Here is a 56,412-nt window from a genome sequence, read left to right as displayed (position 1 = left end):
CGATCTTTGGGTCAGCGCAAACCTGCATCTGGAAACCCGTTTGCGCCAGGTGCGCGACGATTATGGCTCCTACGGTGGCTACGGCGGCTATGATCGATATGGACGCGGTTACGGCATGTACAACACGGTGCCGATCGTGCGCACTTACCAGGAGCAAGTCGTCGTGGTGCGGGTTGAGCTGTTTGACGCGGGCACCGGTCAACCGGTCTGGAGTGCCAGCGCCGAAACCGGCGCTCAAGGCAACCAGATCGAGCGCAGCGACTCGATCCGCGACGCTGTGGAAAAGGCCCTGTCGGCGTATCCTCCCGCTTAGTGGCTGTTTGAAAGCTCCCGCGGGTTCATGTCTTCAACCGGAGAAAAGCCCATGTTCCGTCGTCTCGCTTTACTGGTCATGGTCGCGCTGCTCACTGCGTGCGCGTCCAACCAGGTTAATCATGATTTCGACGCCAGCCGCGACTTTGCCGCGTATCGCAACTGGAGCTGGAAAGAACCTGCCCTGCAATATCGCCCCGATGACCCGCGCATCAAGAGCGACCTGACCGAGCAACGCATCCGCCAGGCAGTGGCCGACCAACTCGATCAGCGCGGGCTGCGCCCGGCCACTGCCGGCACCAGGGCTGACCTGAATGTGCAGGCTTATCTGATCGTCGAGGATCGCCAGCAGCAAGTGACGACCAATTACGGCGGCGGTTGGGGCGGCCCGTGGAACGGCTACTGGGGCGCGCCGATGTACAACGAGACGCGCAACATCACTTACAAGGTCGCGACCGTGCAGATCGACCTGCTGGACGGCAAGGACGGCAAACTGGTCTGGCGCGGCAGCGATGAGCAGATGCTCGCCAGCCGGCCGAACCCGGAAGATCGCAGCAGTGCCATCCGCGAAACGGTGGCGCGGATTCTGGCGAACTATCCACCGCGCTGAGCCCCCTTTTTCTAGCCAGACACAGATCCCTTGTAGGAGTGAGCCTGCTCGCGATAGCGATGTATCAGCCAGGTAGCAAGTGAACGACACACCGCTATCGCGAGCAGGCTCACTCCTACAGGGGTTACGGTGACTGGCATTGCGCGACGCCAGCACGCTCGCCCCACCGCGTCTACACTCAAGCCCACCAATGGAGGCAGCGCTCGGCATCGCGCCGGCAAAGGAGTGCGCCATGTTGCCTGGTTCGCAACTCAACGGCCCGACCCGGCAACGCGGCGCGATCGGCTTGATGGCGGCCGCCACGCTCAGTCTGGCGCTGGTGTTGATGCTGCTGGTGGTCGACACAGGCCGCCTGTACATGGAGCAGCGTAAATTGCAGCGCGTGGTGGACAACGCCGCGCTCGAAGCCATCAGTCGCGGCGGCAATTGTCTGCCGGGGCTGACAGCGGCCACTTACGCCGGGCAAAGCGCGCTGCGTAACGGCTACATCGTCAATGCGGGCAACACCCTCGCCACCACCTGCGGCATGCTGGTGACCGCCGCCAGCGGTTTACGCACCTTTACCCTGGATGCCACCCAGTCGGGCGCGGTCAGAGTCGCCGCCAGCCGCACGCTGATCAGCAGTTTCGCCGGTGGTGTGCAGGCGCTGTTCAGTGCCGCGCCGGTCAGCCTCAACACCACCCTCAATGCCTCGGCAGTTGCCGCCAAACCCCAGCCGACCATCGCCCAGTTGAATATTCGCAGCACCCTGGCGAGCGTCGATACCGCCCGCTCGAACATTCTCAATCCGCTGTTTTCCGGGCTGCTCGGCGGCAACGTCAACCTGACGGCGCTGGGCTGGGAGGGCCTGCTCAACACCGACATCAACCTGCTCAAATACCTTGATCGACTGGCGATCAACCTTAACGTCGCCGCTGGGAATTACACACAGTTGCTCAATACCCAGGCCACTGTGACCCAATTACTCCAGGCCGCCGCGACGGTGGTGCAACTCGATGGCGCGACGGCCCAGGTGATCACTGCGTTGGGTCAGTTACAGGTGGCGGCGGCCAACGCCGCGCCGGTCAGGCTGGGTGAAATTTTGCAACTGCAGACCGGCACCACGGCGGCAGGCCTGGATGCGAATCTGCAGTTGTTGCAACTGGTGCAAGGCGTGGTGCAACTGGCCAACAGCAAAAGTGCGGTGGCGGCGACCTTGCCGGTCAATGTGCTCGGTCTGGCGGGTGTCACGGTACGGGTGAAGGTCATTGAGCCGCCGCAGTTTTCCGCCATCGGCGACCCGGCCCGGGCCAAGGCCGACCCGCTGGGGCCGGACCGGATTTATGTGCGCACGGCGCAGGTTCGTACGATGCTGTCGGTGAACTTGCCGGTGTTGTCCGGGGTGACGGGGCTGGGCAACGCAGTGCTGGGACTGGTTGGCACACTGACGCCGACGCTTAATGCTTTGCTCAGCCTGAATCTGGTGGATACGCTCAACTCGCTCGGTTGCCTGCTGGGCGCCGGTTGCGAACAGCTCGACCCGAAGCTGCTGCCGTCACCGCAAATCGACATCGCACTGGATGCCGGCGGCGCTGAAAGTTATGTCACCGACTTCCGCTGCCCGACGGGCAACACCGGCAGCAAAAGCCTGACCGCGCACACCGTTACCTCGGTTGCTGACCTCATGCTTGGCAAGATCGACCCGACCCTTGCGTTTTCTTCGGCAGCCAAGCCTACGGTTGCACCGTTGCCGCTGGTTGATCTGGGTATCGTGACCTGCCACAAAATTCTCGGCATCGGCACTTGCAATCCCGCCACGCATGTTCAATTCGGCGCGGGTGGCATCGCCCTCAAACTCGACACCAGCGTGGCGGAAAATACCCAGAATCTGATTTTTTCCAGCAACACACCGTTCGCCACGCCCGCCAACCTCAAATTGCCACCGAGCATCCAGTCCGCGGCGCCGACCAGCAATATCGTCGGCAGCCTGTCGAACACCCTGGCGGGGATCAATCTGATCGTCTACAAACCGGTGGGCAGCAACCCGCTGGGCGCCGTCATCACGGGTGTGGCCTCGTTGATCAGCGATGTCAGCACCCGCTTGTTACCTGTGGTCACCGGGCTGATCAGCCCCTTGCTCGACCCCTTGTTGAACAACCTGCTCAGCAGTCTGGGCATCAACCTGATGGACGTCGACGTCGGCGCCAACATGACCTGCGGTCAGACCGGCAAGGCTTACCTGGTGATTTAAGCGTCCGTCGCCAATGGCAATTCAATGCAAAACCGTGCGCCCTCCACCGAGTTACACACGCTCAGGTGTCCGCCCATATTGGCGATGATGCCGTAACTCACCGACAGCCCCAGGCCCGTGCCGACACCGATCGGTTTGGTGGTAAAAAACGGCTCGAAAATCCGTTCGAGCAATCGCGGATCGATGCCGCCGCCATTGTCCTCGACCCACAGCCGCACGTTCTCCTCGTCGCGTTCGGCATAGATCGAAATCCATGGCTTGAACGCGGAATCGTTCACGCGCCTGGCCAGCAGGGCGTCGCGAGCGTTGACCATCAGGTTGATCAATACTTGCTCAAGCTGATCGACGTAACCGCACACCCGAGCCTCGAAGCCGGTTGCGCTGATGCGCAGGTCCACGCCTTTGCCGCGCATGCCTTCGGCCAGCAGCGACAGCGTGCCCTCGATGGCCGAAGCGGGGTTGAACAGCTGTTGCTCGATTTCCGAACGTCGGCCGAACACCCGCATGTGATCCACCACCTTCGCGGCGCGCTGCACCTGGGAGTCGATGCGGTTGAGTTTGTCGATCAGGTAATCGAGTTGCACCTCGCCGTTGTTCAGGCGCTTGAGCACGTTGACGATGGCCATGCGCATCACGTTCAACGGCTGATTGATTTCATGGGCAAGGCCGGTGGCCATTTCGCCGAGCGTGGCCATCTTCGCGCTTTGCGTGAGTTGCTGCTGCGAGCGGCGTACCTCGGTGTTGTCGCGCCCCACGGCCTGGATTTCAAGCAACTGTCCGCTTTCATCGAACACACCGCGATCCGACCAGACCCACCAGGCGTGTTCACGACCAGGCAATTGCAGGCTGATCTCGGCGGTACTCACTGGCTGTTGCGGGGTCAGCAAGGTCAGGCGCTGGACAAATGCACTGCGTTGTTCGTCGGACATCCAGCCGCCCAGGTCGATGCCCGGCACCTGTTCCGGCGTGCATTCCAGATAGGTCGCCAGCGGCCGGTTGGCAAAGGTCAGCGTCAGGTCCGGGCGGTAGCGGCAGATCATCGCGGGCGAGTCTTCGACGAGAATCCGGTAGCGTTCTTCGCTCAGCCGAACCTGCTCGGCGGCCAGAGTGGCGTCGGTAACGTCGAGCCACAGACCGACCGCTTCGACCGGCAGGCCGAGATCGTTGCGCAACAGCCTGGCCTCATCGAGCAACCAGTGATAATCGCCACGGCGGTCACGCAGCCGGTAACGCGTGCGCACCGAGCCTTCGCGCAGCAACTGGCGGCTGCGCTCGAAATACACCTCGCGGTCTTCGGGGTGCACGCGCTCGATCAGGCCGGCCGCGCTGCACTCTTCCAGCGTCCAGCCGAGCAGGGGTTGCAGGCTGGCGCTGAAAAACGCCGGGTGCAGGGCGCCTTCCTCATAGCGCTGGACATAAATCACCGCCGGCGAACTGGCGATCAGGTTGTCCAGCCGAGCATGAGCGGCAGCGGCCAGTTGCTGCTGGTTCTGGATGTCGCTGATGTCGAGCATGAAACCCACCAGACGCCGATGCTCGCCGGTACCGCTGACTTGGCCCTGAATGCGGTACCAGGCAGGTGATTGTCCTGCATCGGTGTGGTGCAGGCGGACGCACAAGGTCAGCGCTTCTCCTTGCCGTTGCAGGGCGTGCAAGCGGCTGCGCAACTCATCGCGATCGGCGGGATGGATCTGCTTGAGCCAGTCTTCGACGGGCAATCTGGCGTCGTTGAGGTGCAGGGTGGCGGCCAGCGATGGCGCCAAAGCAATCCCGCCGGCATCGCTGGTTTCCCACCAGCCGGTGCCGAGCAGGGTTTGCAGGGATTCAAGACGCTCCATCGACTGCTGATGCCGTTGCTCGCGCAAGCGGCTGAGCAGCGGGCCGGCCAGTGCACCGGCCAACGACAGCCAGTCCCGGTCCGTCAGCAAGGGGGCGGCTTGATCGACGGCGTAAACACCGCAGAGCAGCCACGCCACCACCCCTTGATCATTGCTGTACGGCACGGCGAAACCGTTGGCGCTGGCGAAGATCGCCTGCACCCGAGTGTGCTCCTGCAAACCATGATGAGCGCCGAAACGTTGCGGCGCGGTGCCGTTCAGACTGTCCAGCGCCGTACCCAGACGTTGGCCGTCTTGCCACAGTTGCGGAGCATCGTGGCGGTGAAACGCTTGGTGTATCTGCCAGCCCTGGCCCTGCTCATCGAGCAAGGCCACGGCCAGGCAGGGGATGTGCCAGTGTTGCGCGATGGCTTGCAATTGTTCGCCAAGCACCGCCGGCAAGCGTGTCAGGCTGCATGTGCGCAGGCGCTCGCTGACCTGTGCGGCGAGGGCCTGGCAGGCCTCGCGATGGCGCGACTGTTGGCGTTCGCGCAGCAGGTCGGCGATATCGATCAATTGCAATAGCCAGCCTTCGCCCAGCGGCTGTACCCAGCCGCGCAGGTGCAGGGGCTGCTCGCCGTGGCTGGAAAAATCGAGGTCGAGCACTTGGCTTTGCCAGTCCCGGGGCTGTCCCTCAACGGCCAGCGTGCTGTGCGCCAGCAGATACGCACTCAACGGTAGCGGCTGGCCGTGGGGTGGGTGCTGCGCCAGCAAATGGCGCAGCGGTCCGGCCATTTGCAGGACGCCACCCGCGCCGTCCAGATACAGGTGCAAACCGGTGCTCGGCGCGCCGAGCGGATCAGGCAACTCGTGGGCGGCGGTCGGTGCGCGCTTGAGCAGGCGCCCGAAAAGATTGTCCCCGGAGGTCAAAATTGCAGGCTCGATGCGGCAGTCAGGTGACTGGGCAGGTTGGGCACGGTGCCGATCCCTGGCAGCACCAGAAAGGGCATGACCTGATTGAGTTTGCTGACCGGGTAATTCACCGTGACCGTCAAGGTGCCGGTGGCGGCGTCATAGACCGCGCTGGTGTCGACCCCGATCACCAGATTCAGCGCGGTTGGCAGCCATTGCAATCGCTGGGTCAGGGCGGCATTGGCGGTATTGACTACGACCGTCGAGTAGTTGGGTGTAGTCGGATCCACCGCGACGCTGCGGCGCACCGCTTCAGCGGTGGCCTCGTTAAACGATTGCATCATTACAAAAGGCAGGCTGTAGCTGACCAGACCGTAAAACACGGCGAAAAAAATGATGAACACCAAGGCGAATTCAATCGCCACCGCACCTTTTTGCGACTTCCGAAAGCCGGTTCTCATCCGTGCGTCTACCCTGACAGTCACTGCGTAGTCTGAGCATAGAATCATTCAGCCAACACGGACGGTTTTTAGCGGATGCAGATTTTCCTCCTCCTGATCTGGCTGACATTTTGCGCTGTGCAAGACGCCCGGCAACGGCAAATTTCCAATGCCTGGACGTCCGGCGCAGGTGCCTTCGCGCTGGTCTGGCTACTGTCAACCGGCAGCACCTGGCTTGGCGCTGACGCGGGGCAGGGCGGCTGGGCTTGTCTGATTGCGCTGGCGCTGACACTGCCCGGTTACGTCATGGGCCGCATGGGCGCCGGCGATGTGAAATTAATGACAGCCCTGGGTCTTGCGACGAACGGTCTGTTCATTCTCGGCGCGTTTATCGGCGCTGGCGTCGCGAGTCTGCTCTGGCTGCTGCTGGCGCCAAGAGTCTGGCTTCATATGTCTCAAGGGCTTAGGCAGCGTTTTCATCATCTGGCCCCGCATACGTCAAAAAAGCTGCCATTTGCACCCTTTGTGCTGGTCGGTGTGCTGCTTTCACTTCCCTGGATCCATTAATCGCCAGTTGCCACTAGTCCTATGTACATAGTCGGAAAGTGCGTCTAACTTCAGACGAGGTGATTACACCGCCAAAGTGCAGAAACCGTCAGCTTTGGCCCGAGCAAGGGAGTGGTTCGTGAACAAGCTAATCTCTGCAGTAAAAATTCTGGTTGTCGATGATCAATCGCTGATCGTTGAAGAACTCTGTGAATTTCTTGAAAGCAGTGGCTACCGTTGCGTGCCGTGTCATTCCAGTCAGCAGGCGATCGAGCGTTTCAGCGAGGATACGGAGATTGGGCTGGTGCTCAGCGATCTGCATATGCCGGACATGGACGGCATTCAGTTGATCCAGGCGCTGCAAAAGCTGGCCGGCCAGCATCGGGTGTTCGAGGCGATCATGCTCACCGGGCGAGCCGACAAGCAGGATGTGATCAAGGCGTTGCGGGCCGGGATTGCCGATTACTACCAGAAGCCGGTGGATCTGGATGAGCTGCTTGAAGGGGTCAAGCGCCAGGAGCTGGCGCTGCAGGAGCGACAAAAAAATCTGCACCTGGGGCATTTGAATCAGAAGTTGCAGTTCTTGTCCGAGTCGATTGATGACCTTTATCAGGATTTGGACAAGGTGCGTCGTCAGCCGGCGGCGGTGGTCAGTGACATGCTCGGCGGGGACGCGGCGCAGATGCCGGCGATCTTCGATCAGTTGTCGCCGCGTCAGCTTGATGTTGCGCGGCTGGTGGGCAAGGGGCAGACCAATTATCAGATTGCCTGTGAGTTGGGGATTACCGAGAATACGGTGAAGTTGTATGTGTCGCAGGTGTTGCGGTTGACGCATATGCATAATCGGACGCAGTTGGCGCTGGCCCTGTCGCCCGGTGCTGCTTCTGTGCGTCAGGTTCGGGTGACGGCGCATTGACTTGGCGGCCTTTGGGCCGACCAGGTTTTGGGTGGTTTGGGGGGGCATATCCGTTGCTGCGGTAATGGCTGCTTAGGGTTCCGCCCTGACGGCGGGTGACTTTGGGGGCCCAAAGTAACCAAAGGCCTTTTGCCCTGACGTGCGGCCCCTCGCTGTGGCTCGGGGTGCCTTCGCTGCGGGATCGATCCGGGCGCAGCGTCTCCGGTTTGCTTCGCTGCACCTTCTCTCGCTGTGTTTGGCTGCGCCAAACGGTCGCTGCGCTCCCACGCCCGGATCAATCCCTCCGCTCAGCCTTCCGACGGGCGCCGTGTATCAAGATCAAGAGCTTTACTCGAGCTAACGCTCATTGTGTTGAGTGGTGAGAAGCAAAAGCGGTACTCGAGCTAACGCTCATTGTGCTGAGTGGTTAGAAGCCAACGCGGTTTGCTTTGCTTTTCTGTGGGAGCTGGCTTGCCAGCGAAGGCGGCCTGCCAGCCGACCCATATTCATCAGACTCCACGCGATTCAATTGTAGGAGTGAGCCTGCTCGCGAAAGCGTCCGACCAGCCGCCTCATCTCAATCAGATTCACCCAATCCCAATTGTGGGAGCTGGCTTGCCAGCGAAGGCGACCTGCCAGCCGCCCCATTTCCTCCTGACCCACCACAATCCCACTGTGGGAGCGAGCCTGCTCGCGAAGGCATCCGACCAGTCGCCTCATCTCCATCTGATTCACCCAATCCCAACTATGGGAGCTGGCCTGCCAGCCGCCCCATATCGTCCTGACCCACCACAATTTCCCATTGTGGGAGCGAGCCTGCTCGCGAAGGCTGCCCAAAGGCACCAAAAAACTAATTCTTGCTCTCGATCTTCCCCCCCGCATCCGGATCATAAAAATCCGGAATTTCGTATTGGTATTTCTTCAGCCAGCGCTGCATCGCCAGTTCGCGTTCGGTGGCGGTGGCGCTTTGGGGGTTGGCGGAGGCGGCTTTGTTGCGGCTTTGCAGGAGGAGCCAGCCTTCGGTTTCCTGTTGTTGCGCCGAGGCCGGGCCGGCGTCGATGGCGTGGGTGTTCAGGGGCAGGGTGAGCAGGGTGAGGTAGCACAGGCCTTTGAGGGTGTTCATGGCGGGCTCCTTATTTGACCGACGGCGGCAGCGGGTCGATGACAGCTGCGACTTGATCGCCGGGCGCTGCTTTGGCGTTGATTGGGGTTTTCAGTTTTTCTGCGCGTTGCCGGGCTTCGGTGAATTGTTCGGGGGTCAGTTTCGAGCGGCTGACGATTTCGGCGGCTTGCTGCCAGTTGTTCTGGTACAGCAGCAAGGTGACCATGTTCAGTGTCGCCAACTGGTTGTGCTGGGTGAGTTCAATGGCGGTGAGGAATTCGAATCGGGCCTCATTGAGGCGCAGTTGATTGAGGTAGACCACGCCCAAGTCGTTGCGGATTTTTTCGTCGGTCGGGGCCAGGCGTACCGCGCGTTGCAGGTGGGCCTGGGCCTGGCCGTTGTCGCCGCGGGCGGCGTAGAGTTGGCCCAGGCCGTGTTCGGCCTGAGCGGTCAGGCAGCCGCCGAGCAGGCTGCGGTAGAGCGGCTCGGCTTCGTTGCGGCCGAGCAGGCGATAGACCTTGGCTTTGCGCAGGCGTACTTCGCTGAGGTTGTCTGGCAGGCTTTGCAGGTTCGCGAGGCTGGCGTGGAGTTTGCCGTCGTTGGCCAGATCGTCCGCCAGGTTCAGGGCCAGTTCTTGCTCCGAGGTCAGTTTGCTGCAACTGGCCGGCGACAGCAGCGAGGTCCACGGTGCTTGGCCGTCGGTGGCGCAGCCGCCGAGCAGCAACAGGCTTGCGACGATTATCAGTAATTTCATCAAGCGCTCTCCATGAGCCAGCGTCAGTTTGCAAACGCCCGGGTGATTGCGGTGAAGCCCGGGCCGGCCAGTACGATCAGCAGGGCTGGAAACAGAAACAGCATCATCACTACCGACATCTTCGCCGACATTTTCGAGATGTATTCCTGCAAGCGAGTCAGGCGTCGGTCGTCCAGCAGTTGCTTGAGCGCCAGCAACGATTTCATCGCACCGCCGCCTTGGTGGATCAACTGGTGGAGGATGACGCAGGTGTCGGTGAATTCGTCGACGGCGAGCATCACCGCGGTCTTGTGCAGTTCCTGCCCCAGTTCCAGGCCCGAGTCGACCCGGGTCAGCAGCAGGCGCAGCTCGCGGGTCAGTTCCGGCAGCAGTTTGTGTCCCTCGGTGCTGAGGACGCGCAGGGCTTGTTCGACGGCCATGCCGGATTCGAAAAGGATGCGCAGCAGCGGAATAAACGTGGAAATTTCCACCGCGATGGTTTTCTGCCGGCGTGCGGCGGCATAGGCGAGTATGCGTTTGGGCAGCAGATAGCCGCCCCCGGCGGCGAACATCGGCGCCAGCCAGCGGTGGGTCGCCTGGGGGAAAAACACTTCTTGCAGAAAGACCGCCAGTCCCAGGGCCAGTAATGGCGTGCCGATCTGGCAGGCGGCGAACAGTGCGCGCTCGTTGGCGCGCCGCCAGCCGAGGCGGCTGAGCAGGGCCTGGGTTTCGCTGTCGATGCTCACCGAACGCTGGCCGAAGCGGCTGTTGCCCAGTGCCCGCAGCCAGTGGCCGAAGCGGTTTTCGCGCACCAATTGCCCTTGCAGGCGCAGGCTGATCTGACGGGCGCGGCGGCGTTCGGTCAGCCAGTGATTGCCCGCCAGCAGCAGGGCACCGAGCAGCAGCAGGAGGGCGGCGAGCCAGACCATCTCAGACGCTCCGCAACATGCGCCACAGCGCCAGACTGCCGAACACCTGCAAGCTCGCGGCAGTGAGCAGCATGGTCTGGCCGCCGGAGTCGTTCCACATGCCCAGCATGTAGCCGGGGTTGGTCAGCATGAAATAGCTGACCAGGATCAACGGCAGCGAACCCAGCACCCAGGCGGTCATGCGTGTTTCGCCGGTCAGGGCGCGCAGTTGGCGTGCGCCCTGGTCGCGTTCGCGGATCAGTTTGATCAGGTTCTCCAACAGCTCGCTGGCGTTGCCGCCGTAGCGGTGGTTGACCTTCAGGCCCAGGGCGAACATGCGCAGTTCGTCCTGCTCGTAGAGTTCGGCAAAGTCACTGATCGCATCCGGCAGGTTGACGCCCAGTTGCACGTTGCGCTGCACCCGGCCCATGGCGGTTTTCAGCGGGTCCTCGCTGGCTTCGATGGCGCCCAGCACCGCGTCACTGAGGGTGCGCCCGGACTTGAGACTGCGCACGGTGTGGTCGAGCAATTGCGGCAGTTGCTCGATCATGCGTTTGATCCGGCGCTGATAGCGGATGGCGATGTACACCCGCAAGGCCACTGGCGGGGCGATGAGCATGATCAGCAGCCCGGCCCAACTGGCGGTTAAAGACCCCAGGCCCATCGCCAAGGCCCACAGGCTCAGCCACACACCCAAACGCTCGCTCGGGCGCCCAAGGCCGGCGCGCAAAAACATCCGTTCAAGGCCGACCCGCTTCGGCTGTTCGGCGGTCAGTTGCGGTTGACCGGCGGCCAGTCGGCTGAGGACTTTTTCCGTCGCCGTCTTGCGCAGACCCTGCACAAAGAGATGGATCGACAGCCCGAGCAAGACCAGGCAAAGGGCGATCAGTACAAGCGGTCCCAGCATCTGCGAGCTCCTTGCCGTCAGCCCAGGTGGGTGTCTTGGCGCAACTTGGCGCCGGCCGGATTGACCGCTTCGCGCAGGAAGCCGAAACCCGTGCGGCGGTCGAGGCGGAACAGGGTATTGGTGACGTAGACGTCTTCGCGGATGCCGACCACTTCCACCACTTCGCTGACGCAGCGGCGGCCGTCGGGCATGCGCGTCAACTGGATGATCACATCGAGGGCGGCGCAGATCATCTGGCGCAGGGTGCGTTCGGCGATCGAGCGTCCGGTCAGGCCCACCAGCGTCTCCAGGCGCAGCAAGGCATCCTGGGCATTGTTGGCGTGCACGGTGCTCATCGAGCCGTCATGGCCGGTGTTCATGGCCGTGAGCACGTCGACGACTTCGACGCCGCGGATTTCACCGAGGATGATCCGGTCGGGACGCATGCGCAGGGCGTTGCGGATCAGGTCGCTGGCCTTCACTTCGCCGTGGCCTTCGGCGTTCGGCGGACGGGTTTCCAGGCGCACGACGTGAGGGTGGCCCAGTTGCAGTTCGGCGACGTCTTCGATGGTGACCAGACGCTCGTGAGGATTGATCAACTGGCTGAGGATATTCAGCAACGTGGTCTTGCCGGTGCCGGTGCCGCCGCTGATTAAAATGTTGCAGCGCTTGCCAACAGCGTCCTGCAGAAACTCAAAGATCGCCAGATCGATCGTCTGCATGGCCATCAGGTCGGTGCTTTTGAGCATGTCCTTGCGAAACTTGCGAATCGACAGGCACGGGCCGTCCAGGGCAATCGGCGGGATGATCGCGTTGACCCGGCTACCGTCGGGCAGGCGCGCGTCGACCATCGGCGAAGATTCATCGAGGCGCCGTCCCAGCGGCGCGAGGATGCGCTGCATGACCCGCTCGACGTGGTGCGCATCGATAAAGCGCAGGTCGCTCTGGTGCAGTACGCCGTCGCGCTCGATGAACACCCGGTGCGGACCGTTGACCAGAATTTCCGTCACCGACGGGTCGCGCAGCAACACTTCCAGCGGGCCGAAACCGGTGAGTTCGTCGACGATTTCCTCGCCCAGTCGCTCCATTTCGTAGCGGGAGATCGCCAGGTGGAGGCGGGCGATGTATTCGGCGACCTTGTCGGTGACGAAGTGCGCCAGTTGCGGGCGCGCGCCTTCCAGCAGGTTTTTTCCCGACTCTTCGATGGCGTCGATGATGTAGCGATGGAGGACCAGCTTCAGGCCCTCGTGATCGGTGTTGCCGATCGCACCGCGTGGCGTCGAGCCAAACAGTTTTTCTGCGCTCATGAGTTGCCTCGCAGACGATCGAACCAGGTCACCTTCGGTTTGCTCAGGCCTTCCGAGCGTTTGGCCAGGCGTTCGCCGAGGGTGCGCAGGCTCTGGGTGAGCTTTTCCCGTGGGGCCAGTTCGAACAGGCTCACGCCCTGGTTTTTTGCATTCAGGCGCACTTCCGGATTGAAGGCCAGCACCGCAAATACTTCCAGATTAAAGGTCTTGCCGAGGGTTTCCGAATCGGGGGCGACGTGGCTCAGATAGCGGTCGATCAGCAGTCGCCCGTGCTCAAGCTTCATGCCTTTTTCGCGCCACAGGTTGAGCACCGCCAGATTGCGCCGGCAGTTGAGTACGTTCTGATCGGTGTACCACAGCAGCTTGTCGCAGTGGCTGACGAAGGTGCGCAACGCTTCGCTGTCCGCTTGCCCGGTGAGGTTCACCACGATGTGCTGAAAGTGCTGGCGCAGGGCGCTGAGCAGCATGTACAGCTCGGCGGCACTGGTGGTCTCCAGCGGCTCGTCGGTGCTCGCGTAGGCGAGGATGCGCAGGCCGTTGTCGGCGCTGGTAAAAGCGCTGTCGATCAGCGTGGCGTCGAGGCGGCGCAAGTGGCGCAAGGCATCGCCGAAGTGAAACGAACTTTCCAGGCCCAGCAGCGCGAGACTGTCGCCGCGGGGCAGGCCGAGATCGAGCAGCAGCGTTTGCTGGCCGCTTTGCTGCACCACCATCGCCATGTGATTGGCGAGCAAGGCGCCGTCCGAGCTGCTCTGCACTCCGTACAGGACGGTGAGGCCACCCAATTGCGCGTTCGGCGCGACCGCCGGCAACCTTTTGCTCAAACGCCGCACCAGCCCGGCGACCTCACTGGAGCGTGAGCCATAGGCGACAAAATCCCGCGCGCCGGCGCGCATCGCGTTCAGCACAAGCTGATTGTCCATGCCGTCGCCCAGTGCGACGATCGCCAGCATCGGCTTGGCTTCCAGCGCACCTTCGATCAGCGCGCTCTGGGCCACGATATGCTCGCGGTCGAGACCGACGAAGACCAAATGGGCGAACGTCACATCGACCAGCGCCAGCAGTTCGTCAAGGCTGCCGGCACCGGCGCTGACCACTTGGCCCAGCGGCGCGAGGGCACTTTGCAGCCACTCCAGATCGGTGCTGTTGCGGGTGATGGCGAGGAAGGTCTGGCTCAGGTTCTGGTTCATTGGGACAACCCGCTGCGCTTGTCGAAATTACCGTTTTCGAGGAAAAACATGCGGTAGAAGTTGGGGTCGTAGTTACGCAGTTTTTCCCCCGGTAACGACGGCAGTTGCGCATCGGCGGCCAGCGGGTGCACCAGATGCGGAGTGACGATCATCAACAGTTCACGTTCTTCGCGCTTGATTTGCGACCCCTTGAAAAACGCACCCAGCACCGGAATGTCGCCCAGGCCGGGAAACTTGTTCACCTGCGAGCTGTTGGTGGTGCTGATCAAGCCGCTGATGACGAAGCTTTCGCCATCGCCCAGCGACACGCTGGTGTCGGTGCGGCGGATGGTCAGCGCCGGCACCGTGGTGCCGGCAATGTTCACCGCATTGGCAAAATCCAGTTCGCTGACTTCCGGGGCGACCTTCAGGGAGATGCGGTCACGGCCGATGATGGTTGGCGTGAGGGTCAGGCGGATGCCGAATTCCTTGTACTCGATCGACACACTGTCGCTGCCGGAACTGGGCACCGGAATCGGAATTTCACCTCCGGCGAGAAAACTTGCGCTCTGCCCGTTCAGCGCCACCAGACTGGGCCGCGCCAGGGTGTAGGCGAAGCCGCTGGTTTCCAGGGCGTTGATGATCGCCATGGTCTTGCCGCCGATCCACGAGAAGTTGAACAACGAGTTGTCCACCGGCAGGCGCGGCTGCGGCACACCGTCGATAGGCGGCAGCGTGCCGGGCGAGCCGAAGAGGAAATTGCCGCGGGTGCCGATCAGCGACGCGGTGGCTTCCTTGAGTTTGGTGCGGCTGACTTCGACGAAGCGAATGTCGGTCTGCACCTGGGACGGCAGGCTCGGATCGTCCGACGGTACGCGGCTGGTCAGGGCGCTGGTGGCGGCGCCCTGGACAAATACCATGGCCTGTTGCGGCTGCGCCGAGCACGCCGTCCAGACCATCAGGCTGGTTGCACCAGGACCGACGCCGGTGAGCAAAAAGGACGCGCTGCCGTTGGCGTGCACGTCGGCAATTTTCGGATCACCGATCGCCAGACGAGTGATCGCCACCGGCGACTGCATGTCCTGTTGAAAACCTTCGCCGATCTCGATGACGGAAGGCAGTTGTCTGAGCGCCGCGCAATTGCCGACCGCCGCGAGCGCGACGTCCATCGACAGTCCCAGCAGCAACAAGGCCCGAAGCACAGGTTTCACGGTCGGTCTGAGTCGACTCTGCATGCACTTGGATCCTTGCGCAGTCATGGGGTTTGCTGGCTGAGCTGGTTGCCGCGAATGATCTCCACCGCAGGCCTGGGTGCAGCGCCGGAAGCAGCGCTGGACGGTGTTTTCTGCGCGCCGGCCAAGGCCAGTTGGGTGAACTGAAAGAGCTGGCTGTTGGCTTTTTCGAGCTGCGCAGGGGACTGGTTTTCGCCGGCCCAGTATTTGGCCAGGCGCTGCTCTTCGCTGCTGCGCACGGCCAGGCGTAAGGTGCCGACCTGGGTCGCCAGCATCAGGCGGCTGAGGAGTTTTTCCGGCACCGCCAGCACCACGGTGCGCGCGGCAACCCGGCGTTGATCCTGTTTGATTTTTTCCTCGGCGTTCAAGGCCGGGGAGGCCGGCTGGCCGTCATTGGTCAAGCCGTACTGATCACCGACGCCGAGCACGCGCAGGGCCGGGACGACGATCTGTGCCGACTGCTGCAGGTTGCTCGCATCCTCACGCAGGTAAAGCAGCACATCCACGTAGTCGCCCGGCAGCAGTTGTCCGGCGGCGCCGATCACTTCGTCGACGGCCACAGTCAATGCGCGCTCGTCGCTGTGAATCATCCGCGCCAAGGCGCCGCCGGCCTGAAAACTTTCCTCGTTGAGCCAGGTGCCGGCGCGCAGGTGCCGCCAGGGTGTACGCCCGATGACCTGCTCGACGCTGGCGAGGCTGCCGGCCGGTGCGCTGCGCAGTTTTTCCACGGCCACATCGGCGGCGGTCAGCGGGGTGAAGGGCGGCACATCGTGCAGCAGCACCACCACGGCCTGGCGGGTCTGGTCTTCGGCAATCGCGACAGTTTTTTCAAGGGCGACGGCTGGCGCTGCGGGCGCCTCGGCGACAGGGGCCGGTTGGCGGCTGAGGACCAGTCCCCAGTAACCGACGAAAACAGCACCGAGCAGCAGCAGCGCGGCAAGGCCCATGGTGATGCGACTGTTCATGACGGCTCTCCCTTTCCTGCTGCACAACCCAACTGCATTTTGTTCGCGAGAGGAGTACTGATTCGGCAGCTATGAACATGCAACTATTTCGCTATTTCCAAGCTAGCTGATCCAAGCAAAAGCGCCATTAATGACAGGCAAATAACCCACGAAAGTATAGGGTCTGGCCAATTAACAGCAGGAAATGGCCGAGGCACGATGGGATTAATGCTTTGTGATTAATCCGTTCTTACAGTTGTTGGGACGGGGTTTGTTGACAATGCTCAAGTGGCACGGTGGAACCTTGCCGCGGTAGTGTTGTCGGCGCCAGAGGCGCGAAGGAGTGGAGCTATGTTTGGTATGACTTTCGATTATCTGATGGCCCGGACCCGGACTTTCTGCAAAAGCGAAGAAGCTGCGTCGGCTATTGAATACGCAATCGTTGCGGCGATGGTGGCCGTGGTAGTCGTGGTGTTTGTAACGCCCATTGGCGCTAAGGTCCTGGCGATTTTCAACGCCATTCTGACCGAACTCGGTGGAACCGCCGAGGTCAGGCCTACGACGTGACACGAGGTTTCCCGTTCTTTTTCGATGCCTGAGCAGCCGGTGATACAAGGCACGCGCAGGCATTGTCGAGGTCATTGGATTCCCGGCATCCGGCGGTCCACTGGCGCAAAGGAGAAATCTTATGCTCCTTGAATACCTGATCGCGCGCTGGCGTATGTTTCTGGTGAGTACCGAAGCGGCTTCGGCGATTGAATATGCAATTGTCGTCGCTATGGTGGTGGTGGTGGTCGTGGTGTTCATTACGCCGCTGGGTGCGAAGGTTTTCGATATCTTCAACAGCGTGCTGGTGTCTCTCGGCGGTACCGCGCAGACGGCGCCGGTGCAGACACCCTGACGCGGCTGGCGCTCGCGCCTGGCCAATGGCGCGCTACACTTGGGGTTACTTTCAGTGTTCAGGGGTTGCCCATGAATTCTCGCTCGCTGCCGCGCCAGCAGTTGCTTCTGGTTGACGATGAAGAGGACGCGTTGCTGGAGTTGGCTGAGTTGCTGGAGGGTGAGGGGTTTGTGTGTCATACCGCGACGTCGGTGAAGCTGGCGTTGCATCTGCTGACCCGGCATCCGGATATTGCGTTGGTGATTACTGATTTGCGCATGCCGGAGGAGTCGGGCATGTCGTTGATCAGGCGCTTGCGCGAGCACACGTCGCGCGAGCATTTGCCGGTGATTGTGATGTCGGGGCATGCGGATATGGAGGATGTCAGCGACATGTTGCGGTTGCAGGTGCTGGATCTGTTTCGCAAGCCGATTTATCACGTGAGGTTGTTGGAGACTCTGAATAATCTGTTTCCCACGCCTCGGGTTCAGGCCGGGTGAACTCGGCGGCCTTTGGGCCGACCGTGTTGTTGGGGTTTTGGGTGAATATCCGTTTTTTTCGGTGTTGCGGCTGGCGGTTCCGCCCTGACGGCGGGTCACTTTGGCAAACGCCCCAAAGTAACCAAAGGTCTGTGCCCTGGCGTTCGGCCCGCTCGCCGGGGCTCGGGGTTCCTGCGCTGCGGGATCGATCGGGGCGCAGCGTCTCCGGTTTGCTTCGCTGCACCTCCTCTCGCTGTGTTTGGCTGCGCCAAACGGTCGCTGCGCTCCCACGCCCGGATCAATCCCTCCGCTCAGCCTGCCGACGGGCTCCGAGATCAAGATCAAGAGCGGTACTCGAGCTAACGCTCATTGTGTTGAGTGGGGCGGCTTTGCCGCGGGCAGCTGCGCTGCTTTGCTTTTCTGTGGGAGCGAGCCTGCTCGCGAAGGCGGCCTGACAGCCGACCTGTTTCTTGCTGGATGCACACGATCAAAACTGTAGGAGTGAGCCTGCTCGCGATAGCGGCCTGTCAGCCAGCTGATCTCTTCCAGATGCACATCAATCCGGTGGAAACTGGCTGCCAGCGAATACGGCCTCACAGCCGACCTGTTTCTTGCAGGATGCACACGATCAAAACTGTAGGAGTGAGCCTGCTCGCGAAGGCGGCCTGACAACCAACCGACCTCTTCCGGATGTACATCAATCCTGTGGAACTGGCTTGCCAGCGATGGCGGCCTGTCAGCGCGATTAATGTTTGCTGAATGGACGCTTTCGCTGGCAAGCCAGCTCCCACAGGGTTTTGCGGTGTCTCAGGAGTTGAGTACACCGCTTCCTCAGTCCCCCCGACAGTACCTACAACTGATAACTGAAACTGATGCTGTACCGCGGCTTGCGATTGAATGTGTCCAAGGCTTCATCCGACATGGCCTTCGCCACTTCCAGCGCGACGTTGTAGTACTTGGCATCGCCGAACCTCAGGCCGACGGCGGTTGAGGACAGGTTGTTGGCCTGCACCGGCAGTTGGTTGAACCAGCTGCGCGAGCGGTCGAGCACCACGTAGGGTTGCAGGATGCGCAGCCAATTGCCGTCGCGGTTGAAACTGTAGTTGACCTCGTAGGCCACGCCCCAACCCTTGTCGCCCGAAGCCTGGTCGTCCGGGTAGCCGCGGCCGAAGTTTTGCCCGCCGAACACCGCTCGTTCGCTGTCCGGCAAGGTGTCGTCGCTCCAGTACAACGCTGCTGACAACACGCCTTGCCAGTTGTCGAGGAACTTGTCGCTCTGCACGCCGGACAGGCGCACGCGGAAGAAATCGAGGTCGATGTCGTCGTAGTTGGTGTGCGCGCCGAGGCTGTCGAAGCCCTGGTATACGCCAGCACTGAGGATGCGCAACTGCCGGGCGTCAGCCTTGCGCCAGTCGCCTTCGAAGGCCAGGGCGCGGACGTCGGTGCGCAACTCGGTGCTGAAGGGAAAGTTGATGCCGTCGTAGCGTGTCTTGTCATCAACCGCATACAGGCGTGAGCCGGCGGTCAGCAGTTCGTTGGCCGAGGCGATCAGGGGCGTGCTGAAGCCGATCGAGTAGCGATCGTTTTCGCGGTGGGTACTCAGGCGTCCGCCACCGCCCACCAGCACTTCGGTGTCGGGATCGGCGCGGTAACGTGAGGCCGAGACGTTGAGTTGCGTGCCCTCGGCGTCGAGGAATTGGCTGTAGTCGAGACGGTAGTAATGCTCTTTGTCATCTCCCGGCGGGAACAGGCCACTGAGGGTCAGTTGCTCGCCCATTGAAGTCTGCGAATTGCTGCTGATCCCGAGCAAGGCCTGCGGGCCGTTGCGGTTGTCTTCGGTGGTGCTCAGGGTGCTGGTGAACGGTTTGCGGCTGGCCTGGGCGACCAGAGTGGTGGCGCCGTCGGTGGTGCCCGGTGGCGGCACTTGCGCTTGCAGCGTCACGCCGGGGATGCGGCTCATCAGCGTGGTGTAGCGCTCGAACGTCTTGCGGGTCAGTGGGCGTTCGGCCTGGATTTTCGCCGCGAGTTTATCGAGCAGGCCTTTGACCCGGCCGACATCGCCCTGCATCTGGATATCGCGCACGTAGCCTTCCACCAGCACCACGCGGGCCACGCCGTCGTCGAAGTTCTGTTGTGGCAAAAACGCGTAGGACAACAGGTAGCCGTCCTGCTGATAGCGGCGGGTGATGTTGCGCGTGGCTTCGATCAGGTCGGCGAGGCTGGCCTGGCGGCCGATCAGGGGTTTGTAGATTTCGGCCAGTTCATTGAGCGGATAGAGCGTGCCGCCTTCGATCTGCACGGTCTTGAGATTGACCTTGGTCTCCAACAGCAAGGGCTGCGCGGCGGTTGCGCCGGGGTCCGGCACTTGTAGCGGCGCCGCACTCGGGCGATAGGCGTCGGCGGGCAGGTTGGGTACGGGCAGGTTGCGGGTGGTTTCGTTGCTGTTGAGGAAGCTGGGCAAGGTGTCGGCGAGGGCAGCGGAACTGAGGCTCAGGCACAGCAGGGATGCCAGTACGCGCATAGGACACTCCATGGTCAGGGCACAGCATTGGGCTGACTTTTCCTAAGAAAAAAGGCGGAAGACTCGTGGGAATCTTCCGCCCTCAACCAAGCGTAGGCGCTGTAGGTAAGGCCGTCGAATCGGCCAGGTGCAATTTAGCGTTGAGTTCCACCCAGCGCGCCGGTCAGGCCGCCGAGCACACCGCCCAGACCGCCGGTGGTGCCGCCAGTGGCAGTGCCGCTGTTGACCAGGCCACCGACCGCCGCCACGGTGCCGCCGACGTTGGTGACCAGACCGCCCACCGCAGTGGTGACTGGATTGTTGGTGGCTGCAATGCTCGTGCCGAGGCTGCTGACCGCACCGCCCACTTGACCGGTGAGGCCTGCGACTGGCGTACCCAGACCGGTAGCGGCACCGACTTGTTGGGTCACGGTAGTGACGGCGCTGGTCACTGGGTTGAGACCGGCGCCCACGGCGGCACCCACGGTTGCTAATGGCGAAGTGGTTGCAGTGATCGGCGTACCCGAGCCGCCGAGTACGGTGTTGAGGGAGGCAATGGTGTTGCCCAGGCCGCCAGCGGTCACGCCGCCGGCACTGACCACGCCGCTGGTGCTGCCGGCATTCAGGCCGCTGCCGACGTTGACCACCGCGCCGCCGACGGTTTGCAGAAGACCGGTGCCACCGAGACCGCCGCCAATTCCGCCAGTGCCGGAGCCAGTGCCGTTAGACACCAGACCGCCCGCTTTGCCGACCGCGGTGCCGGTATTGGCCAGCGCGCCGCCGAGGGTGTTGGTCAGGGCATTGCCGTTGCCGGCCACGGTGACCTTGCCGCCGAGGCCGTTCACGGTGCCGCCGACTTTCGAAATCACCCCTTTGAGCGGATCACCCAGGCCTGTGGCATCGCCGAGTTTGTCGGTGGTGCTTTCGACCATGGCAATCACCGGCACCAGACCGCTGCCGACCTTGTTGGTCAACTGGCTGGTCGGGCCGTTGCTGAGGGTGGTGTTGAGGGTATCGCCAAGCATGGTGACTTTGACGCCGACACCATCGAGTACCGGCGCGACTCTGGTGACCACGCCACCGACCACCGGAATGCTGCCGGTAGCCGTCGCCAGCTTGCCGCTGAGGTCGGACACGCCGTCGCCGACATCCGAAACCACGCCACCGACCGAAGCCACGGTGGTGGTCAGGCCTTTAGGGTCTGTGGCCAGTTTGCCGATGCCGTTGGTGACGCCATCGCCGAGTGTGCTGACGACGTTACCCGCTGTGTTGGCCGCGCTTTGTACAACGCCGCCCACCACCGGGACAGTGCTCAGGGAGTCACCAATCTGGCCGACGCCATCACCGACACCGCTGACGGTTTTGCCGACGTCCTGCACCAGCGTGGTGGTGACCAGCGAAGGGGCGGTCGGATTGGTCGGGTTGGTTGGATCGGTCGGGTCTGTCGGGTTGGTTGGATTAGTCGGATCGGTGCCGCCGCCAGTACCGCCGCCAGTGCCCCCGGTTCCGCCGGTGCCGGCGGTGCCACCGCCAGTTCCTCCCGTGCCCCCGGTTCCGCCAGTGCCTGCGGTATCACCCCCTGTTGTTCCACCGGAACCATCGGTACCGCCAGTACCTCCGGTGCCCGCCGTGCCGTCGGCAGTCGAGCTGCTCGGGGTGCTGCGGTGGCCGCCACCGCCGCTGCTGCAGCCGGCGAGGCCGACAGAAAGGATCAAGGCCAGAGCGATTGCTGATTTGGACCACATCACTTGAGTTTTCATGATTGAGATTCCTGCACCTGTCACAACGTTACGTTGCCTTCGATGGCCCGCCGATCTGTCGTCGGCGATGCCTCGTCCGTGGCTGTAATCTCAGGCGATGGCAGGTTTTGCACCATTCTCAAGTTGGTATTAACCCGTTTATATAGAGGGCCCGGGGCAATGCCGAAGGACTAATACCCAGGTGATAAACGGGCAAAAAAAAGCCTTGAAATTCAAGGCTCGGGATTTTGCAAAAACGCGGGCAGGTCGAGGAAAAACTTAAGTGATATATACACAATTAACGGGTTTCTCTGCCCTCCAAAGTTCAGGCGATCGGTTGCCACTGACCGACCATATGCTCCAGGTCGCCGACGCCGATCAAACGCAACTCACCGCTGGACCCCGCCGCGCTGGCCAGTAATGTCACTTCGCTGGGCAGTCGCACCGGTTTGCGAAAGTGCACAGCGATCTCCAGATTGGCTTTGGGCAGATGATCGGCGAGTGCCGCGACGGTGCGCGCTTTGTTCCACAAGCCATGGGCGATCGCGGTGGGAAAGCCGAACAGCTTTGCGCTCGCGGCACTCAGGTGGATCGGGTTGTAGTCGCCGGAGACTTTCGCATATTGACGACCGATGTCTGTCGGCGCGGCCCAGTGCGCCACGTCCAGCAGGTCCTGCGACGGCTCCCAGTCCTGGGCAGGCGCCTCGGCCTCAAGTTTCACACCGCGACAGAGCATCCGGCTGTCTGCTTCCCATAACGGCCCGAGCTGATCGTCCAGCGTAGTGAGCAGATCGAACGTCGCCCCTTTGGGATGTGGCTGCAGGTTGTGCACCTGCACGCTGACTTGCGCGCGACTGATGCCGCCCATTGGCCGCAACACGCGGATGCGGTTGCTCAGGTGAATCAGCCCAAGCAGCGGAAACGGAAAGTCGTTGGCCGTGAGCAATTGCATCTGCAACGCGAAGGCGAGGACATGCGGGTAGGTCGGCGGCAGCAGGCCGTCATCGGCGAAGCCGCAGACCTTGCGATACGCCGTCAGTCGTTTAGCGTCGATATCGACCCAGCAACGCAAGCCGCTGTCGGGCAGGTGCGTGCCGGTGATCTTGCGGCGTGTCGCGGCCCGTGTGTACAACCCCGGCAGACTCGGTTCGCGGTCCAGCGTGTGCCATTGAATACTCATGCCTAAGCCCCCAGCACGCTTTGTCCACACACCCGCAGCGCTTGCCCGGTGAATGCGCCGCTGCCCGGTTGAGCCAGCCAGGCCACCGCTTCGGCGACGTCTTGCGGCAAGCCGCCCTGGCCCAGCGAACTCATGCGCCGCCCGGCCTCGCGCAGGCCGAACGGAATGTGCGCGGTCATTTGCGTTTCGATGAAGCCCGGGGCCACGGCGTTGATGCTGATGCCGCGGTCCAGCAAGGTCGGCGCCCACGCCTGGGCCAGGCCGATCAAGCCGGCCTTGCTTGCGGCGTAGTTGGTCTGCCCGCGGTTGCCGGCGATGCCACTGATCGAGGCCAGCAGGATGACCCGCGCGTTGTCGCGCAAGGTGCCGCTGTCGAGCAGGGCCTTGGTCAGCACTTGCGGGGCGTTGAGATTGACGGCCAGCACCGCGTCCCAGAATTCCGGGGTCATGTTGGCCAGGGTTTTGTCACGGGTGATGCCGGCGTTGTGCACCAGAATGTCTAGCCCGTCGGGCAGCTGTTCGATCAACTGTGTGGCAGCGTCATCGGCGCAAATATCGAGGGTGATCGCGCGGCCACCGAGGCGCGCAGCCAGGGCTTCGAGGTCAGACTTGGCGGGCGGCACGTCGAGCAGAATGACCTCGGCGCCATCGCGCGCCAGGGTTTCGGCAATCGATGCGCCGATCCCGCGCGCAGCGCCTGTGACCAGCGCCTTGCGCCCGGCCAGCGGTCGGGTCCAGTCGCTCACTTGGGTGGCGCAGGCGCTCAGGCGAATCACCTGCCCGGAGACGAATGCGCTTTTCGGCGAGAGGAAAAACCGCAGCGGGCCTTCCAGTTGGTCCTCGGCCCCGTCGCCGACATAAATCAGCTGCAATGTGGCGCCGCTGCGCAGTTCCTTGGCCAGCGAACGCGAGAAGCCTTCAAGTGCTCGTTGCGCACTGGCGGCGAACGGATCGCGCAGCGTTTCCGGCGCGCGGCCGAGAATCAGCAGATGCGCGCTGTGTTCCAGGTTCTTCATCAGCGGCTGGAAAAATTCACGCAACTGCTTGAGCTGATCGGTGTGCTGCAAGTCGCTGGCATCGAACACCACCGCCTTCAGCTTCGGGCCGTGGCCGGGAATCCACGCTGTTGCCATCGACGGTTCGGTGCCATAGCTGTAGATCCCATCGGTCAGCCGGCTGGCCAGCGTGCTGATCCGCTCGGCCAGCGGCCCGCCACCAATCAGCAGGGCGCCTTCAATCGGCCGCAGGCGCCCGGCCTGCCAGCGCTCCAGCCGCACCGGCGACGGCAGGCCCAGGGCCCCGACCAGACGATGGCCGAAGGATGAGTTGGCGAAGTCGATATAGCGGTCAGACATGGAACGCGCTCCAGAGGTTGGGGTTCAAAGTGTGGACTGCCCGCGGCAATCAATCGTTCGATCGGTGCAATAAGGCCTACGCTTGAACATTCAGGTTTAGCAGGTCTCGCAGAGGAACGCGCTACTGTGGGAGCGAGCCTGCTCGCGAAAGCTCGGCATCAGCCACCAGCGATGCCGGATGTACCGGCCTTTTCGCGAGCAGGCTCGCTCCCACAGGGGACGCATCACATTCGACATTTGGAACAGGAGTTATCCATGACCCAGCTGCGCCGCGTCGCGATCATCGGCGGTAACCGCATCCCTTTCGCCCGTTCCAATGGACCTTACGCCACGGCGAGCAATCAGGCGATGCTCACCGCCGCGCTCGAAGGTCTGATCGAACGCTACAACCTGCATGGCCAGCGCATCGGTGAAGTGGTGACGGGGGCGGTGCTTAAATTGTCACGGGATATGAACCTGACCCGCGAATGCGTACTCGGCTCGCGCCTGTCTCCGGCCACGCCGGCCTACGACATCCAGCAAGCCTGCGGCACTGGCCTGGAAGCGGCGTTGCTGGTGGCCAACAAGATTGCCCTCGGCCAGATCGACTGCGGCATCGCCGGCGGCGTCGACACCACCTCGGATGCGCCGATCAGCGTCAGCGAAGGCTTGCGTAAGATCCTTCTGCAAGCCAACAACGCCAAAAGCATGGGCGCCAAGCTGAAAACATTTTTGCAATTGCGGCCCCGGCACCTGATCCCCGATTTTCCGCGCATCGGCGAACCGCGCACGGGCCTGTCGATGGGGCAGCACTGTGAATTGATGGCGCAGACCTGGAATATCCCCAGAGGAGAACAGGATCAGCTGGCTTTTGAAAGCCACCACAAACTCGCCGCGTCTTACAGCGAGGGCTGGCACAACGATCTGATGACACCGTTTCTGGGCCTGACCCGCGACAACAATCTGCGCCCGGACCTGACTCTGGAAAAGCTCGCCACGCTAAAACCTGCGTTCGAGAAAAGCGCCAGGGGCACGCTGACGGCGGGCAACTCCACGCCGCTCACCGATGGTGCTTCCGTGGTGTTGCTGGGCAGTGAAGAGTGGGCCAGAGAGCGTGGCCTGCCGATCCTGGCTTATCTGCGTGACGGCGAGGCGGCAGCGGTGGACTTCGTCAACGGCGCTGAAGGCTTGCTCATGGCGCCGGTTTACGCCGTCCCACGCTTGCTGGCGCGCAACGGGCTGACCTTGCAGGATTTTGACTATTACGAAATTCACGAAGCGTTCGCTGCGCAGGTGTTGTGCACGCTGAAAGCCTGGGAGGATCCGGAATACTGCAAAACCCGTTTGGGCCTCGACGCGCCGCTGGGTTCGATTGACCGAAGCCGGCTTAACGTGAAGGGCAGTTCGCTGGCGGCGGGGCATCCCTTTGCCGCAACGGGCGGGCGGATTGTCGCTAATCTGGCGAAACTGCTGGATGCGGCTGGCCAGGGTCGGGGGTTGATCTCGATCTGTGCGGCGGGCGGGCAGGGCGTCACCGCCATCATCGAACGTTAATCACGGTTTCAATGTGGGAGCGAGCCTGCCCGCGAAGAGGCCGTGTCAGCCGCCATCACTCCTTCTGACACACCGCTTTCGCGAGCAGGCTCGCTCCCACAGAGTTTTCGGTGCATCGGCAATGTCAGATTCTGTCGCAAATGCCCTTGCCGGCCGATACCAATCAATGTCACGGTCTCGGCTATGATTCGTATCGGTCGCTGCGGCTTGACCGCGTTTGATCCGGCACAGTGTGTGCATCCTCATGGTTCACAGGTCGGCACCCCCTCCCCGTCGGGCGAGGATTGCCGTATAACGAGTGACATTCGCGTGTTTGGTAATAAAGGACCCACAATAAAAGCTGATGAAGACTCCAAAACGCATTGAACCCCTGATCGAGGACGGTCTGGTCGACGAAGTGCTGCGCCCACTGATGAGTGGCAAAGAGGCAGCTGTTTATGTAGTGCGCTGCGGCAATCAGTTACGTTGCGCCAAGGTCTACAAGGAGGCGAATAAACGCAGTTTCCGCCAGGCGGCCGAGTATCAGGAAGGCCGCAAGGTTCGCAACAGCCGTCAGGCCCGGGCCATGGCGAAGGGTTCGAAGTTTGGTCGCAAAGAGACCGAAGATGCCTGGCAGAACGCGGAAGTGGCGGCGCTGTTCCGTCTGGCCGGTGCCGGTGTGCGAGTGCCCAAACCGTACGACTTCCTCGACGGCGTGCTGTTGATGGAGCTGGTGGCTGACGAATACGGCGACGCCGCCCCGCGTCTGAACGACGTGGTGCTGGAACCGGATCAGGCGCGCGAGTATCACGCCTTCCTGATTTCGCAGATCGTGCTGATGTTGTGTACCGGTCTGGTGCACGGTGACCTCTCCGAGTTCAACGTGCTGCTGACACCCACCGGCCCGGTCATCATCGACCTGCCGCAAGCGGTCGACGCGGCGGGCAACAACCACGCGTTCAGCATGCTCGAGCGTGACGTCGGCAACATGGCTGCGTACTTCGGGCGTTTCGCGCCGGAGTTGAAGACGACCAAGTACGCCAAGGAAATGTGGGCGTTGTACGAAGCCGGCACCTTGCACCCGAACAGTGTGCTGACCGGCGAGTTCGACGATCCCGAGGACCTGGCTGATGTTGGCGGAGTGCTCCGCGAAATCGAAGCGGCGCGTCTCGACGAGGAGCGCAAGCAGGCCATTCGCGCGGCGGACGATGCGCCGAAAGGCAAGTCCGACGAACCGCCTCCACCGCCGTGGATGCAGTGATTGTTTGACGGGAAACCCGGCTTCGGCCGGGTTTTTTGTACCTGCGCCATTGGTTAACACCACCGATCCTTGTAGGCCTTCGCCTGCTCGCGATAGCGGTGGATCAATCAACACTGTATTAGCTGATACACCGCTATCGCGAGCAGGCGAAGGCCTACTGGGGTTTGTGGTGTTGCTGAAAGTTGTATGGGAATCTGACCGACCTTCGCACACTCAAGGACTGAATGTGATCACCTCGCGCAACACCCACCTGATCGTCAGTGCCCGGCTGATTTCCGATTTCGGCGCGTTCCTCAACATGGTCGCGCTCGCCACCTATGTCTACCTGCTGAGCAACAGCGCAATGAGCGTCGGCATTTTCCTCGCCAGTCGCGTCGGGGGCGGGATCTTCGCCAGCCTGATCGGCACGTGGTTTTACCGACGCTGGCAGGGCCGCGCGCCGCTGATTGCTTTCGATTTGTTGCGCGCCGTGCTGCTGGGGCTGCTTTTGATCACTCCGGCGAGTCAACAGGCATGGCTGCTGCCGTTCATTGCCTTTGGCCTCGGCCTGGGCAATTCGATGTTCGCCATCGGCCTGAACAGTCAGTTACCGCGTTTGATCCCCGAGCAGCAATTGCTCAAGGCCAACGCCTGGATCACTTCGGCCTCATCCGCAGCGATGGTCGGCGGCAGTCTGGTGTCGGGGTTGCTGGTGGCGGGGTTTGGGTTCGCGACGGTGTTCGCCCTCAATGCCCTGACCTATTTGCTGGCAGCGTTGCTGATCGTGCCGCTGCGCTTTGAAAAGCCGATGGGCAGCGACGTCGCCGAACGCGGTGAATGGACGGCCCTCAAGCAGGGGCTGCGCAGTGCCCCGGTAGTCGCCGCCATGCTTGCAGTGACGATGGCCGATACATTGGGCAGCGCCGCGCACAACGTTGGTTTTCCGATCATTTCGAAGCTGCTTACTCCGGACGCGGCGAGTACCACACTGGGCCTGGCGCTCGCCGTGTGGGCCAGCGGCAAACTGCTCGGCGCGCGCATCGCCAGTCGCCTGAAAGGCTCGGACAAGCGCCATCTCGAACGACGCTTTTTCTGCGGCGTGGCGCTGATGTCGTGCGGTTTCATTCTGATGTTCCAGCAGCACAGCCTCTACGGTCTGTTGCTGTTTGCCTTGCCGGCGGGGCTGGGCGACGGCATTTCCGAAGTGAGTCTACTGTCTCGTCTGCAACGCGAACCGGCGGCCCTGCGCCTGCCGATTTTCAGCGTCCTGACCCTGCTGCAAATGACCGGTTTCGGCATCGGCATGCTGATCGCCGCGCCGTTCTATGCGTGGTGGACGCCGGGGGCCGTGGTCATGCTGTTCCATGGCATTCCCCTCGGCACCCTCTGTGTGGTGAAGGCGCTGGCGCTCAGGCGCGAGCGGGTTGCGCGCAGCAGCCCGACGCCAGTTCCTTGAGGATCGGGCAGTCCGGGCGGTGGTCGCCGCTGCAATGCTCGACCAGATCCTGCAAGGTATCGCGCAGCTCGCCGAGTTCGCGGATCTTCTGGTTCAACTCGTCAATGTGCTGCCGCGCCAAGGCTTTCACATCGGCGCTGGCACGCTGGCGATCCTGCCACAGGGTCAGCAGCTTGCCGACCTCCTCAAGGGAAAAGCCCAAGTCCCGCGAGCGCTTGATGAATGCCAGCGTGTGCAGGTCATCGGCGCCGTAGACCCGGTAACCGCTGTCAGTGCGACTCGCTGCCTTGAGCAACCCGATCGACTCGTAGTAACGGATCATTTTTGCGCTCAGGCCACTGTGCTTGGCTGCTTGGCCGATGTTCATCGGTGCTCCTCCAGGTCTTTGGGTTTCCAGGTTTTCAACAGTAGCGCGTTGCTCACCACACTGACGCTCGACAGCGCCATGGCCGCGCCGGCCAGCACCGGGTTGAGCAAACCAAACGCCGCCAGCGGAATGCCGATCAGGTTGTAGACGAAGGCCCAGAACAGGTTCTGGCGGATCTTCGCATAGGTCTTGCGGCTGATCTCCAGCGCCGCCGGCACCAGGCGTGGATCGCCGCGCATCAGGGTGATGCCGGCCGCGTGCATGGCGACATCGGTGCCGCCGCCCATGGCAATACCGATATCGGCCGCTGCGAGTGCCGGCGCGTCGTTGATGCCGTCGCCGACCATGGCAACCACGCCGGTTTTCTTCAGCTCGGTGACGGTTGCGGCTTTATCGGCCGGCAGCACTTCGGCGTGGACATTGCTGATGCCCAAGGCTTCGGCCACCACACGTGCGCTGCCGCGGTTGTCACCGGTCAGCAGGTGGCTGTGGATATTCCGTGCGGCGAGTTGTTGCACCGCTTGCAGGGCGCCGGGTTTGAGCGTGTCACCGAAGGCGAACAGGCCCAGCACTTTCGGGTCCGGACGTTGTTCGATCAGCCAGGACAGCGTGCGGCCTTCGCGCTCCCAGGCCTCGGCTGATTCGCTCAGGAGACCCGCACTCAAACCGCTTTCGTCGAGCATTCGGCGATTGCCCAGCGCCAGACGCCGGCCCGCAAGATCGCCGGCGATACCGCGACCGGTCAGCGACTGGCTGTCGCTGACATCCGGCACCTTCAAGCCGCGTTCGGCTGCGGCGTCCAGCACCGCTTTGGCCAGCGGGTGTTCACTGCCACGTTGCAGCGCACCGGCCAATGTCAGCAATTGGTCTTCGTCGCCATCGACCGCCGTGAGGTGGGCGATACGCGGCGTGCCGGAGGTCAGCGTGCCGGTCTTGTCGAACACCACACTGCTGACTTCATGGGCGCGCTCCAGCGCTTCGGCGTCCTTGATCAGAATGCCGTGGCGTGCGGCAACGCCCGTGCCGGCCATGATCGCCGTCGGGGTGGCGAGACCGAGGGCGCAGGGGCAAGCTATGACTAAAACGGCAACGGCGTTGATCAGCGCCGTTTCCAGCGGCGCGCCATACAGCCACCAGCCGAGCAGCGTGGCGAGGGCCAGCAGCAAGACCGTCGGTACGAAGATCTGGCTGACTTTATCCACCAGCTTCTGAATGGGTGCTTTCGCTGCCTGGGCGTCTTCCACCAGACGAATGATGCGCGCCAGCACGGTTTCTGCGCCCAGCGCCTGAGTGCGCACGAGCAAGCGGCCTTCGCCATTGATGGCGCCGCCGGTGACCTTGTCGCCCGGTTGTTTCGGCACTGGCAGGCTCTCGCCGCTGATCAGCGCTTCGTCGGCGTGGCTCTGGCCGTCGATGACTTCGCCGTCGACCGGGAAGCGCTCACCGGGTTTGACCAGCACCAGATCATTGAGGCGCAGGGCACTGATAGCGACATCCTGCTCGCGGCCGTCGATCACCTGAATCGCCCGCTCCGGGCGCAATGCTTCCAGCGCGCGGATGGCGCTGGCGGTCTGGCGCTTGGCGCGGCTCTCAAGGTATTTGCCGAGCAACACCAGGGCGATGACCACCGCCGAGGCTTCGAAATACAGATGAGGCATGCGCTCGCCCGCGGTGGCCCATTCGTACAGGCTCAAGCCGTAACCGGCGCTGGTGCCAAGGGCGACGAGCAAGTCCATGTTGCCGGCGCCGGCGCGCACGGCTTTCCACGCCGCCACGTAAAAGCGCGCGCCGAAGATAAATTGCACGGGCGTGGCGAGGGCAAATTGCGCCCAGGCCGGGAGCATCCAATGGATGCCGAACGGTTGCAGCAGCATCGGGGCCACCAGCGGCAGGGCGAGGGCGATCGCGCAGATCAGCGCCCAGCGTTCGCGGAGCAGGCGTTTTTGCTGATCATCCGATTGCGAGCGTTCGGCTTGCCAGACGCTGGCGGAATAACCGGCCTTGCTCACCGCATCGAGCAGGGTTTGCGCATCGACCTGACCGAGCAATTGGAGATGGGCGCGCTCATTGGCCAGATTGACGCTGACGCTGTTCACACCGGGGACTTTTTTCAGGGCGCGTTCGACGCGACCGACGCAGGATGCGCAGGTCATGCCGTCGATACTCAGTTCAAGGGTTTGCCGAGGCACGCTGTAACCGGCGCGCTCCACGGCTTGCATCAGCGCCGGCAGGCTGTCGCCGGGCGCCTGTACCCGCGCCTGTTCGGTGGCGAGGTTGACGCTGACGGCGCTGGCGCCGTTGACTTTGCTCAAGGCCCGCTCGACGCGCCCGGCACAACTGGCGCAGGTCATGCCGGCAATCGGCAGATCGAAAGTGATGGATTCGGACATCGGTCACGCTCCCTGTAGAAGTTGCCTACAGGATCAACCTTGCCACGCGGGCAAGGTCAAGCGCCAATTTTCGGTCTGATCGTTCCCACGCTCCGCGTGGGAATGCAGCCATGGACGCTCCGCATCCCGAGCGTGACGCGGAGCGTCACAGGAGGCATTCCCACGCAGAGCGTGGGAACGATCTGAACCTCAATAACCGAGATCGGCTCGTTTCAGGTAAACACCTTCAGCATTCATCGCCAACCGGTACTTCAGTACATCACCGGCATGCAGTACGACTTCCTGCGAGCCCGGCGCCAGCATTCCCGGATTGCACCCCGGTGCCTGGCCCGGCAACAGTTTCAAGCGCAGCGAAACCTTGCCCGGCGGCAAGTTGAACGAGGTGCTCTGCTCCTGAAACAGGCGTGCCGAGAGCTGGTCCTGAATGTACACGCCGATTTCGCACGACGTCGCCACTTCCAGGCGCTCGCGGGAAATGATCAGCACCGCGTAATCCTCACCGGCGGCTTGCACCTGGGGGACGGCGGCGAAAAGGCTGAGCAAGCCAAACAGGCTCAAAGCTGACCAGCGCATGGCTGAATCTCCTGAATTCGAGTCATTGATGTACGCAGCTTGGCCGAGCGCGGCGCCGATTGCCAGCCCGGCAGTTTCGCGCAGAACTTGACCTTGCCATCGTGGCAAGCTCGACACTGCCGGCAACCTCACTCAAAGGAGTCCTTCCATGCAAGTGTTCAACGTTCAAGGCATGTCCTGCGGCCACTGCGTCAGAGCCATTACCGATGCCGTGCAGGCGATGGATCCGACGGCCAGCGTGCGCGTCGATCTGTCAGCAAAAGAGGTTGGCGTCGAAAGTGCGCTCAGTGCCGATCAGGTCATCGAAGCGATTCGCGAAGAAGGGTATGAGGTCAAACTCGCCTGATATCGATCAAACCCTGTGGTGAGGGAGCAAGCTCCCTTGCCACAGGTGAGCTGTGCTTTTTGATCGTTAGCGAGCTATCGGAATGTTCAAGGCGTCCGGGCGCAGCTAGACTGTCGGGCTGCGACTTGCCCATCTGGATGCCTGATGAACTTCCGTACGATTCTGATACTCGGCGCCTTGAGCGCCTTCGGTCCCTTGGCGATCGACTTCTATTTACCCGCGTTTCCGGCCATGGCGGTGGCGTTCGGCACCGATGAACAGCATGTTCAGCTGACGCTGGCGGCGTATTTCCTTGGCCTGTCGCTGGGTCAACTGGCCTACGGTCCGATCGCAGACCGGTTCGGTCGGCGCATTCCGCTGCTCAGCGGCGTCGGCCTGTTCACCCTGGCGTCGCTGGCCTGCGCCTACGCGCCCAATCTCGAATGGCTGATCGGCGCGCGTTTCGTCCAGGCACTGGGCGGCTGCGCAGGCATGGTGATCTCCCGGGCCGTGGTCAGTGACAAGTGCGATGCGGTGGGCTCGGCCAAGGTCTTTTCGCAGCTGATGCTGGTGATGGGCCTGGCACCGATTCTGGCGCCGATGCTTGGCGGCCTGTTGGTCAACACCACGGGCTGGCAGTCGATCTTTCTGGTCTTGACCGGGTTCAGTGCGCTGGCGGGGCTGGCGGTAGCGCTCGGTCTGCCGGAAAGCATGCCGGCGCACATGCCGCGCCAGCCCTTGTCCGGTGCGCTTCGCCAGTACACGCGACTGGTCAAGGATTCGGTTTATCTGGGCCACGCGCTGACCGGCGGGATAGCCATCGCCGGGATGTTTGCCTACATCGCCGGTTCACCGTTTGTCTTCATCAAGCTGTACGGCGTTCCGGCCGAGCATTTCGGCTGGCTGTTCGGCACCAACGCAGCAGGTTTCATCCTGGTCGCGCAGGTTAACGCACGCCTGCTGGCCAGACGTGGCCCGGCGTTTTTGCTGGTGCGTGCAGTGTGGGTGTATTTCCTTGCGGGGCTGACGTTGCTGGCGGTCAGCGCGATGCATCCTGATGCCTTGTGGCCGTTGCTGATTCCGTTGTTCATCTGCATTGCCAGCCTCGGCTGCATCATCCCCAACGCCTCGGCGTGCGCGATGAACGGCCAGGGCGCGCGCGCCGGCAGCGCGTCGGCGATGCTCGGTTGCCTGCAATTCAGCATCGCCGCCGGTGCAGCAGCATTGGTGGGGGTGTTGCACGACGGCAGCGCGGTGCCGATGGCCATGGTCATCAGCCTGTGCGGTTTGCTGGTAGTGAGCGTCGCGCTGCTCACTCGACGTCTGCAAAATGCCCGGGCACTGGCACAGGCCCAAGGTTGAACGCTTCAGCCAGCAGCGCGCTGCTGGCTGTGTTCGGGGATTCGATGGGGCGCGCAGAGTCGCGCTTCGAGGGTGCGAGTGAAGGCCAAAGCCTCGGCTTCACTGCGAAAGGTCACGACGTGCTGGTCCAGGCGAACCTGCCATTGAGACTTTGCCACTTCTTTTATCAGGATCTTCATTGCTGACCTCCCTTGCGTAAAAGATGTATCGCAGAGGCTTCGATTGTAGACCCCAATACGCGCGCAATTGTGACAAGGGTCAGGCAACTGACTGACGGCAAAAAACCTCGCAGCCGCTCTGGCAGAGCAGCGACTGCGAGGTTTGATGTTTTCAGAAACCTTCTAAAACAATTTTCCCCTTGGCCTTGCCGCTTTCCAGCAGTTCGTGGGCGCGACGCAGGTTGGCCGCATTGATCGTGCCGAAGTGCTCGCCCACGGTGGTCTTCAAAGTGCCGGCATCGATCAGCTCGGCGACGCGGTTGAGCAGCTTGTGCTGTTCGATCATGTCCGGCGTTTCGAACAGCGAGCGGGTGTACATGAACTCCCAGTGCAGCGACAGGCTCTTGCGCTTGAGCAGGCTGATGTCGAACGACTTCGGATCGTCGATCAGCGCCAGTTTGCCTTGCGGCGCCAGGGCTTCGACCAGTTGCGGCAGATGCTGATCGGTCTGGGTCAGGCTGGCGACGTGGGTCACGCTGTCGATGCCGGCGCGTTTCAGTTCTTCGCTCAGCGGCTGGCTGTGATCGATGACCAGGTCGGCGCCCAGTTTGCTGACCCAGTCACGAGTCTGCTCGCGGGAGGCCGTGCCGATCACCTTCAGCCCCGTTAACTGCCTGGCCAATTGGGTAAGAATCGAGCCCACCCCGCCCGCTGCGCCGACAATCAGCAGGCGCTGGTTTTCATCGGTGTTGCCCTCACGAATGTGCAGACGCTCAAAGAGCAGCTCCCACGCGGTGATGGCGGTCAGTGGCAGGGCGGCGGCGTCGGCAAAACCGAGGGACTTGGGCATATGGCCGACGATGCGTTCATCGACAACGTGCAATTCGCTGTTGCTACCGGCCCGGGCAATCGACCCGGCATAGAACACCTTGTCGCCGGCCTTGAACAAGGTGACATCGCTGCCCACGGCCTTGACCACACCGGCAACGTCCCAGCCCAGCACTTTCGCTGCGCCGTTCTCCGGGGCCACGTTCTGCCGCACTTTGGTATCGACCGGATTGACCGAGATGGCTTTGACTTCCACCAGCAGGTCGCGCGGGCCGGCGACGGGTTCTGGCAGTTCGATGTCTTGCAGGGCGTTGGTGTCGCTGATGGGCAGCGAGGCGTAATAGGCGATGGCTTTCATGGGTGGCTCCGTACAGGTAATAGAACAAATCAGACAATCGCGCCGTGGCACTTGACCAGGACAGCGGTGGAATTCGATGAGGCCATCATTGGCTATTTCTCTGCGGGATAAAACCGGCTAAAAGAGCAGTCTCTTTCAATATTTTTTTGATAATCGAGGCTGAGGATGCTGCGTTTCGATGATTTGCAGTTGTTTGTCCGGGCGGCGGATCTCGGTAGCCTGTCGGCGGCGGCGCGGGTGATGGACATGTCCGCCGCCGTGGCCAGCGCAGCGTTGAAACGGATCGAACAGCAGCTCGGCGCGCGGTTGCTGGCGCGCTCGACCCGCAGCCTGCGCCTGACTGCCGAGGGCGAGGGCTTTCTCGAATACGCGCGGGCGGCGTTGGGCAATCTCGATGAGGGCCGGCGCTGGCTGGCCAGCGGGCAGGATCAGGTCAGCGGGGTTCTGCAATTGTCGGCACCCTCGGATTTCGGGCGCAACCTGCTGTTGCCCTGGCTCGATGAATTTCAGCGCGAGCATCCGAAACTGACGGTGCGCCTGTTACTGGGCGACCGTATCGCCGACCTGTTTCGCCAACCGGTGGACATCGCCTTGCGCTATGGCGAGCCGGAAGACTCCACGCTGGTGGCCTTGCCCATCGCCGCACACAACCGCCGGGTGCTGTGTGCTTCGCCGGCGTATCTGGCGCGGCATGGCGAACCCCGCCAGCTCGAGCAACTGGCCCAGCACAACTGCCTGCTGTACATGCTCGGCAGCCGCGTTCATGACCACTGGAGTTTCCATGATGGCAAACGCGAAGTCAGTCTGACCGTCAGTGGCGACCGCTTCAGCGATGACGCCGATGTCGTGCGGTTGTGGGCGCTGGCCGGGGCCGGGATCGCCTATAAATCCTGGCTCGATGTGGGCGCCGACGTGCTGGCCGGGCGCCTCAAAGTACTGATGCCGGAGCTGCTGTGTGAGCGCGCACCGCTGAATCTGCTGTGCGCCCATCGCGCACAATTGAGTAAGCCGGTGAACCTTTTGCGCGAGATGCTCGCCAGCCGATGCGCTGAACTGAGTAGTCAATTTCCCGCTTTCCTGAAACTTGATCATTAGTCGCAGGTAAATAGAGAAATTTCTGTCAGGAACAATCACCAAGTGCGCAGGCCCCGGCGCAGGACTCGGCGCCTAACCCGCTTATACTAGCGCCCGCCTCATACCAGCACCGACACCCCGTCCCGGATGCCCTCGCACTGCATCGCCAGGACTCAAGTGACGGTTGCGCACCTGCTGCGGGTTCTGTGCCGGAGCAGGTTGCGTCAGCGGCCTGCCTTGCCACGGCCTATGGCGATTTCCGCGTCTTGGCCGCTGACTGATTACCGGCCAAGATGTCTTCGAGCGGTAGACGATACGATTCAACAGGGAGTGAACACATGGAACATGCACCTTGCATCAGCCAGATCGCCACGTTGCTGGCCGACCCCAAGCGCAGCGCAATGATGTGGGCGTTGATGGATGGTTCGGCCCGGCAAACCGAAGAGCTGGCGCTGCTGGCAGGGCTCTCGCCGTCATCAGCCAGTGCGCACTTGGGGCGGCTGTCCGCTGGCGGTCTGTTGAAAGTCGAAATACGCGGTCGAAAACGCTTCTTTCGCCTGGCGGCACCGGAGGTCGGCGCGGCAATCGAGGCACTGGCCAGCGCCACCATCGCCAGCGCCCCGCGCGAGATACCGGCGGCGCTGAAACGCACCGCTGCGATGGTCAAGCCCCAGGCGGCGCCGTCTTCGCTGTTGCGCGCGCGTTTCTGCGACGACCATCTGGGCGGCACACTGGCGGCCGATCTGTATCAGCGCCTGCTCGATGCCGGCTGGATCGAACAGCTCGAACAGCGGGTGGTCGTGACGCACAAGGGCTCCACGCAGTTGGCCAAACGCGGCGTATTCATCCAGGCCCTGGCCCATCGCAATGTGCAGGTGGCGTGCGCGTGCCCGGACTGGAGCGAGCGCCGTCCGCACATGGGCGGCTCACTCGGTGCGGCGTTGTTGCAACTGTTCATGCAGTCCGGCTGGCTGACCTTGCCCAACGATTCCCGCGCCCTGCAACTGACCGCCGCCGGGCAACGGGAAATCCATCGCTTTGCCCGGGAAACCGAGCTGGAAGTGGCGTTATAGAGCGTTGGCGCTGGTCAAGCCGGGGACGGCGTCGTCCACGGCTGCGGGCAGGTCGCATTCAGTACGGCCTCTGAATCACCATCGCGCACACTCGTTCCGGGGATTTTTCCGGAGGGGGACACCGCATGGACACTCAACGCTTCAGCGCAGCTGAAAGACTGGAACGCTTGCCACTGAGCGGTTATCACCGAATCATTTTCATCATCATTGCCCTGGCGTTTTTCTTCGACTCCATGGACCTGGCGATGATGACGTTCCTGCTCGGTTCCATCAAAGCCGAATTCGGACTGAGCAGCGCCGAGGCCGGGTTGCTCGCCAGTTCGAGCTTTTTCGGCATGGTGCTGGGCGCCTCGTTGTCGGGGATGCTGGCCGACCGTTTCGGCCGCAAACCGGTGTTCCAGTGGAGCATCGTGTTGTGGGGCGTGGCCAGTTACCTGTGTTCGACCGCGCAAACGGTCGAGACCCTGACGTTATTCCGCATCCTGCTGGGGATCGGCATGGGCATGGAGTTTCCGATTGCCCAGTCGATGCTGTCGGAACTGATCCCGGCCCAGCGGCGTGGGCGCTACATCGCGCTGATGGATGGTTTCTGGCCGCTCGGTTTTGTCGCCGCAGGGGTACTTTCGTATTTTCTGCTGCCGCTGATCGGCTGGCGCGACATCTTCCTGGTCCTGGCAGTGCCGGCGGTGTTTGTGCTGGTGATCCGCTTTTTCATCCCGGAGTCACCGCGCTGGCTGGAACAGGCCGGGCGCGAGACGGACGCGGACCAGGTACTCAACGGCATTGAGCAACGCGTCCGTGCATCATTGGGCGGTGCGACGCTGCCTGAACCGGTGCGGCTGCCACGCACGGTGACGCCACCGGGCAATTTCTTTTCGGCGCTTCAGCAGATCTGGTCGCCACAGTACCGCCAGCGCACGACGATGATCTGGAGCCTGTGGTTTTTTGCCCTGCTCGGTTTCTACGGATTGACCTCATGGCTCAGTGCGCTGCTGCAGCAATCGGGTTTCGCCGTGACTCAATCGGTGTATTACACCGTGCTGATTTCCCTCGGCGGGATTCCCGGGTTCTTGATGGCGGCGTGGCTGGTCGAGCGCTGGGGGCGCAAACCGGTGTGCATCGTCACGTTGCTTGGCGGCGGGGTAATGGCGTTTCTTTACGGTCAGAGCGCGGTATTCGGTGGCAACGTTGCACTGCTGATCGGCACCGGGCTGTTGATGCAGTTCTTTCTGTTCGGCATGTGGGCGGTGCTCTACACCTATACGCCGGAGTTGTACCCGACGTCAGCACGGGCGACCGGCTCGGGCTTTGCCTCGGCGATCGGGCGTGTCGGCTCGCTGCTTGGGCCGTTGGTGACCGGTCTGGTGTTCCCGATAACCGGGCAGGGCGGGGTATTCGCGCTGGGTGCGGCGTGCTTTGCGGTTGCCGCGGGGGTGGTGTGGCTGTTCGGGATGGAGACTCGGGGGAAAACCCTGGAAGAGCTGACTGAAACCGAAGTCACTGGCTGAACACAGTCAAAATGTAGGAGTGAGCCTGCTCGCGAAAGCAGTGTGCCAGATATGAGTTCTTCAACTGACACACCGCTATCGCGAGCAGGCTCACTCCTACATTGGTGCTGCGATGTTGTTTAAGGTTTGACCAACCGAGCATCCAGGCTGTTCTGCGCCAGACGCTTGGCCTGGTCTTGGGTCATACCCAGGTGTTCGTGCAGCGCATGGAAGTTTTCGGTCACGTAACCGCCGAAATACGCCGGGTCGTCGGAATTCACCGTGACCTTCACGCCGCGCTCGAGCATGTCGAGAATGTTGTGCTGCGACATGTGATCGAACACGCAAAGCTTGGTGTTCGACAGCGGGCACACCGTCAGCGGAATCTGCTCGTCGATGATCCGCTGCATCAGCCGCTCGTCTTCGATCGCGCGCACGCCATGGTCGATGCGCTGGATTTTCAGCAGGTCGATGGCTTCCCAGATGTACTCCGGCGGGCCTTCTTCACCGGCGTGAGCAACGGTGAGGAAGCCCTCGTTGCGCGCGCGATCGAAGACGCGCTGGAACTTGCTCGGTGGATGGCCCATTTCCGAACTGTCGAGCCCGACCGCGACAAACGCGTCACGGAACGGCAGCGCCTGATCGAGGGTTTTCTCGGCTTCTTCTTCGCTCAGATGACGCAGGAAGCTGAGGATCAAACCGCTGCTGATGCCCAGTTGCGTCTCGCCGTCCTTGAGTGCTGCGGCGATGCCATTGAGCACCACTTCAAACGGGATGCCGCGGTCGGTGTGAGTTTGCGGATCAAAGAACGGTTCGGTGTGAATCACATTCTGTGCCTTGCAGCGCAGCAGGTAGGCCCAGGTCAGGTCGTAGAAATCCTGCGAGGTGCGCAGCACGTCCGCGCCCTGGTAATACAGGTCGAGGAACTCTTGCAGGTTGTTGAACGCATAAGCCTTGCGCAGGGTTTCGACGTCGCTCCACGGCAGGGCGATCTTGTTGCGTTCGGCGAGGGCGAACAGCAACTCAGGCTCCAGCGAGCCTTCCAGATGCAGGTGCAGTTCAGCCTTGGGCAGGGCGTTGAGCCAGTCGTACATAGTCTTTTCTCATCAGGTGCAATGCCGGCATTCTACAGAGGCGCGGCGAAATAATCGGCAAAACCTGACCAGACGATCCATCACACGGCTTCCTGCTCGCGGCGATAGGCGTAGGTATCGGCGAAGCGCGACAGCAGGAACTCTGCGCACGTGGTGGTCGGATATTTCGCCGGATGCGCGGCGTCCTGGCACCCGGGCAGGCACTCGATGCGCGTGTCCGGGTGCGGCTCGGCGAAGAACGGCATTGAATAACGATCAACCCCGAGCGGGCTGATCACCCGGTGCGGTGTCGAGCGATAACGGTCATTGCTCCAGCGCGCCATCATGTCACCGAGATTGACCACGAAAGTGCCGTCAATCGGCGGCGCGTCGATCCATTCATCCTGAACGTTCTTAACTTGCAGACCGCCCGCACTGTCCTGGTAGAGCAGGGTAATGCAACCGTAATCAGTGTGCGCGCCGGCGCCTTGCTGCTCGGCGGAACTGGCGGTGTGACGCGGCGGGTAATGGATCATGCGCAGCACGCTGACCGGCTCAACGAAGCGCGTGTCGAAGAAGTCGCGCTCGATCCCTAGCGCAATCGTCATCGCCCGCAGCAGGGTTTGCGCGAGCGCCTGCATGTCGCAGTAATGCGCCTCCATCAGGGCTTCCCAGCCGGGTTGCGCCGGATGGCGGTTTGGCCCGCGCAACGGCTTTTGCGCCAGCACTTCGGGATGATCGGCCGGCAGGTGCAGGCCCATGTCGAAGGTTTCTTTCAGGTCGCTGGGTTTGTCCGGGTCCAGTTGCTCGGTGGCAATCGCGCCATAGCCGCGATGGTGACGGGTCTGGGTGATGTCGATCTTGAGTTTTTCTGCCGCGGGCAGGGCGAAAAAGCGCTCGGCATGATCGAGCAGGGCATCGATGCGCTGCGCAGAAATCGGATGACCCTTGATATAGAAAAAGCCCCACTCGCGACAGGCTTGGTCGATCTGCTCGGCCACGGCAGGCCAGGCGCTTTCGTCAGTGGTGTAGAGCGGGCTGATGTCGATGATGGGAAGCTGATCCATACACAATCCTTGAGGACACAAAAGATCAAATGTAGGAGTGAGCCTGCTCGCGATAGCGGTGTACCAGGCAACACTTTTGCTGAATGAAACACCGCTATCGCGAGCAGGCTCACTCCTACAGGGGATGGCGGTGGGGCTGGGATTACTTCGGCATCTCTGCCTTCATACCCTCAACGTAGTAATTCATCGACGCCAGTTCTGCATTCGTCGCGCTCACCCCCGCGGGGATTTTCTCGACACCGGCCTGATCCCTGATCGGCCCGGTAAACGGCTGCAATGCACCGCTCTTGATGTCGGCAATCAACTGCTCGGCCTCGGCTTTCACTGGCGCCGGCACCAGATCGCTGATCGGCAGTTCGACCGTGCCTTCCTTCAGCCCGCCCCAGTAATCCTGGGGTTTCCACGTGTGGTCGATGACGCTTTGCGTCGCCTGAATGTAGTGCGGCGCCCAGTCGTTGACGATGGAAGTCAGCACCGCTTTCGGCCCGAAATGCGCCATGTCCGAGGCGTAACCCACCGCATATACGCCACGTCGTTCAGCGGCCTGGATCGGCGCCGGGCTGTCGGTGTGCTGGAACACCACGTCGACGCCCTGATCGATCAGGGCGTTGGCGGCATCGGCTTCCTTGCCCGGATCGAACCAGGAGTTGACCCACACCACTTTGATTTCGGTGCCGGGGTTGTACTTGTTCAAGGCCAGTTGAATGGCGTTGATGTCGCGGATCACCTCGGGAATCGGGAACGAGGCGACATAGCCGATTTTTTTGCTCTTGGTCATCTTCGCCGCGAGGAAACCGCCGACGTAGCGCCCCTCGTAAGTGCGCGCCAGGTAGGTGCCGAGGTTCTTGTCCTGTTTGTAGCCGGTGGCGTGTTCGAACGTCACCTTGGGAAACTGCTTCGCGACTTTCAGCGTCGGGTTCATATAACCGAAAGAAGTGGTGAAGATCAGGTCGTACTTGTCCTTGGCCATGTTGCGGATGACCCGCTCGGCGTCGGCGCCTTCGGCGACGTTTTCCACGTAGTTGGTGGTGATCTGCGCGCCGAACTTATCCGCCAGCGCCTTGCGCCCCTGTTCATGCTGATACGTCCAGCCGTGGTCGCCGATCGGACCGATGTAAACGAAACCGACCTTCAGCGGATCGGCAGCGCTGGCGCTCAGGCTGATCCCCAGACCGATGGCGGCGCACAGCAGTTTGTGCAGCGGACGTGTTTGCATGAATGGCAGCTCCATTTTGTTGTGTGTGCTGAAGGTCAATGCAAATTGCTGACCAACAGGACAACAAACTTTCCGGAACCGTGTGATGGCTATCGCGAGCAGGCTCACTCCTACATTTGAAATGCGTTCCCTTGTAGGAGTGAGCCTGCTCGCGATAGGGCCATCAAGGCCAATAAAGGTGCACCTGCTGAAACACCGCCATCGCTTGGTGCGCTGAGGTGTAACGAAACATTTAGCACCGCCCGGGAGTCAGTAGCTTCATCAGCTCTTTTCGGCAAAAGGCCCGCCATGCTCTCAATCCTCAAGCAAGAAAGCTTTCTGCTGCTGGCAGTCATTGCCGCGTGCATCGCTTATCCACTGGAACACTGGCTGTTGCACAGCGGCCAGATCGTCGCGCTGCTCGGTGGCCTGGTGCTGATCGCTTTCATCATCGCCGCCTCGATGCGCGTCGCCCATCAGGCCGAACTGCTTGCGGAAAAGGTCGGCGATCCCTACGGCACAATGATCCTCACCCTTGCGGCGGTGTTGGTGGAAGTGGTGATTCTGGCGATCATGATGAGCAACGAGGCCTCGGCCACCCTGGTGCGCGACACGATTTATTCGGCGGTCATGCTCGATATCAACGGCATCCTCGGCCTCGCCGCGCTGATGGGCGGCATCAAGCACGGCGAGCAGTCCTACAACGACGATTCGGCGCGCAGCTACAGCGTGATGATCCTCACCGCCATGGGCGTGTCGATGGTGGTGCCGGAGTTTATTCCCGAGGCCAACTGGAAGTTGTATTCGGCGTTCACCATCGGCGCGATGGTGGTGCTTTATGCGCTGTTTCTGCGCATGCAGGTCGGCCCGCACAGTTATTTTTTCAGCTATAGCTACCCGGACAAAAGGCGCAAGAAAGAGCCGATCGAGCAAGAGCCGAAACCGGTCAGTCTGGCGCTGTCGATCGGCATTCTGGTGTTCGGCGTGGTGGTGATCGGCGCACTCGCCGAGGTCATGTCCAAAACCCTCGACCTGGGCCTGGAAGGCACGGGCGCACCACCGGTGATTACGGCGATTCTGGTGGCGGCGATTTCGGCGGCGCCGGAAATTCTGACCGCGTTGCGCGCGGCGCTGGCGAACCGCATGCAATCGGTGGTGAACATCGCGATGGGCGCGTCACTGTCGACGGTGATCCTGACCGTGCCGGTGATGGAAGCGATGGCGTTGTACACCGGCCAGCCGTTTCAGATGGCGATGACGCCGGTGCAGACAGTGATGATCTTCATCACCCTGATTGTCAGTGCGATCAACCTGAATGACGGCGAAACCAATGCCATTGAGGGCATGACGCACTTTGTGCTGTTTGCGACGTTCATCATGCTGTCCCTGCTGGGTCTTTAGGGACGCTGTGATCGTTCCCACGCTCCGCGTGGGAATGCAGCCCGGGACGCTCCGCGTCCCAAAGGCGGACGCAGAGCGTCCATTGCGGCAAGCCCGCTCCCACAGTTTTAATCTGTGCTCACTCAGGTGCCGGCGATCAGTTGCCGCGCCGCCTGGCTGTGATCGGCAATCAAGCCTTTGAGATCCAGCCCCTCAACCTGCCCATCGACCACGCGCCACCTGCCACCAATCATCACCCGGTCCGCGCGATCAGCCCCACACAGCAGCAGTGCCGAGATCGGGTCATGGCTGCCGGAGAAACGCAGTTCATCGAGCTTGAACAAGGCCAGATCCGCCTGTTTGCCCACAGCGATTTCGCCGATGTCGGTACGGCCCAGCAGGCTCGCCGAACCTTGGGTCGCCCAACCCAGCACGCGTTCCGGGGTGATCTTTTCGGCGCCGTAGCGCAGGCGCTGGATGTACAGCGCCTGACGCGCTTCAAGGATCATGTTCGAGGCATCGTTGGACGCCGAACCGTCAACACCGAGACCGAACAGCGCGCCGGCGTCGGTCAGCTCGATGCTCGGGCAGATCCCGGAAGCCAGGCGCATGTTCGAACTCGGGCAGTGGCAGATACCGGTGCCGGCTTGCCCAAGGCGGGCGATTTCGTCGGGGTTGAAGTGGATGCCGTGAGCCAGCCAGGTGCGCGGGCCGAGCCAGCCGACACTGTCAAGATAATCGACGGTGCGCAGGCCGAAGCGTTGCAGGCAGAACTCTTCTTCATCGAGGGTTTCAGCGAGGTGGGTGTGCAGACGCACATCAAGCTTGTTCGCCAGATCAGCGCTGGCCGACATGATTTCGGGGGTGACAGAAAACGGCGAGCAGGGCGCCAGGGCGATCTGAATCTGCGCGCCGTCGCCACGCTCGTGGTACTCGTGAATCAGGCGCTGGCTGTCGTCGAGAATCACCTGACCTTCCTGCACGGTCTGCTGTGGAGGCAGGCCGCCGTCCTTCTCGCCGAGGCTCATCGAACCGCGGGTGAGCATGGCGCGCATGCCCAGTTCGCGGACGCTTTCGACTTGCACGTCGATGGCGTTCTCCAGACCGTCCGGGAACAAGTAGTGATGATCAGCGGCGGTGGTGCAGCCCGAGAGCAGCAGCTCGGCCAACGCCACTTTGGTCGCGAGCGCGAGTTTTTCCGGGGTCAGCCGGGCCCATACCGGGTAGAGGGTTTTCAGCCACGGAAACAGCGGCTGATTGACCACCGGCGCCCAGGCGCGGGTGAGGGTTTGATAGAAATGATGGTGGGTGTTGATCAGGCCCGGCAGGATTACATGCTCGCGAGCATCGAACACTTCATGGCACGGCGCCGACGGCTGCTGACCAGCCGCGAGCACTTCGACGATCACACCGTCTTGCAGCACCGGACCGCCACGGGCATCGAGCGCGTTGGCCGTGAAAATGGCGAGGGGATTTTTTAACCAGGTACGGGTCGCAGGCATTGTGGCCGGCTCCTCTGAAAGTTGGGTTCAGGGTTGCCAGCTCAGTGTTGTCCTGTCTGCTGATCCAGGGTCGCCGCGAAGGACGAGGCGCGCAGTGTCAGACAAATCGCCAAGGCAGGCAAGCCCCACCCGACCATTCACCAAGATCCCCCTGTAGGAGTGAGCCTGCTCCGGGCGGCGTTCCGACGATAGCGGTGTGTCAGATAAATATGTCTAACTTGACACACCGCTATCGTCGGAACGCCGCCCGGAGCAGGCTCACTCCTACACAGGGGGATGTGGTGCTTACCAGGGAATCGTTTCACCCTTGTAATTGACGAAGTGATGCCCGCCCTTGCCGCTGAACGCATTCACCTGATCGATCAACCCGCGCGTACTGGTCTCGACATCGATATCGGCGCCATCACCGCCCATGTCCGTCTTCACCCAGCCCGGATGCAGCGACAGCACGGTCAGTTTCTGCTCGCCCAGTTGCGTGACAAAGCTGTTGGTCATCGAATTGAGGGCTGCCTTGCTCGCCTTATACAACGCCAGGCCTGGCGAATCCGGCATGGTCACGCTGCCGAGCACCGAACTCATGAACGCCAGCACACCGCTGCCGTCGCGGATCTGCCCGACAAAACGCTGGGCCAGATTGATCGGCGCCACCGCGTTGGTGAAAAACAATTGGCCGACCTCGGCCAGCGTCGCGCCGCCCGGGGTCTGCACGTCGGGACCCTTGACTCCGGCGTTGACGAACAGCAGGTCAAAGGTTTCGCCTTTGAGTTTCTGGTTCAGGGCGATCACCGCTTGCTGATCGTCCATGTCGAGCTTTTCGATGCGCACGTCACCCAGCGCTTGCAGCGCCTCGGCCTTTTGCGGATTGCGCACCGTTGCGATTACTTGCCAGCCGTCGGCGAGCAAGGTTTTCACCAGACCGAGGCCCAAGCCCCGGGAGGCGCCGATGACCAATGCGGTTTTTGCCTGAGACATGATGGGTTTCCTTGAAAGTCAGCGTTCAGGATTCAATGGACACGCCTGACCGAGCCGCAGTTGCAGCTCTTGGCGCAGCGTGTCGAGTTCGCTCATGCGGGTTTCAACCAATTGCAGTTTGTCGCGCAGCAATTGCGCCACGGCGTTTTCCGGGTCGCGGGCGTGCCACAGGGCGGCGACGCTGTTGCCGATCTCGCCCAGAGTAAAGCCCAGCCGCTGCGCGGTTTTGATGTAGAGCACCAGTTGCACCATTTCCGGCAGATAGTCACGGTAGCCGTTAGCGCTGCGTTGCGCCGCGATCAGCCCGCGCTGCTCATAAAAGCGCAGGGTGTCACGGCTGACCGCGCTGGCCCGGGCTAATTCACCGATGCGCATGCTGTTTTCTCGAATGGGGTATTGACCCTGGAGCATACCCCAGGCTTTAACGTGCTTGCTCCCTGAATTTCTGGAGCAAGGATGATGTGGACCGCAACGCAGTATCGCAACGTGGTGCGCGGCAGCGCCTGGTATGACCTGATCGTCACGGCAGCGTTTGTCACGCCGTGGAGCTTCGCGCTTGTGCATGGGCTGCTGAACTCGCTGGATTTCCCTGGCGAACTGCCGCCGTTCCAATCCATGCACGTGCTGATGGCAAACTTGTTGGGCTCAGTGGTCTGTGTCTGGGCGGTGCTGCGGATTCGTGATCCGCAGCCGCTGTATGGGCGCTATGACGCGGTGGGGCGGTTTCTGTTTGCGGCGTGGCAAGGGTATGCCTTGCTGCACGGCGCCAGTTCGATTCTTGTGGTCTTCCTTATTTTCGAACTGGCGTGGGGTGTTGTTCAGGCATTGCCCATTTGTGGTGAGGGAGCTTGCTCCCGCTCGGCTGCGCAGCAGTCGTAAAAGGTCTTCCAGGATCAATGTCGAGGGCCGCTTCGCGCCCCAGCGGGAGCAAGCTCCCTCGCCACAGGTTTGTGTCTGCCTAATGTCCTGACTGCCAAGGCTGCCCCAACGAAACCGGCGCATACAGCCGTGTGCGCACGGCATCGCGGGACAACAACACCAGCACCACAATCGTTGCGACATACGGCAACATCGCCAGCAGACTCGAAGGAATCGCCAGCCCCAGCCCCTGCGCCACCAGGTGCAGGATGCTGGCGAGGCCGAACAGATACGCCCCCAGCAACAACCGCCACACGCGCCAACTGGCAAATACCACCAGCGCCAAGGCGATCCAGCCACGCCCGGCAGTCATGTTTTCGGCCCACATCGGCGTATAGGCCAGCGACAGATAGGCCCCGGCCAACCCGGCCATCGCACCGCCGAACAAGACCGCCAACGTGCGCACGGTCAGCACCGGCAAGCCCATGGCGCTGGCTGCATCCGGATTTTCGCCGACCGCCTGAATGATCAGGCCCATGCGACTTTTCATGATCACCCATGCCACCAGCGCAAACAGCGTGAATGACAGGTACACCAGCAGATCCTGGGCAAACAGCATCCGTCCGATCAGCGGAATTTCACTCAACAACGGAATGGCCAGCGGCTCGAATCCAGCCAGCGGTTTACCGACCCAGGCCGCGCCGACAAACGTCGAAAGCCCGACACCGAAAATCGTCAGGGCCAGTCCGGTCGCCACCTGATTGGCATTGAATACCAGCGCGACCAAGGCAAACAGCGACGACAGCAGCATCCCGGCGAGCATCGCCAAGAGCACACCCAGCCACAGGTTGCCGCTGTTGAGGGCGACGATAAACCCGATCACGGCGCCGAACAGCATCATGCCTTCCTGGCCGAGGTTGAGTACGCCGCTCTTCTCGCAGATCAGTTCACCCAGCGCCACCAACAGCAGCGGCGTGCCGCAGCGGACCATGGCATAGAAAATATTACTCAACAGATCGATATCCATCACAGCGCTCCGGCGGTTACGGCAGGGGACGAGGCGCGCCGGGTCCAGCGCAGTTTCAGGCGTGGCCGATAGAGAATCAGCACGTCGCAGGCAAGCAGGAAAAACAGCATCATTCCCTGAAACAACTGGGTGATCGCCTGCGGCAGATTGAGCGCCATCTGCGCGCTCTCGCCGCCGATGTAGAGCAGTGCCATCAACAGACTGGCAAACAGAATGCCGATCGGATTGAGCCGACCGAGAAACGCCACGGTGATCGCCGCGTAGCCATAACCCGGCGAGACCTGCGGCACCAGTTGGCCAATCGGCCCGGTCACTTCGCAAACGCCGGCCAGCCCGGCCAAGCCACCACTGATCAACAGCACCAGCCAGACCAGACGCTTCTCGCGAAAGCCGACAAAGCCTGCCGCGCGCTTGTCCAGGCCGAGTACCTTGATCTGGAATCCGACAAAACTTTTCTGCAACAACACCCACACCGCGACCAGAGCGAGCAGGGCGAAATACGCCCCGGCGTGCGCGCGGCCATCCTCCAGCAGCAACGGTAAGCGGCTGGCGTCGCCGAACATTGCCGACTCGGGGAAATTGAAGCCGGCAGGGTCTTTCAGCGGACCATGTACGCAAAACAGCAGCAGGTTCAGGGCGATGTAATTGAGCATGATGCTGGTGAGGATTTCGTTGGCGTTGAAGCGTGTACGCAGCCATGCCGTCAGGCCGGCCCATGCAGCGCCCGCCAGCGTGCCGGTCAGCAGAATCAGCACCAGCGCCCAGCGGCTGTGCATCCCGATAATGTTCACCGCCAGAGCACTGCCGGCCAGTGCACCGAGCAGCAACTGGCCTTCGGCGCCGATGTTCCAGACTCGCGCCTGATAAGCCACGGCCAGCCCAAGTGCACAAAGCACAATCGGCAGCGCTTTGACCAGCAGTTCGCCGACACCGTACAGATCGCTGACCGGCGCAATCAGCAGCGTATGCAGGGTTTGCAACGGATCGTGGCCGAGTGCGATGAACAGCAGCGAGCCACAGCCGAGGGTCAGCACCGCCGCCAATAACGGCGAGCACCACAGCATCAGGCGCGATTGCTGACCACGGGGTTCGAGAGAAAGCAGCATGTTTAAAACTCCGTTAAACCAGGGCGGCGCAAGGCGAATGATCGAACTGGCCGGCCATCCACGCGCCGACATCGCTCAGTTGCGTATCGCGGGTGTCGTGTAGCGCCGACAGTCGGCCTCCACACAGGGCGCCGAGGCGGTCGCTGATCTGGAACAGCTCGTCGAGGTCTTCGGAAATCACCAGAATCGCTGCGCCGGCATCGCGCAGGGCGATCAATGCGCGGTGGATGGTCGCCGCGGCACCGACGTCGACGCCCCAGGTCGGGTGCGCGGCGACCAGCAGTTTCGGTTGTTGCAGGATTTCCCGGCCCAGAATGAATTTCTGCAGATTGCCGCCGGACAGGCTGCGCGCGGCGGTTTGCGTGTCAGGAGTTTTCACGCCGAAACGCTGGATGATCTGTTGGGCAAGGGCTTCGACTTTGCCGCGTTGGATCAAGCCGTTGCTGACCAGCCCTTGCTGGAAAGCACTGAGCAGGGCGTTATCGGCCAGACTCAAATCCGGCACTGCGCCGTGGCCGAGGCGTTCAGCAGGCACGAATGCCAGGCCCAGTCCGCGCCGCGCATCCGCACGCAAATCCGCGACGTTGCGCTCAGCGAAGCGAATGGTCGCGGCTTCTGCCCGAGGTAATGTCTGTTCGCCGCTGAGCAGGGCGAGCAGCTCATCCTGGCCATTGCCGGCGACCCCGGCGATGCCGACGATTTCGCCGCTGCACACTTGCAGGTCGACACCCGTCAGCGAACAGCCGAAAGGATCCGGGTTGTGCCAGCTCAAACGCTGCACCTGCAAAAAAGCCGCGCCACCGCTGACCTTCGGATACTCGCCAATCAACGTCGCCGCTGCGCCGACCATCAGCTGCGCCAGTTGCTGATCCGAACACTCGGCGGGTACGCAATGCCCGGCAACCCGGCCGCCACGCAGCACCGTGGCGCTGTGGCACAAGGCACGCACTTCACCGAGCTTGTGGCTGATAAACAGAATGCTGCAACCCTCAGCGGCGAGGCGGCGCAGGGTGATGAACAAGTCGTCGGCCTCTTGCGGCGTCAGCACCGAAGTCGGTTCGTCGAGGATCAGCAAGCGGATGTCCTGCATCAGGCAGCGGATGATTTCCACCCGTTGCCGCTCGCCAATCGACAGGCTGTGGACAAGTCGCTCCGGCTCCAGCGCCATGCCGTAGCGCTGCGACACTTCGCGAATCTTCGGCTCCAGTTGCTTCGGTGTGCCGGCCGCGGCGCCCATGGCCAAAGCAATGTTTTGCGCCACGCTGAGTGTTTCGAACAGCGAGAAATGCTGGAACACCATGCCAATCCCCAACTGCCGCGCCTGCGCGGGATTGCGGATATGCACGCGCTGACCTTCCCAAAGCGTTTCACCGCTGTCGCACTGGGTGACGCCGTAAATGATCTTCATCAGGGTACTTTTGCCCGCACCGTTCTCACCGAGCAGGGCGTGGATTTCGCCCGGTGCAATGCTCAGGTCGATGGCATCGTTGGCCAGGCAACCGGGGTAGCGTTTGCTGATCTGGCGCAGTTGCAGGCGCGGAACAGAAGGGGCGGTGGGCATGACAGGCTCGACTGACTTGGAGTTGTGCCTGTGGATAAAGCAATTTCCTGGCCAGTGAGTCAGGAACGCGCGCCGATCGTTGCAGCCCGTGCCGATTGCCAAGGCTCAGCGCCCGGTTGGGCTTTCTGCTGAGCACCATTTCAGCGCAAAGCCTTGGAACAGGCTCCAGTTTCGCCCGCGTGTGGTTGGTTAAAAAACGAGCAATTGCTCGGGGCCTAGGCAGATCCAGCGACTGCGGCGGTCATGAACGGGTTATCCACAGGTTGTTCCACAGTAATTGTGTGCAAGCGGCGAACCCGGGCATAAGCACTGTGGTGCTTTCTTCTAAAGGTGATAAACGCGGCTAACTGATTGTTTTTAATTTGAATTTCCTTTTCGTCGGATGAATTGAACGAAAAGTGAACAAACCGCGCAAAGCCGCGTGACAGAAGGGTTACAGCGATATGTGCTCAGGTTATCCACAGTCGGGTGCACAGCGGATGTGGGCAACTTGGCAGAAAATGGAATTCACGTAACGCCCTAAAAAGATCGCAGCCTTCGGCAGCTCCTACAATTGGAATGTGATCCCCCTGTAGGAGCTGCGGAACGCTGCGATCTTTTGACCTTCTTCAACGCTGCAACAAAATCCGCCCACGACTCAAATCAGCAAGTTGCGATTGCAAGATATCGATCTGCGCCCCGCCCACCGCCAACTTCAACTCAACGCCATTGGCAGTAAAGTTTTCCTCCACCACCAATCCGCCCAGATCCGCCACTCGCAACTTCACCAGCGCCAACTCGGCAAACGCGCAAGCGCAACTTAACGGCACGCGGCTGATCAACTCGATTTTCTCCGCCGCTTGCAGGCATTTGTTTGCACCGCCGCCATACGCCCGGGCCAGACCGCCAGTGCCGAGTTGAATACCGCCATACCAGCGAATCACCAGCACTGCGACCTGGTCGCAATTCTGCGCTTCAATCGCCGCGAGAATCGGTCGCCCGGCCGTACCGCCGGGTTCGCCATCGTCGGTGCTGCGATATTGCGCGCCGAGTTTCCACGCCCAGCAGTTGTGCGTGGCGTTCAAGTCGCTGTGCTGCTCGAAGAACGCCTGCGCGTCGGCGGGGCTGCTGATCGGAGTTGCCAAGGTGATAAAGCGGCTTTTGCGAATCTCTTCGCGGTACTCGCAAAAACCGCTGAGGGTGAAAGGCATAAACGTCTTATAGAGAAGGTGTGAGGCCGCAGCCTTTGAGAATGATGCGGATCAGGTTGTTGCCAGCGTCTTCCATGTCCTTTCTGGTCAACTTGCTGCGCCCGGTCACGCGGCAGATCTGCGTGGCGAAGTCGGCATAATGCTGGGTGCTGCCCCACAGCAGGAAGATCAGGTGCACCGGGTCGACCGGGTCCATTTTGCCCGCATCGATCCAGGCCTGAAACACCGCCGCCCGGCCGGTGAACCAGGTGCGGTAATCCTGATTGAAATACTCGCTCAGGCATTCGCCGCCGCTGATCACTTCCATCGCGAAAATTCGCGAGGCCTGTGGCTGGCGACGGGAAAACTCCATTTTCGCGCGAATATAGCGGGTCAGCGCCTCGGCAGGATCGTCCTCGGCGGTGAGGGTGTTGAAGGTGCTGTCCCACAGCTCAATGATGTTGCTCAGCACCGCCACGTACAAACCGAGTTTGTTGGTGAAGTAGTAATGCAGATTGGCCTTGGGCAACCCGGCATTCTGGGCGATGGTGTTCATGCTGGTGCCTTTGTACCCGTGACGGGCGAACTCGTCTTCGGCGGCTTTGAGGATGGTCTCTTCGTTCTTCTGACGAATGCGGCTGGCGGGTTTGCCGCCATGGGCTGGGACTTCAAAGGTCATAGGCACTTCCGGGATTGTCTGTGGGTGCAGCCGAGTTGCGTTGATAGCGCACCCACAGGCATCCGACAAGTCCTTGCGCAATAAAACCGTTACGCCTGTTCGATCTTGTTCAATGGTGCGGGGCTTTTGGCCGCTGCGGTTTTGCCTTCCGGCAACAACAGGCAAAGGAATATTGCCGTCAGACCGCCGCTGGTGATCGCCGAGTCGAACAGGTTCTGCACCAGTTTCGGCAGCAGGTGCAGCAGGTTCGGTTGCGCGGCGATGCCCAGGCCGACGCCGAACGAGGTGGCGATGATCAGCATGCTGCGCCGGTCCAGCGGCGACTGCGCGAGGATGCGCACACCCGCCGCCGCGACGGCCCCGAACATCACCAGCGTGGCGCCGCCCAATACCGGTTTGGGAATCTGTTGCAGCACCGCGCCGATCAGCGGGAACAGGCCGAGACAGAACAGAATCACGCCGATGTACAGCCCGACGTAGCGGCTGGCGACGCCGGTCAACTGAATCACGCCGTTGTTCTGCGCGAACGTGGTGTTAGGGAAAGCGCTGAAGGTGGCGGCGATCATGCAACTGACCCCATCGCCCAGCACGCCACCGCGCAAGCGACTTATATAAGAAGGGCCGCTGATCGGCTGACGCGCGAGCATGCAGTTGGCGGTGAGGTCGCCGACGGTTTCGATGGTGCTGATCAGATAAATCAGCGCGACAGGCAGGAAAGCTGTCCAGTCGAAGCTGAAACCGAACTTGAACGGCGTAGGAAAACTCACCAAAGGTAAGTCAGGCAATGGCTGAGGGATCAATTTGCCACTGAACCAGGCCGCCAGACTGCCCAGCAGCAGGCCGACGATGATCGCCGACAGCCGTATCCACGGCGTATTTGAGCGGTTGAGCAGAATGATCGTCAGCAACACGAATACGCCCAGCGCCAGATTGCCCGGCGCACCGAAGTCCGGCGCGTTGAAGCCGCCGCCCAGATCGGTGATGCCAACCTTGATCAAGCTGATGCCGATCAGGGTAATGACGATCCCGGTCACTAGCGGCGTAACGACTCGGCGCAACTGACCGATAAAACGGCTGAGCACGATTTGCACAAGGGCGCCGAAAAAACAGACACCGAAGACCATCGCCAGAATATCTTCCGGGCTGCCGCCACGCTGCTTGACCAGAAAACCGGCCGACAGCACCGCCCCGAGAAAAGCGAAACTGGTGCCTTGCAGACAGATCATGCCCGCGCCGATGCCGAACGGCCGCCGTGCCTGAATAAAGGTGCCGACGCCCGAGACCATCAGCGCCATGCTGATCAGGTACGGCAAATGCGCGGTCAGCCCGAGCGTCGAGCCGATGACCAGCGGCGGGGTGATGATGCCGACGAAACTGGCCAGCACATGTTGCAACGCGGCAAGCAGGGCGGCGAGTGGTTTGGGGCGGTCGTTGAGGCCGTAGATGAGTTCACTGGACGAATCGGAATCTGGCTGCATGGCGTTGGCTTCTTGTTGAAGGATCGAGTTAAGCCTTCTCTGCAAAAACCTGTCCACTTGCTCAGCTTTCTGAGGCGATGACCGTCAAAGGCAGGAGCTGGCGAAGGCTCGGGCCGCGTCCGGACGATCTGTGATCTGGCTTTCAGCGCGTCGCCGCCAGACTCTCCAAGAAACTTTCCAGCACCAAATGAGGGCGCCGGCCCTTGCGCGTGACCGATGCCAGGCTCAAATCGTAAAAACGTGTGCCGGCCTTGAGCGCACGCAAACGCCCCTGCTGCACCCAAAGACTGGCGTAGTGATCCGGCAGATAACCAATGTAGCGTCCGGTCAAAATCAGAAACGCCATTCCCTCGCGATCGGAAGCGCTGGCGGTGCAGTTGAGCGCTTGATAATGCGCCTGAATGTCTGCCGGCAACCGGAAGGTCGGCGCAATCGCGTCCTGACTGTTCAGGCGCTGGTCATCGAGTTGTTTGTCATCGACATAAAACAACGGGTGGCCGATCGCGCAGTAAAGCAGCGAACGTTCGCTGTACAACGGCTGATATTCCAGCCCCGACAACGCGCTGGCCTGCGGCACCACGCCAACATGCAAACGCCCGTCGAGCACGCCTTGCTCGACTTCATTAGGCGCGATCATGCGGATCTGGATCTGCACATCCGGCCCGCGCTCTTTCAGCTGGGCGAGGGCGTGGGTGATGCGCATGTGGGGCAGGGTGACGAGGTTGTCGGTCAGGCCAATGATCAACTCGCCACGCAGATGTTGGTGCAGACCGTTGACCTCGGTGCGGAAACTTTCCAGCGCACTCAAGAGCTGTAGCGCCGATTGGTAAACCTCGCGGCCTTCCTCGGTCAGGGAAAAACCCGCGCGTCCACGTTGGCACAGACGCAAACCGAGGCGCTGTTCCAGATCGCTCATCTGCTGGCTGATCGCTGACCGGCCAATGCCGAGCACGGTTTCCGCTGCCGAGAAGCCGCCACATTCGACGACGCTGCGAAAAATCCGCAGCAGACGAATATCAAAGTCACTGACCTGGGCCAGCGGATCCGGACGACGGCTGCTCATTTTTTGTTCTCTTTGTTTAGCAGAGATCTAACTGAAGGTTAGAAGAGTTGAATTTCATCGACTTTATCGCCGTGGCAATTTAGCTGCAACAACGCTTTCCATCTCCCTGACGCTTATGCCCTGCGAGGTTTTGCCCGATGAACATGCCTGAAAACGCGCCGTCGCCACTGGCCAGCCAACTGAAGCTGGACGCGCACTGGATGCCGTACACCGCCAATCGCAACTTTCAGCGCGATCCGCGTTTGATCGTCGGCGCCGAAGGCAGTTGGCTGTTCGACGACAAGGGCCGCAAAATCTACGATTCGCTGTCCGGTCTGTGGACCTGCGGCGCCGGGCACACCCGCAAGGAAATTCAGGAAGCCGTTTCGAAACAGTTGGGCACCCTCGATTACTCGCCGGGCTTCCAGTACGGCCATCCGCTGTCGTTTCAGCTGGCTGAAAAAATCACCGAGCTGACGCCGGGCAATCTGAACCATGTGTTCTTCACCGACTCCGGTTCGGAATGCGCGGACACCGCAGTGAAAATGGTCCGCGCGTACTGGCGGCTGAAAGGGCAGGCGACCAAAACCAAAATGATCGGTCGTGCCCGTGGCTATCACGGTGTGAACATTGCTGGCACCAGCCTCGGCGGCGTCAACGGCAACCGTAAACTGTTTGGCCAGGCGATGATGGATGTTGATCACTTGCCGCACACACTGCTGGCGAGCAATGCCTTTTCCCGTGGCATGCCGGAGCAGGGCGGTATCGCGCTGGCCGACGAGTTGCTGAAGCTCATCGAATTGCACGACGCCTCCAACATCGCCGCCGTGTTCGTGGAGCCGATGGCCGGTTCGGCCGGTGTTCTGGTTCCGCCTCAGGGTTACCTCAAGCGTCTGCGCGAGATTTGCGATCAGCACAACATCCTGCTGGTGTTCGACGAAGTGATTACCGGGTTCGGCCGTACCGGGTCGATGTTCGGTGCCGACAGCTTCGGCGTGACCCCGGACCTGATGTGCATCGCCAAGCAAGTCACCAACGGCGCGATTCCGATGGGCGCGGTGATCGCCAGCTCCGAAATCTACCAAACCTTCATGAACCAGCCGACGCCGGAATACGCCGTGGAATTCCCGCACGGCTACACCTATTCGGCACACCCGGTGGCTTGCGCCGCAGGCTTGGCAGCACTCGACTTGCTGCAAAAGGAAAACCTGGTGCAGAGCGTCGCTGAAGTCGCGCCGCATTTCGAAAACGCTCTGCATAGCCTGAAAGGCTCGAAAAACGTCATCGACATCCGCAACTACGGTCTGGCCGGTGCAATCCAGATTGCCGGGCGTGACGGTGACGCCATCGTGCGTCCCTTCGAGGCGGGCATGGCGTTGTGGAAAGCCGGGTTCTACGTGCGCTTCGGCGGCGACACTCTGCAGTTCGGCCCAACCTTCAACAGCAAGCCGCAAGACCTTGATCGCCTGTTCGATGCGGTTGGCGAAGTGCTGAACAAGCTCGACTGATTTTTACAACAACTGTGGGAGCCGAGCTTGCTCGCGAAGGCGTACTTGAACGCGCCAGTGACATCCGGCTCCTCAACGGAACTACCTATATATAGAAGGCGCTTCTTACCTGGCGCCTGTGCACAAGCATTCAGGAGTGTTCGATGAGCGTTATTCCGCATTTGATCAATGGCGAACTGGTGACCGAGAACGGTCGCTCGGTGGATGTGTTCAACCCGTCTACCGGCCAGGCGATCCATAAATTGCCCTTGGCCAGCCAGGCGACCATCCAGAAAGCCATCGACGCCGCCAAGGCTGCGTTCCCTGCGTGGCGCAACACGCCGCCGGCCAAACGTGCCCAGGTGATGTTCCGCTTCAAGCAACTGCTGGAGCAGAACGAAGCGCGCATTTCGCAACTGATCAGCGAAGAGCACGGCAAG

The 56,412-nt window shown here is 61.7% G+C and carries 52 protein-coding genes (2 of these 52 only partly in view); 20 read left to right on the top strand and 32 right to left on the bottom strand.

What is annotated here, in order from left to right; genetic code table 11:
- From HU739_RS14365 to HU739_RS14355, 3 genes are all read left to right on the top strand, one after another.
- Window positions 1-313 carry the 3' portion of a DUF4136 domain-containing protein gene (locus tag HU739_RS14365; RefSeq protein WP_186547463.1) on the top strand. It extends 299 nt beyond the left edge of the window, so 313 of the gene's 612 nt are visible here — the last part of the coding sequence; the start codon falls outside the window, past its left edge; the stop codon is at window positions 311-313.
- Between the two features lie 51 nt (window positions 314-364).
- A complete protein-coding gene (locus HU739_RS14360) occupies window positions 365-922 on the top strand; it encodes a DUF4136 domain-containing protein (RefSeq protein WP_186547461.1) in 558 nt (185 codons plus the stop codon).
- 232 nt (window positions 923-1,154) lie between these two features.
- Window positions 1,155-3,152 carry a pilus assembly protein TadG-related protein gene (locus tag HU739_RS14355; protein ID WP_186547459.1) on the top strand — a complete coding sequence of 666 codons (1,998 nt, stop codon included), beginning with the start codon at window positions 1,155-1,157 and terminating at the stop codon, window positions 3,150-3,152.
- Here HU739_RS14355 and HU739_RS14350 read toward each other — a convergent pair.
- Together HU739_RS14350 and HU739_RS14345 are read right to left on the bottom strand one after the other, a co-directional pair.
- Window positions 3,149-5,899 (bottom strand): ATP-binding protein, encoded by a 2,751-nt coding sequence (locus HU739_RS14350; protein WP_186547457.1) that lies wholly within the window; start codon window positions 5,897-5,899, stop codon window positions 3,149-3,151. The two genes, HU739_RS14355 and HU739_RS14350, sit on opposite strands and share 4 nt — an antisense overlap.
- The gene (locus tag HU739_RS14345; RefSeq protein WP_186547455.1) at window positions 5,896-6,342 is read right to left on the bottom strand and encodes a TadE/TadG family type IV pilus assembly protein; all 447 of its coding nucleotides are present in this window, start codon (window positions 6,340-6,342) and stop codon (window positions 5,896-5,898) included. Before HU739_RS14345 ends, HU739_RS14350 begins: the two co-directional genes overlap by 4 nt.
- 75 nt (window positions 6,343-6,417) lie before the next feature.
- On the opposite strand from HU739_RS14345, the gene HU739_RS14340 reads away from it, so the two are divergent.
- Window positions 6,418-6,888, top strand: a complete 471-nt coding sequence (locus HU739_RS14340; protein WP_186547453.1) for an A24 family peptidase — start codon at window positions 6,418-6,420, stop codon at window positions 6,886-6,888.
- Between the two features lie 118 nt (window positions 6,889-7,006).
- On the top strand, window positions 7,007-7,783 hold the full coding sequence (locus HU739_RS14335; protein WP_186547451.1) for a response regulator transcription factor: 777 nt from the start codon (window positions 7,007-7,009) through the stop codon (window positions 7,781-7,783).
- An 829-nt stretch (window positions 7,784-8,612) separates the two neighbouring features.
- Here the strand turns inward: HU739_RS14335 and HU739_RS14330 are convergent.
- From HU739_RS14330 to cpaB, 8 genes are read right to left on the bottom strand one after another with little or no spacing between them, the layout of a single operon-like run.
- Window positions 8,613-8,885 carry a DUF3613 domain-containing protein gene (locus HU739_RS14330; protein ID WP_186547449.1) on the bottom strand — a complete coding sequence of 91 codons (273 nt, stop codon included), beginning with the start codon at window positions 8,883-8,885 and terminating at the stop codon, window positions 8,613-8,615.
- A 10-nt stretch (window positions 8,886-8,895) separates the two neighbouring features.
- A complete protein-coding gene (locus HU739_RS14325; RefSeq protein ID WP_186547447.1) occupies window positions 8,896-9,618 on the bottom strand; it encodes a tetratricopeptide repeat protein in 723 nt (240 codons plus the stop codon).
- 23 nt (window positions 9,619-9,641) lie between these two features.
- Window positions 9,642-10,526 carry a type II secretion system F family protein gene (locus HU739_RS14320; RefSeq protein WP_186547445.1) on the bottom strand — a complete coding sequence of 295 codons (885 nt, stop codon included), beginning with the start codon at window positions 10,524-10,526 and terminating at the stop codon, window positions 9,642-9,644.
- Window position 10,527: 1 nt separating this feature from the next.
- On the bottom strand, window positions 10,528-11,412 hold the full coding sequence (locus tag HU739_RS14315) for a type II secretion system F family protein (protein ID WP_186547443.1): 885 nt from the start codon (window positions 11,410-11,412) through the stop codon (window positions 10,528-10,530).
- Window positions 11,413-11,429: 17 nt separating this feature from the next.
- Complete coding sequence (locus tag HU739_RS14310) at window positions 11,430-12,698, bottom strand: CpaF family protein (RefSeq protein ID WP_186547441.1); 1,269 nt, start codon at window positions 12,696-12,698, stop codon at window positions 11,430-11,432.
- Entirely contained in the window at window positions 12,695-13,885 is a 1,191-nt protein-coding gene (locus tag HU739_RS14305) for an AAA family ATPase (RefSeq protein WP_186547440.1), read from the bottom strand. Before HU739_RS14305 ends, HU739_RS14310 begins: the two co-directional genes overlap by 4 nt.
- Window positions 13,882-15,099 carry a type II and III secretion system protein family protein gene (locus tag HU739_RS14300; RefSeq protein WP_186547437.1) on the bottom strand — a complete coding sequence of 406 codons (1,218 nt, stop codon included), beginning with the start codon at window positions 15,097-15,099 and terminating at the stop codon, window positions 13,882-13,884. The genes HU739_RS14305 and HU739_RS14300 overlap by 4 nt, the downstream gene beginning before the upstream one ends.
- 20 nt (window positions 15,100-15,119) lie before the next feature.
- Window positions 15,120-16,061, bottom strand: coding sequence for a Flp pilus assembly protein CpaB (gene cpaB, locus HU739_RS14295; RefSeq protein WP_186547435.1), 942 nt, complete (start codon window positions 16,059-16,061; stop codon window positions 15,120-15,122).
- A 339-nt stretch (window positions 16,062-16,400) separates the two neighbouring features.
- Between cpaB and HU739_RS14290 the strand changes: the two genes are divergently transcribed.
- The 3 genes from HU739_RS14290 (at window position 16,401) to HU739_RS14280 (ending at window position 17,420) form a co-directional block, all read left to right on the top strand.
- Window positions 16,401-16,607 (top strand): Flp family type IVb pilin, encoded by a 207-nt coding sequence (locus tag HU739_RS14290; RefSeq protein WP_186547706.1) that lies wholly within the window; start codon window positions 16,401-16,403, stop codon window positions 16,605-16,607.
- A 121-nt stretch (window positions 16,608-16,728) separates the two neighbouring features.
- Window positions 16,729-16,941, top strand: coding sequence for a Flp family type IVb pilin (locus tag HU739_RS14285; RefSeq protein WP_186547433.1), 213 nt, complete (start codon window positions 16,729-16,731; stop codon window positions 16,939-16,941).
- Window positions 16,942-17,012: 71 nt separating this feature from the next.
- Window positions 17,013-17,420: a response regulator gene (locus HU739_RS14280; protein WP_186547431.1), complete on the top strand. Its 408-nt coding sequence runs from the start codon at window positions 17,013-17,015 to the stop codon at window positions 17,418-17,420.
- A gap of 829 nt (window positions 17,421-18,249) precedes the next feature.
- On the opposite strand, the gene HU739_RS14275 is transcribed toward HU739_RS14280, so the two are convergent.
- The 4 genes from HU739_RS14275 to HU739_RS14260 form a co-directional block, all read right to left on the bottom strand.
- A complete protein-coding gene (locus HU739_RS14275) occupies window positions 18,250-19,920 on the bottom strand; it encodes a ShlB/FhaC/HecB family hemolysin secretion/activation protein (RefSeq protein WP_186547429.1) in 1,671 nt (556 codons plus the stop codon).
- 134 nt (window positions 19,921-20,054) lie between these two features.
- Window positions 20,055-21,659, bottom strand: a complete 1,605-nt coding sequence (locus HU739_RS14270; protein WP_186547427.1) for a collagen-like triple helix repeat-containing protein — start codon at window positions 21,657-21,659, stop codon at window positions 20,055-20,057.
- A 304-nt stretch (window positions 21,660-21,963) separates the two neighbouring features.
- Complete coding sequence (locus tag HU739_RS14265; RefSeq protein WP_186547424.1) at window positions 21,964-22,818, bottom strand: MaoC family dehydratase; 855 nt, start codon at window positions 22,816-22,818, stop codon at window positions 21,964-21,966.
- Between the two features lie 2 nt (window positions 22,819-22,820).
- Entirely contained in the window at window positions 22,821-24,173 is a 1,353-nt protein-coding gene (locus HU739_RS14260; RefSeq protein WP_186547422.1) for a 3-oxoacyl-ACP reductase, read from the bottom strand.
- A gap of 255 nt (window positions 24,174-24,428) precedes the next feature.
- On the opposite strand from HU739_RS14260, the gene HU739_RS14255 reads away from it, so the two are divergent.
- From HU739_RS14255 to HU739_RS14245, 3 genes are all read left to right on the top strand, one after another.
- Window positions 24,429-25,706 carry an acetyl-CoA C-acetyltransferase gene (locus HU739_RS14255; RefSeq protein WP_186547420.1) on the top strand — a complete coding sequence of 426 codons (1,278 nt, stop codon included), beginning with the start codon at window positions 24,429-24,431 and terminating at the stop codon, window positions 25,704-25,706.
- A gap of 343 nt (window positions 25,707-26,049) precedes the next feature.
- Window positions 26,050-26,946 (top strand): PA4780 family RIO1-like protein kinase, encoded by an 897-nt coding sequence (locus tag HU739_RS14250; protein WP_186547418.1) that lies wholly within the window; start codon window positions 26,050-26,052, stop codon window positions 26,944-26,946.
- Window positions 26,947-27,172: 226 nt separating this feature from the next.
- Window positions 27,173-28,381, top strand: coding sequence for an MFS transporter (locus HU739_RS14245; protein ID WP_186547416.1), 1,209 nt, complete (start codon window positions 27,173-27,175; stop codon window positions 28,379-28,381).
- Here HU739_RS14245 and cueR read toward each other — a convergent pair.
- The 3 genes from cueR to HU739_RS14230 form a co-directional block, all read right to left on the bottom strand.
- Complete coding sequence (gene cueR, locus HU739_RS14240; protein ID WP_186547414.1) at window positions 28,335-28,748, bottom strand: Cu(I)-responsive transcriptional regulator; 414 nt, start codon at window positions 28,746-28,748, stop codon at window positions 28,335-28,337. The two genes, HU739_RS14245 and cueR, sit on opposite strands and share 47 nt — an antisense overlap.
- Window positions 28,745-31,138 carry a copper resistance metal-translocating P1-type ATPase CueA gene (cueA, locus tag HU739_RS14235; RefSeq protein WP_186547412.1) on the bottom strand — a complete coding sequence of 798 codons (2,394 nt, stop codon included), beginning with the start codon at window positions 31,136-31,138 and terminating at the stop codon, window positions 28,745-28,747. Before cueA ends, cueR begins: the two co-directional genes overlap by 4 nt.
- Before the next feature lie 189 nt (window positions 31,139-31,327).
- Window positions 31,328-31,711: a hypothetical protein gene (locus tag HU739_RS14230; protein WP_186547410.1), complete on the bottom strand. Its 384-nt coding sequence runs from the start codon at window positions 31,709-31,711 to the stop codon at window positions 31,328-31,330.
- Between the two features lie 148 nt (window positions 31,712-31,859).
- Between HU739_RS14230 and HU739_RS14225 the strand changes: the two genes are divergently transcribed.
- Window positions 31,860-32,057, top strand: coding sequence for a heavy-metal-associated domain-containing protein (locus HU739_RS14225; RefSeq protein WP_186547408.1), 198 nt, complete (start codon window positions 31,860-31,862; stop codon window positions 32,055-32,057).
- Window positions 32,058-32,201: 144 nt separating this feature from the next.
- Window positions 32,202-33,398 (top strand): multidrug effflux MFS transporter, encoded by a 1,197-nt coding sequence (locus HU739_RS14220; protein ID WP_186547406.1) that lies wholly within the window; start codon window positions 32,202-32,204, stop codon window positions 33,396-33,398.
- A gap of 5 nt (window positions 33,399-33,403) precedes the next feature.
- Here HU739_RS14220 and HU739_RS14215 read toward each other — a convergent pair whose 3' ends face one another.
- Complete coding sequence (locus tag HU739_RS14215; RefSeq protein WP_186547404.1) at window positions 33,404-33,577, bottom strand: hypothetical protein; 174 nt, start codon at window positions 33,575-33,577, stop codon at window positions 33,404-33,406.
- 151 nt (window positions 33,578-33,728) lie between these two features.
- Window positions 33,729-34,742: a zinc-binding alcohol dehydrogenase family protein gene (locus tag HU739_RS14210; RefSeq protein WP_186547402.1), complete on the bottom strand. Its 1,014-nt coding sequence runs from the start codon at window positions 34,740-34,742 to the stop codon at window positions 33,729-33,731.
- Window positions 34,743-34,907: 165 nt separating this feature from the next.
- On the opposite strand from HU739_RS14210, the gene HU739_RS14205 reads away from it, so the two are divergent.
- The 3 genes from HU739_RS14205 (at window position 34,908) to HU739_RS14195 (ending at window position 38,397) form a co-directional block, all read left to right on the top strand.
- A complete protein-coding gene (locus tag HU739_RS14205; protein WP_186547400.1) occupies window positions 34,908-35,837 on the top strand; it encodes a LysR family transcriptional regulator in 930 nt (309 codons plus the stop codon).
- A 317-nt stretch (window positions 35,838-36,154) separates the two neighbouring features.
- Window positions 36,155-36,889 carry an ArsR/SmtB family transcription factor gene (locus tag HU739_RS14200; RefSeq protein ID WP_186547398.1) on the top strand — a complete coding sequence of 245 codons (735 nt, stop codon included), beginning with the start codon at window positions 36,155-36,157 and terminating at the stop codon, window positions 36,887-36,889.
- 125 nt (window positions 36,890-37,014) lie between these two features.
- Window positions 37,015-38,397, top strand: coding sequence for an MFS transporter (locus tag HU739_RS14195; protein ID WP_186547396.1), 1,383 nt, complete (start codon window positions 37,015-37,017; stop codon window positions 38,395-38,397).
- A 119-nt stretch (window positions 38,398-38,516) separates the two neighbouring features.
- On the opposite strand, the gene HU739_RS14190 is transcribed toward HU739_RS14195, so the two are convergent.
- The 3 genes from HU739_RS14190 to HU739_RS14180 all read right to left on the bottom strand — a co-directional run bounded on the left by HU739_RS14190 (window position 38,517) and on the right by HU739_RS14180 (window position 41,732).
- Window positions 38,517-39,470 (bottom strand): adenosine deaminase, encoded by a 954-nt coding sequence (locus HU739_RS14190; RefSeq protein WP_186547394.1) that lies wholly within the window; start codon window positions 39,468-39,470, stop codon window positions 38,517-38,519.
- Window positions 39,471-39,550: 80 nt separating this feature from the next.
- The gene (locus tag HU739_RS14185; RefSeq protein WP_186547392.1) at window positions 39,551-40,516 is read right to left on the bottom strand and encodes a 2-oxoglutarate and iron-dependent oxygenase domain-containing protein; all 966 of its coding nucleotides are present in this window, start codon (window positions 40,514-40,516) and stop codon (window positions 39,551-39,553) included.
- 142 nt (window positions 40,517-40,658) lie between these two features.
- Entirely contained in the window at window positions 40,659-41,732 is a 1,074-nt protein-coding gene (locus HU739_RS14180; RefSeq protein ID WP_186547390.1) for a BMP family ABC transporter substrate-binding protein, read from the bottom strand.
- A 288-nt stretch (window positions 41,733-42,020) separates the two neighbouring features.
- Between HU739_RS14180 and HU739_RS14175 the strand changes: the two genes are divergently transcribed.
- Window positions 42,021-43,112, top strand: a complete 1,092-nt coding sequence (locus HU739_RS14175) for a calcium:proton antiporter (RefSeq protein WP_186547388.1) — start codon at window positions 42,021-42,023, stop codon at window positions 43,110-43,112.
- Window positions 43,113-43,234: 122 nt separating this feature from the next.
- Here HU739_RS14175 and HU739_RS14170 read toward each other — a convergent pair whose 3' ends face one another.
- From HU739_RS14170 to HU739_RS14160, 3 genes are all read right to left on the bottom strand, one after another.
- Window positions 43,235-44,593, bottom strand: coding sequence for an 8-oxoguanine deaminase (locus HU739_RS14170; protein ID WP_186547386.1), 1,359 nt, complete (start codon window positions 44,591-44,593; stop codon window positions 43,235-43,237).
- A gap of 285 nt (window positions 44,594-44,878) precedes the next feature.
- Window positions 44,879-45,565, bottom strand: a complete 687-nt coding sequence (locus HU739_RS14165) for an SDR family oxidoreductase (protein WP_186552559.1) — start codon at window positions 45,563-45,565, stop codon at window positions 44,879-44,881.
- Window positions 45,566-45,583: 18 nt separating this feature from the next.
- The gene (locus HU739_RS14160; RefSeq protein WP_186552558.1) at window positions 45,584-45,940 is read right to left on the bottom strand and encodes a MerR family transcriptional regulator; all 357 of its coding nucleotides are present in this window, start codon (window positions 45,938-45,940) and stop codon (window positions 45,584-45,586) included.
- Between the two features lie 84 nt (window positions 45,941-46,024).
- Here HU739_RS14160 and HU739_RS14155 point away from each other — a divergent pair, with 84 nt between their 5' ends.
- On the top strand, window positions 46,025-46,444 hold the full coding sequence (locus HU739_RS14155; RefSeq protein ID WP_186552560.1) for a hypothetical protein: 420 nt from the start codon (window positions 46,025-46,027) through the stop codon (window positions 46,442-46,444).
- Between the two features lie 79 nt (window positions 46,445-46,523).
- On the opposite strand, the gene HU739_RS14150 is transcribed toward HU739_RS14155, so the two are convergent.
- The 7 genes from HU739_RS14150 to HU739_RS14120 form a co-directional block, all read right to left on the bottom strand.
- Window positions 46,524-47,450 carry an ABC transporter permease gene (locus HU739_RS14150; protein ID WP_186552557.1) on the bottom strand — a complete coding sequence of 309 codons (927 nt, stop codon included), beginning with the start codon at window positions 47,448-47,450 and terminating at the stop codon, window positions 46,524-46,526.
- Window positions 47,450-48,556, bottom strand: coding sequence for an ABC transporter permease (locus HU739_RS14145; protein ID WP_186552556.1), 1,107 nt, complete (start codon window positions 48,554-48,556; stop codon window positions 47,450-47,452). Before HU739_RS14145 ends, HU739_RS14150 begins: the two co-directional genes overlap by 1 nt.
- Before the next feature lie 13 nt (window positions 48,557-48,569).
- Entirely contained in the window at window positions 48,570-50,117 is a 1,548-nt protein-coding gene (locus tag HU739_RS14140) for an ABC transporter ATP-binding protein (RefSeq protein ID WP_186552555.1), read from the bottom strand.
- A 608-nt stretch (window positions 50,118-50,725) separates the two neighbouring features.
- Entirely contained in the window at window positions 50,726-51,307 is a 582-nt protein-coding gene (locus HU739_RS14135; protein ID WP_186552554.1) for an IMPACT family protein, read from the bottom strand.
- Between the two features lie 7 nt (window positions 51,308-51,314).
- Window positions 51,315-51,965, bottom strand: a complete 651-nt coding sequence (locus tag HU739_RS14130; protein ID WP_186552553.1) for a TetR/AcrR family transcriptional regulator — start codon at window positions 51,963-51,965, stop codon at window positions 51,315-51,317.
- An 89-nt stretch (window positions 51,966-52,054) separates the two neighbouring features.
- The gene (locus tag HU739_RS14125; RefSeq protein WP_186552552.1) at window positions 52,055-53,443 is read right to left on the bottom strand and encodes a uracil-xanthine permease family protein; all 1,389 of its coding nucleotides are present in this window, start codon (window positions 53,441-53,443) and stop codon (window positions 52,055-52,057) included.
- A 142-nt stretch (window positions 53,444-53,585) separates the two neighbouring features.
- Entirely contained in the window at window positions 53,586-54,506 is a 921-nt protein-coding gene (locus tag HU739_RS14120; protein WP_186552551.1) for a LysR family transcriptional regulator, read from the bottom strand.
- 137 nt (window positions 54,507-54,643) lie between these two features.
- Between HU739_RS14120 and HU739_RS14115 the strand changes: the two genes are divergently transcribed.
- On the top strand, window positions 54,644-55,993 hold the full coding sequence (locus HU739_RS14115) for an aspartate aminotransferase family protein (RefSeq protein ID WP_186552550.1): 1,350 nt from the start codon (window positions 54,644-54,646) through the stop codon (window positions 55,991-55,993).
- A 143-nt stretch (window positions 55,994-56,136) separates the two neighbouring features.
- On the top strand, window positions 56,137-56,412 hold the beginning of the coding sequence (locus HU739_RS14110; protein ID WP_186552549.1) for a CoA-acylating methylmalonate-semialdehyde dehydrogenase. 1,218 nt of this gene lie beyond the right edge of the window; only the first 276 of its 1,494 coding nucleotides appear in the window; it begins with the start codon at window positions 56,137-56,139; its stop codon lies beyond the right edge, outside the window.

The sequence above is a fragment of the Pseudomonas hamedanensis genome (assembly GCF_014268595.2).
GTDB classification, from domain to species: Bacteria; Pseudomonadota; Gammaproteobacteria; order Pseudomonadales; family Pseudomonadaceae; genus Aquipseudomonas; species Aquipseudomonas hamedanensis.
This window is presented reverse-complemented; position numbering and strand designations above follow the sequence as displayed.

Bases quoted from the DNA above. Each gene is read 5' to 3' on its own strand.
- HU739_RS14265 (WP_186547424.1), bottom strand. From the start codon at position 22,818: ATGAGTATTCAATGGCACACGCTGGACCGCGAACCGAGTCTGCCGGGG.
- HU739_RS14255 (WP_186547420.1), top strand. From the start codon at position 24,429: ATGACCCAGCTGCGCCGCGTCGCGATCATCGGCGGTAACCGCATCCCT.
- HU739_RS14115 (WP_186552550.1), top strand. From the start codon at position 54,644: ATGAACATGCCTGAAAACGCGCCGTCGCCACTGGCCAGCCAACTGAAG.
- HU739_RS14190 (WP_186547394.1), bottom strand. From the start codon at position 39,470: ATGTACGACTGGCTCAACGCCCTGCCCAAGGCTGAACTGCACCTGCAT.
- HU739_RS14320 (WP_186547445.1), bottom strand. From the start codon at position 10,526: ATGGTCTGGCTCGCCGCCCTCCTGCTGCTGCTCGGTGCCCTGCTGCTG.
- HU739_RS14145 (WP_186552556.1), bottom strand. From the start codon at position 48,556: ATGCTGCTTTCTCTCGAACCCCGTGGTCAGCAATCGCGCCTGATGCTG.
- HU739_RS14260 (WP_186547422.1), bottom strand. From the start codon at position 24,173: ATGTCTGACCGCTATATCGACTTCGCCAACTCATCCTTCGGCCATCGT.
- HU739_RS14305 (WP_186547440.1), bottom strand. From the start codon at position 13,885: ATGAACCAGAACCTGAGCCAGACCTTCCTCGCCATCACCCGCAACAGC.
- cueA (WP_186547412.1), bottom strand. From the start codon at position 31,138: ATGTCCGAATCCATCACTTTCGATCTGCCGATTGCCGGCATGACCTGC.
- HU739_RS14185 (WP_186547392.1), bottom strand. From the start codon at position 40,516: ATGGATCAGCTTCCCATCATCGACATCAGCCCGCTCTACACCACTGAC.
- HU739_RS14215 (WP_186547404.1), bottom strand. From the start codon at position 33,577: ATGAAGATCCTGATAAAAGAAGTGGCAAAGTCTCAATGGCAGGTTCGC.
- HU739_RS14175 (WP_186547388.1), top strand. From the start codon at position 42,021: ATGCTCTCAATCCTCAAGCAAGAAAGCTTTCTGCTGCTGGCAGTCATT.
- HU739_RS14220 (WP_186547406.1), top strand. From the start codon at position 32,202: ATGAACTTCCGTACGATTCTGATACTCGGCGCCTTGAGCGCCTTCGGT.
- HU739_RS14155 (WP_186552560.1), top strand. From the start codon at position 46,025: ATGTGGACCGCAACGCAGTATCGCAACGTGGTGCGCGGCAGCGCCTGG.
- HU739_RS14140 (WP_186552555.1), bottom strand. From the start codon at position 50,117: ATGCCCACCGCCCCTTCTGTTCCGCGCCTGCAACTGCGCCAGATCAGC.
- HU739_RS14360 (WP_186547461.1), top strand. From the start codon at position 365: ATGTTCCGTCGTCTCGCTTTACTGGTCATGGTCGCGCTGCTCACTGCG.
- HU739_RS14270 (WP_186547427.1), bottom strand. From the start codon at position 21,659: ATGAAAACTCAAGTGATGTGGTCCAAATCAGCAATCGCTCTGGCCTTG.
- cpaB (WP_186547435.1), bottom strand. From the start codon at position 16,061: ATGAACAGTCGCATCACCATGGGCCTTGCCGCGCTGCTGCTGCTCGGT.
- HU739_RS14310 (WP_186547441.1), bottom strand. From the start codon at position 12,698: ATGAGCGCAGAAAAACTGTTTGGCTCGACGCCACGCGGTGCGATCGGC.
- HU739_RS14210 (WP_186547402.1), bottom strand. From the start codon at position 34,742: ATGAAAGCCATCGCCTATTACGCCTCGCTGCCCATCAGCGACACCAAC.
- HU739_RS14165 (WP_186552559.1), bottom strand. From the start codon at position 45,565: ATGTCTCAGGCAAAAACCGCATTGGTCATCGGCGCCTCCCGGGGCTTG.
- HU739_RS14150 (WP_186552557.1), bottom strand. From the start codon at position 47,450: ATGGATATCGATCTGTTGAGTAATATTTTCTATGCCATGGTCCGCTGC.
- HU739_RS14315 (WP_186547443.1), bottom strand. From the start codon at position 11,412: ATGCTGGGACCGCTTGTACTGATCGCCCTTTGCCTGGTCTTGCTCGGG.
- HU739_RS14230 (WP_186547410.1), bottom strand. From the start codon at position 31,711: ATGCGCTGGTCAGCTTTGAGCCTGTTTGGCTTGCTCAGCCTTTTCGCC.
- HU739_RS14225 (WP_186547408.1), top strand. From the start codon at position 31,860: ATGCAAGTGTTCAACGTTCAAGGCATGTCCTGCGGCCACTGCGTCAGA.
- HU739_RS14330 (WP_186547449.1), bottom strand. From the start codon at position 8,885: ATGAACACCCTCAAAGGCCTGTGCTACCTCACCCTGCTCACCCTGCCC.
- HU739_RS14345 (WP_186547455.1), bottom strand. From the start codon at position 6,342: ATGAGAACCGGCTTTCGGAAGTCGCAAAAAGGTGCGGTGGCGATTGAA.
- HU739_RS14205 (WP_186547400.1), top strand. From the start codon at position 34,908: ATGCTGCGTTTCGATGATTTGCAGTTGTTTGTCCGGGCGGCGGATCTC.
- HU739_RS14130 (WP_186552553.1), bottom strand. From the start codon at position 51,965: ATGACCTTTGAAGTCCCAGCCCATGGCGGCAAACCCGCCAGCCGCATT.
- HU739_RS14325 (WP_186547447.1), bottom strand. From the start codon at position 9,618: ATGAAATTACTGATAATCGTCGCAAGCCTGTTGCTGCTCGGCGGCTGC.
- HU739_RS14340 (WP_186547453.1), top strand. From the start codon at position 6,418: ATGCAGATTTTCCTCCTCCTGATCTGGCTGACATTTTGCGCTGTGCAA.
- HU739_RS14250 (WP_186547418.1), top strand. From the start codon at position 26,050: ATGAAGACTCCAAAACGCATTGAACCCCTGATCGAGGACGGTCTGGTC.
- HU739_RS14125 (WP_186552552.1), bottom strand. From the start codon at position 53,443: ATGCAGCCAGATTCCGATTCGTCCAGTGAACTCATCTACGGCCTCAAC.
- HU739_RS14195 (WP_186547396.1), top strand. From the start codon at position 37,015: ATGGACACTCAACGCTTCAGCGCAGCTGAAAGACTGGAACGCTTGCCA.
- HU739_RS14200 (WP_186547398.1), top strand. From the start codon at position 36,155: ATGGAACATGCACCTTGCATCAGCCAGATCGCCACGTTGCTGGCCGAC.
- HU739_RS14300 (WP_186547437.1), bottom strand. From the start codon at position 15,099: ATGCAGAGTCGACTCAGACCGACCGTGAAACCTGTGCTTCGGGCCTTG.
- HU739_RS14170 (WP_186547386.1), bottom strand. From the start codon at position 44,593: ATGCCTGCGACCCGTACCTGGTTAAAAAATCCCCTCGCCATTTTCACG.
- HU739_RS14120 (WP_186552551.1), bottom strand. From the start codon at position 54,506: ATGAGCAGCCGTCGTCCGGATCCGCTGGCCCAGGTCAGTGACTTTGAT.
- cueR (WP_186547414.1), bottom strand. From the start codon at position 28,748: ATGAACATCGGCCAAGCAGCCAAGCACAGTGGCCTGAGCGCAAAAATG.
- HU739_RS14275 (WP_186547429.1), bottom strand. From the start codon at position 19,920: ATGCGCGTACTGGCATCCCTGCTGTGCCTGAGCCTCAGTTCCGCTGCC.
- HU739_RS14160 (WP_186552558.1), bottom strand. From the start codon at position 45,940: ATGCGCATCGGTGAATTAGCCCGGGCCAGCGCGGTCAGCCGTGACACC.
- HU739_RS14285 (WP_186547433.1), top strand. From the start codon at position 16,729: ATGCTCCTTGAATACCTGATCGCGCGCTGGCGTATGTTTCTGGTGAGT.
- HU739_RS14180 (WP_186547390.1), bottom strand. From the start codon at position 41,732: ATGCAAACACGTCCGCTGCACAAACTGCTGTGCGCCGCCATCGGTCTG.
- HU739_RS14355 (WP_186547459.1), top strand. From the start codon at position 1,155: ATGTTGCCTGGTTCGCAACTCAACGGCCCGACCCGGCAACGCGGCGCG.
- HU739_RS14280 (WP_186547431.1), top strand. From the start codon at position 17,013: ATGAATTCTCGCTCGCTGCCGCGCCAGCAGTTGCTTCTGGTTGACGAT.
- HU739_RS14135 (WP_186552554.1), bottom strand. From the start codon at position 51,307: ATGCCTTTCACCCTCAGCGGTTTTTGCGAGTACCGCGAAGAGATTCGC.
- HU739_RS14290 (WP_186547706.1), top strand. From the start codon at position 16,401: ATGACTTTCGATTATCTGATGGCCCGGACCCGGACTTTCTGCAAAAGC.